We start from the raw sequence: 57,671 nt of genomic DNA on the forward strand, positions 1-57,671 counted from the left end.
AACTGAAAGATCGAGCGCTCGTTGGAGGTCGCCTGGCTGCCGAGATCGAGCCGCTTGGCATCGCCGATGCGGATCAGCCGGTTGGGATGGCTCTGATGCGCCGGCGCGCTGAGCAGGTAGAACTTAGCCGGCTCAGCCGGATTGGTCGCAGCGAACGACACCTCATCGGTGCCCATGCCTAGATAGAGCATGTCGCGCGCCTGCAGCTCGTAGGATTGGCCGCTGGCTTTCACGACGCCTGCACCGGCGATGTTGACGATGATCATCTCGCGGCGGTCGAGAAAATTCTTGGTCCCGGTTGGCTTGATCGCCTGCAGCGGCAGCGGCGCGCCGGCGGGCATGGCACCGCCGACGATCATGCGGTCGTAATGGGTGTAGGTCAGGCTGATACGGCCTGGCTGGAACAAGTCCTCGATCAGAAAATTGTGACGCAGTTCGTCCGTGCCCATCGCCGCGGCAGAAACAGGATCGATGGCAAAGCGCGAGGTGAAATCCGTATGATTGTCAGTGTGATTCATTGCTGTCCCATGGAGCTGCCTCAATTGCTTATTCAGTTGCCGCGGCCTTGACCGAGTCGGCATAAAACACCTGACGCGCGTGCAGGCGTTCGCGATAGCGCTGCTGGCTGGCACCGAGATGCGCGCGCATCGCCTCCCGTGCCGCCTCGGCATCGCCTGCCGAGATGGCATTGAGGATCATCAGGTGTTCGCGCTGCAGGCCGCGCTGGTAGGCATCGGACTGCGCGAATTCGGTCGACCAGGGCGAGGTCACATCGCAAGGGATAGCGCGCCGGCCGAGCACATCGAGCATCTCGACATAGAACGGATTGTTGGTGGCGCTGGCGATTGCGCGGTGGAAGGCGAGGTCGGCCGGTCCCGTCGGCTCGCTGTTGAGGAGCAGCCGTTCGAACTCGAAGAAGGCCTCCTGGATCGCCGCTTCCTGTGCGGCGTTACGGCGGAGGGCAGCGAGCCCGGCGGATTCGATCTCGATGGCCAACCTGACTTCGAGCACGTTGAGGGCGATCGAATCCTTGCTGCCCATCTCTGCTGCCAGAGCACCGAACGCTGTCGAGATATGCTCGGTGACGAAGACGCCGGCGCCTTGGCGCGGTTCGACCAGGCCGTCCGCGGCGAGCTTGGCCAGCGCCTCGCGTATCACGGTGCGGCTGACCCCGAAGGTTTCAGTCAACTGGCCCTCGGTCGGCAGCTTTTGCCCAGGCTGGATCTCGCCCGCCTGCAACTGCTTGCGGATCGCGGCGACGACGGTTTCCGAAAGCTTCGGTCTTCGTTCGACGCGGAGCCCGACTGCGGTGTCCGATGCCATGTCGCAACCCCTATTTGAAGACGCTCGGCAGCCATAGCGAAATGGCTGGAATGTAAGTGACGAGCGCCAGCACCACGAGGCCTGCGCCATAGAACGGCCAGATCGAGCGCATCGATTCCCAGACGGATATCTTGCCCACTGCGCACGCCACGAACTGCACTGCGCCCACCGGCGGCGTGTTCAGCCCGATGCCGAAATTGAGGATCATGATGACGCCGAAATGCACCGGATCGACGCCGTAGGCCTGCGCCACGGGCAGGAAGATCGGCGTGCAAATGATGATCGTCGGCCCCATGTCCATGAACGTGCCGAGGAACAGCATCAAGAGGTTGAGCAGCAGAAGCACGACCAGCGGATCGTCCGAGATCGCGTTCATGGAGGCTATCAGCGCTGCCGGTACTTTCAGGAAGGCCATCAGCCACGAGAATGCCGCCGCCATGCCGATGATAAGCAGCACCATGGCCGTGGTGCGCACGGCGCCATGGGTGGCATGAACGAACCCTTCCCAGGTCATCTGCCGGTAAACGAAGACAGTCACGAGCAGCGCATAGATGACGGCGATACAGGAACTCTCGGTGGCCGTGAAGACGCCCGATCGTACGCCCCCGAAGATGATCGCGATCAGCAGCAGGCCTGGCACCGCGACGGCGAAAAGATGCGCGACCGCGGTGAAGCCCGGAAACGGCTCGGTCGGATAGCCGCGCGAGCGCGCCACGAAATAGGCGGTGACCATCAGTGACAGGGCCAGCAGCAGGCCCGGGATGATGCCGGCCGTGAACAGATCGGCGATGGAGATCTTTCCGCCTGCCGAGATCGAGTAGATGATCATGTTGTGCGACGGCGGCAGCAGCAGCGCGATCAGCGCAGCCATCGACGTGACGTTGACGGCGTAGTCCGCTCCATATCCACGCGCCTTCATCTGCGGGATCATCAGGCCGCCCACCGCGGCTGCCTCCGCCACCGCGGAGCCCGAAATGCCGCCGAATAGTGTAGCGGTCGCGATGTTGACCTGCCCGAGGCCGCCGCGCAAATGGCCGACGAGCGAGCCGGCGAAGGCAACGATCTTGCTGGCGATGCCGCCGCGCACCATCAAGTCGCCGGCGTAGATGAAAAACGGAATGGCCAGCAGCGAAAAGACGCTCATGCCGGAATTCAGGCGCTGGAAGACGATCAGCGGCGGCAGGCCCATATAGAGGACGGTGGCCAGGCTTGCGACGCCGAGGCAGAAAGCGATCGGCGTGCCGATAAGCATCAGCAGGGTGAAGACGCCGAAGAGAATCCACAGTTCCATGGCGTCAGACCTTCACGTTGGCGGTGTCGAGTTCGGCTGCGACTTCGGCCGGCGGCAATTCATCGAGGGCATCGTCGATCGGCGCGCCGGAGAGGCGAAGCACGATGCGCTCCAGCGTGAAGAGCACGATGAGCGCGCCTCCCGCGACAAGCGGGACATAGTCCCAGCCCCCCGATATGCCGAGTGACGGCAAGACAGAGCCCCAGGTCAATGCGACCAGCTGGCTGCCATACCAGATCATGCCGATGCCGAAGGCGAGCGCGACGAGGTCCGAAATCATCCGCAGCCAGCGCTTGCCGCCTTTTGGCAGCACGTAGAGCAGGACGTCGAAGCCGAGATGATAGTTCTCGCGCACGCCGACGGCAGCGCCGAGGAAAATGAACCAGCTCATCAGCATCACCGAGCCCGGCTCGGTCCAGCTCGGCGAACGATTCAGAACATAGCGGCCGAACACTTGCCAGGCGACGAAGGCGGTCATCAGCACCAGCCCGATGCCGGCGATCGACAGCGCCGCCGTGCTGACGCGCGACATCACTTGCGCGACGCCGGACAGGAGCGGTCTTGGTTTTGGGCTGGAAGTCACCGGTTTTCTCCGCAAGAGGACGGCGGCGCGGGATGTCCGCGCCGCCGCTTGATCACTGCACGGCCTTGATGGCTTCGACCATGGCCTTCAGCTTGTCGTCCTTGACGTGCTTCTCGTAGACCGGGCCCATCGCGTCGATGAAGGGCTGCTTATCCGGCGTCGTGATCTGCGAACCGGCCGCCTCGACCTTGGCGCGCGATTCCTTGACCTTGGCGGTCCACAGCTCGCGCTGCTTGGCGACGCTCTCCTTGGCGGCCGCTTTGAAGATCGCCTGGTCTTCCGGCGTCAGCTTGTCCCAGCTCGACTTCGCCATGACGAAGGCTTCCGGCACCATCGTGTGCTCGTCGAGCGAATAGTATTTGGCGACTTCCGCGTGCTTGGCGGTGTCGTAGCTCGGAAAATTGTTCTCCGCACCGTCGATCACCCCGGTCTCGATCGCCGAATACACCTCGCCATACGGCATCGGCGTCGCGTTGGCGCCGAGTGCCGCCACCATATCGACGAAGATGTCGGACTGGATGACGCGGAACTTCATGCCGGCCATGTCGGCTACAGTGTTGATCGGCTTCTTCGAATTGTAGAAGGAGCGCGAGCCGCCATCGTAAAAGGCGAGCAGCACCAGCCCGACCTGGTCGAACGCCGCCGCGATCTGGTCGCCGATCGCCCCGTCCATGACCTTGTGCATATGGTCTTCCGAACGGAAGATGTAGGGCAGCGAGGGTACGGTGGTCTCCGGGATGAGCCCGTTGAACGGCGCCATCGAGACGCGGTTGAGATCGATCACGCCGGTGCGCACCTGCTCGATCGTGTCCTTTTCCTCGCCGAGTTGCGCGGAAGGATAGAGTTCGACCACATAGCGGCCGGCCGTGCGCTCTTTCACGAGCTCGCCGAAATATTTGACCGCCTCGACCGTCGGATAGCCGTCCGGGTGTGTGTCAGACGAGCGCAGGACCGTCTGGGCGCTTGCCGTTCCGGCCAGCAGTGCGGCGGCAAGTAGCGTAGCTCCCGCCCGTCTTGAAAAATGCAGCATTGGTTTCCTCCCGTTTGAACGATGGCGGCAAGCGCCGTTAGAGCCGGTACGCCTTTTTCGCGAGCGTATAGGCAAGTTCCTGCGCCAGCTCGTGCGCCTCGTCCTCGCCGAGCCGATGCTCGGCGACGAGACGCGCCAGATATGCGCAATCGACCCGGCGCGCCACATCATGGCGGGCCGGTATGGATGGAAAGGCGCGGGTGTCGTCGTTGAAACCGACGGTGTTGTAGAAACCGGCCGTTTCGGTGGTCATCTCGCGGAACCGGCGCATGCCTTCGGGGCTGTCGTGGAACCACCAGGCCGGCCCGAGCTTCAATGCCGGGTAGACACCGGCGAGCGGCGCCAGCTCGCGCGCATAGCTGGTCTCGTCGAGGGTGAACAGGATGATGGTGAGATCGCGCTCCAGCCCGACACAGTCGAGCAGCGGCTTCAACGCCGTCACATAATCGGTTCGAGTCGGGATATCGAAGCCTTTGTCCCTGCCGAACTTCTGAAAGACAGCCGGCGAATGATTGCGCCAGGAGCCGGGATGGATTTGCAGGACCAGCCCGTCGTCACGGCTCATCTTGGCCATCTCGGTCAGCATCTGGGCGCGAAACAGCTTTCGCTCGCGCTCGTCGTTCGAGCCCCGGCGGATGCGGTTGAACAGCTCCTCGGCGGCGGCATCCGAGAGATTGGCGGTTTCGGCCGTCGGATGGCCGTGATCGGAGGAAGTCGCGCCAAAGCTCTTGAAGAAGGCGCGCCGCTGGCGATGCGCATCGAGATAGCCGGCCCAATTGCCGGTGTCGCAGCCGGTGATCTCGCCAAGCCGGTCGAGATTGGCCGAAAAGCCTTCGAAGTCGGGATCGACGATCGCATCCGGCCGATAGGCGGTGACGACGCGGCCGTCCCAGCCGCTGTCGCGGATCATCTGGTGCCATCTGAGATCGTCGAGCGCGCCTTCGGTCGTCGCGATGACCTCAATGTTGAAGCGCTCGAACAGCGCTCGCGGGCGAAAATTCTCCCACTGCAGCAGCGTCGCGATCGTGTCGTAGTGGCGGTCGGCCGTCTTGGCATTCAGCGGCTCGTCGATACCAAACAGATGGGCGAGCACATGGTCGAACCACAGCCGGGTCGGCGTGCCGCGGAACAGGTAATAATGCTCGGCGAAGCGCCGCCAGATCGTTCTGCCGTCGGTTTCCACCGGCGAACCGTCACGCGTCGGCACGCCAAGCTCCTCAAGCCGAACACCCTGGCTGAACAGCATGCGGAAAATGTAGTGGTCCGGCACGATCAGCAACTGCGCCGGATCGGGAAACGCCTCGTTGAGCGCATACCAGCGCGGATCGGTGTGGCCGTGCGGGCTGACGATCGGCAGGTCCTTGACCGCGGCGTAGAGATCGCGGGCCAGCGAAAGCGGGCGCGCCTCGGCGGCAAACAGCAAATCTGGATCCGTCAATGCGGCCACGTAAATTCTCCCAATCCGGACATCGGTAGGGTTGGAAAGAAATAATGTCAACATACAAAAAATGGGTTGTTGTATGATGACTTTTCGTCGGCCATTGCCCATTGTGCGTGACGGCAACGGGTGTTACGCCGCCTGCCAACAGTGACCCAGCAACCTCGATCAGACACGCCGCGCAATGACCAATAGACGCCTTTCCAACAGCACGCTGAAGGCACTGCCGGCTTCGGTCGCGGTTCCCCGCTACGACCGCGGCGCTATTGCGCCAGGCATCGTCCATCTCGGCGTCGGCGCGTTCCACCGCGCCCACCAGGCGGCCTATGTCGACGACTGTCTGGCGGCTGGAGAGACAGGCTGGGGCATTGTCGGCGTGTCCTTGCGCAGTCCAGGCACGCGCGACGCATTGGCGCCGCAGGATGGCCTCTACACACTGGCGATCAGGAGCAGCGTCGAAGAAGAGCTGCGCGTCGTCGGTTCGATCCTGTCGCTGCTGGTGGCGCCGGAAGATCCGGCTGCGGTGCTCGCCGCTCTGACCGATCCGCTCACCCGTATCGTCACGCTGACGATCACCGAAAAGGCCTATCTGAGGGCAGCCGGCGGCGGACTGGACAATACCCACCCCGACATCGTCCATGATCTGGCTAACCCGCAAATGCCACGAACGGCGCATGGTTTCCTGACGGAGGCGCTGTCGCGCCGCCGTGCCACCGGCATCCAGCCTTTCACCGTGCTCTGCTGCGACAACCTTCCGGCCAATGGCGCCACGCTGCACCGCCTGCTGGTCGAATTCGCCGCACTGCGCGATGCCAGGCTCGCCACTTCAGGCGATGCCAGGCTCGCCGCACACATCGCCGACGGCGTCGCCTTTCCGTCGAGCATGGTCGACCGCATCGTGCCGGCGACCACCGATGCCGACCGGGCGCGTATCGCCGTCGAGCTCGGCGTCGAGGATGCCTGGCCGGTGATGACCGAGCCGTTCTGCCAATGGGTGGTCGAGGACGACTTTCCGGCGGGCAGGCCGGCCTGGGAAAAGTTCGGCGTCACCATGGTCGGCGACGTCGGGCCGTTCGAGGACATGAAGCTGCGGCTGCTCAACGGCTCGCATTCGGCAATCGCCTATCTCGGCCTGCTCAGCGGCTACGACACGGTCGACCGCGCCTTTGCCGATCCGGCGATCCGGCAATTCGTCGACGGCTTGTGGGCCGAGGCGATCCCGACGCTGCCGCCGGACGCCGGGCTCGATACGGCCGGCTACACGGCCCAGCTCGTCGAACGTTACTCGAACACGGCGCTGGCCCATCGCACGGCGCAGATCGCCAATGACGGCAGCCAGAAACTGCCACAGCGCATCGTCGCCTCGGCCGTCGAGCGGCTAAGTGCCGGTGATCCCCCAGCCCATCTGATGCTGGTGGTGGCCGCCTGGATCGCCGCTTGCGAGGCGCGCGGCAAGACCTTGCCCGAAGCCCATTTCACCGACCCGATCGACACTCGGCTTACGGCGCTCGGCAGCCGGCCGGCTGATGAAGCTGTGACAGCGATGTTCGATCTCGCCGGCTTCGCCAGGGACCATTCCCAGCGCATGACACTGATTGATCTGACGACAGCCCATCTCGAGCGCCTGCGGCGGGGCGGGCCTGCCGCTGCCTTGGCGGCGCTTGGCATAGGGAGTGAGAAGCCATGAGACAGACTTGGCGCTGGTTCGGGCCCGACGACCCGGTGACGCTTGCCCATGTCCGTCAGGCCGGCGCCGTCGGCATCGTCAGCGCGCTGCATCACCTCAATGACGGCCGCGCCTGGCCGGCGGACGAGATCGCCAGGCGCAAGGCAGAGATCGAGGCAGCAGGCCTGACCTGGGACGTGGTCGAGAGCATCGTCGTCCACGAGGACATCAAGACCCGCAGTGGCGACTGGCGCACCCTGATCGACAATTATAAGGCCTCGATCCGCGCCGTCGCTGCCGCCGGCATCAACACCATCTGCTATAATTTCATGGCGATCACCGACTGGACGCGCACCGACCTCGACTATCCGATGCCGCATGGCGGCACGGCGCTGCGCTTCGATGTCGTCGAGCTCTGCGCCTATGACGTCTTCATCCTCGAGCGAAAACGGGCGGAGGCCGATCACCCGCCGGCCCGTGTCGAGGCGGCGCGTGTGCGGCTGCAAGGCATGAGCGAAAGCGACAAGGCGAGACTGGAGCTCAACCTGATCGGCTGGGTGCCGGCGCGCGAATTCATCTTCGATCGAGCGAGCTTCCGCCGCGCCCTCGACCTCTACAAGGACGTCTCTACCGAAGGACTGCGCGAAAACCTGTTTGCCTTCCTGCGCGAGATCGTGCCGGTTGCCGAAGAGGCCGGCGTCAGGATGGCGATCCACCCCGACGATCCGCCTTTTTCGTTGTTCGGCCTGCCGCGCATCGTTTCCAAGGCAGCCGATGCCCGCGCGCTGCTCGACGCCGTCGCTTCGCCGGCTAACGGACTGACACTGTGTACCGGCTCCTACGGCGCGAGCGCGCAGAACGATCTGCCGGCAATGGCGAAGGCTTTCGCCGAGAACATCCATTTCGCCCATCTGCGCAATGTCACCAAGGAGCCCGACGGCTCCTTCCACGAAGCCGAGCACCTCGACGGCGACACCGACATGGTGGCGGTCGTGTCGGCGCTGATTGGCGAGGAGCGGCGGCGCAAGGCGGCAGGCAGGGCGGACTGGCAGATTCCGATGCGTCCGGACCATGGCCATGCCATTGTCGACGACATCGGCAAGAAGGTGAACCCCGGCTATTCCTGCATCGGCCGGCTGAAGGGCCTCGCCGAACTGCGCGGCGTCATGCGCGCAGTGGAGGCACTGACGACCTGAGGCAAAACTACTCCGCCTTGAACCGCGATCACGGTTTGTCCCAAGAGCTGGTAACTTTTGGCGTGGGCCAATCCCTGCCACGAATGAGAGGTCCCTCCACAAGAATGGCATTACGCTCCGCACGGGAGTAGGTCGCCCTGATATCTACTCATAAATCTCTGTCTGCAACGACAACACATCTTTGAATACCCGCCGCAGATTCCGCATCTCTCCGTCTTTCAAAAGACGGTTTAGGCGCTTCTTTGCGACACTAAGGAGTTTGCCGTCTATGTCGTGTGGAATATTATCATTTGACCTTATAAAATTGTGAAGCTCCCTCAGACTATCCGAATCTAAGTCAGCCAAAATACTTTCCGCAACATCATTGTAGAATCCGTCCTCTAGCGGCTCGGTATCTTCATCTCCCGACGCAAGCGTCCATCCTACTCGGCCATGAGACTGGAACAAGTTCGAGTTGGACAGCATTGCGCTTAAATTGCTGATTGGCTCCCTACCTCCAATCTCTCCACCGTGGGTCACTATATGATCCAAAATCTCCCTAGTGGGGGTTGGACCAGAGCGATTTCGCAAGAACAATTCAGCTAGTTCCATTGCCTTGGCTCGCGATTCGGAAGGCACTCTGGTGACTGTCCGGATCGGTTGCAACATCTCATTCGGACGACCACCTTCCTCCCCACTCGTCTCGTACAAAGCAAGAACCTCTTTTAGACCTTGTAGCTTCTTGTTGAGGGCATTTGCCCTTAATTCCTCTTCCAGCTCCCTGATTTCCTGCCGAAGAGATTCCTTGAAGCTGGCCATATCGGCACCCCTTGTAAATTGTTCCCACGGATGTTGTAGCATTTTCTTGGGAATGTGGGAAGGTGTGGCGTGGCAAGGCTTGCGTATTTCGTGGGAAAGACATACAGTAGAGTCGCGTTGCCTGGTAAACGCAAAAGGCCCGGGGTGATGACCCGAGCCTTCTTGATTTGCCAGCGTCTCTCGGGGTCCTGATAGTGCCAACCCGAGAGCGACGGCGGTGAACTGTGATTTGCGTTACTCGCAATCATATACAGTTTTTCGTCTGAGAACGCAAGTGGCACGCCCCCAGCCAAGGAGGTCCTCTTGGGATCTTTCGCACGCGTGTGCCACTGGGTCAGCGCATACACTCGCTTCCGCTACGGCCGAATCGAGCACGTGTCTGCCCATTGGCGTTGCTGCGGCTAAGTGCCGTTGCCACCTTCTGTCCCGCCTGACGGCGTAGCCGTCTGATGGGTCCTTGTCGCCGGGGCGTAATGTCCCGGCGATACCTACGCCGGCAACAGCGCACCTTCGAGCGTGGTGAGCTGGTTAAGGAACTGCTCGGCCTTGCTGCGGGTCTGGTCGTCCTTGGCGTCGGCGGCGTCTTCCCTGGCCTCCTGGATGCGGCGGGCAAGGTCGGCGCGGTCGATGTCGCCGACGGCCACAGCCGATTCCGCCAGCAGAGTGCAGCCGGCCGGAACGATGTCGGCAAAGCCGCCGAACACCACATAGCGCTCTTCCTTGCCTTGCGCGGTCCTCAGTGTGACGACGCCCGGCTTGATTGTGGTCATGACCGACGCGTGATGCGCCATGACGGTCATCTCGCCCTCGGCGCCCGGAATGACGACGGATTCGACCTGCTCGGAAACCAAGAGGCGCTCCGGCGAGACCAGTTCGAATTTGAAAGCTTCAGGCATGATCAATTTAGCGAATAGGGAATAGTGAGTAGCGAGTAGTGAAGAAACTCGTCCGGCTCATAGACCCCTATTCGCTACTCCCTATTCGCTATTCGCTTTGGCTTACGCCGCTTCAGCGGCCAGGCGCTGCGCCTTCTCGACCGCTTCCTCGATGCCGCCGACCATGTAGAAGGCGGCCTCCGGCAGATGGTCGTAGTCGCCGTTGCAAAGGCCCTTGAAGCCCTTGATGGTATCGGCGAGGTCGACCAGCTTGCCCGGCGCGCCGGTGAACACTTCGGCGACGAAGAAGGGCTGCGACAGGAAGCGCTCGATCTTGCGGGCGCGGGCAACCGTCTGCTTGTCCTCTTCCGACAGCTCGTCCATGCCCAGGATGGCGATGATGTCCTGCAGCGACTTGTAACGCTGAAGGATCGACTGCACCTGGCGCGCGACCTGGTAGTGCTCCTCGCCGACAACCATCGGGTCGAGCATGCGCGAAGTCGAATCGAGCGGATCGACCGCCGGATAGATGCCCTTTTCCGAAATCGCGCGGTTGAGCACGGTCGTCGCGTCGAGGTGGGCGAATGAAGTCGCCGGTGCCGGGTCGGTCAAATCGTCGGCCGGCACATAGATCGCCTGCACCGAGGTGATCGAACCCTTGGTCGTCGTGGTGATACGCTCCTGCAGCGCGCCCATGTCGGTGGCCAGCGTCGGCTGGTAGCCCACGGCCGAAGGAATGCGGCCGAGCAGCGCCGACACTTCCGAGCCCGCCTGCGTGAAGCGGAAGATGTTGTCGACGAAGAACAGCACGTCCTGGCCCTGGTCGCGGAAGTATTCGGCAACCGTCAGGCCGGTCAGGCCGACGCGCGCGCGCGCGCCCGGCGGCTCGTTCATCTGGCCATAGACGAGCGCGGCCTTGGAGCCTTCGCCGCCGCCCTTCTTGTTGACGCCGGACTCGATGAACTCGTGATAGAGGTCGTTGCCTTCGCGGGTGCGCTCGCCGACGCCGGCGAACACCGAGAAGCCGCCATGCGCCTTGGCGACGTTGTTGATCAGTTCCTGGATCAGCACCGTCTTGCCGACGCCGGCGCCGCCGAACAGGCCGATCTTGCCGCCGCGGGCATAGGGGGCCAGCAGGTCGAGCACCTTGATGCCGGTGACCAGGATCTGCGCTTCCGTCGACTGCTCGACATAGGTCGGCGCCGGCTGGTGGATCGAGCGCATCTCGATGCCGTCGACCGGGCCTGCCTCGTCGACCGGCTCGCCGATGACGTTGATGATGCGGCCGAGCATGCCCGGGCCGACCGGCACGGTAATCGGTGCACCGGTGTCATAGACGTCCTGGCCGCGGACCAGACCTTCGGTCGAGTCCATGGCGATGCAGCGCACGGTGTTTTCGCCGAGATGCTGGGCCACCTCTAGCACCAGGCGATTGCCGACGTTGATCGTCTCAAGCGCGTTCAGGATCGCCGGCAGATGTTCGCCAAACTGGACGTCGACAACGGCGCCGATGACCTGGCGAACCTTGCCTGCCAGGCCGGTTTTCTTGATGGTGGCGGCCGGCGTATTCACAGCGGCGGCCTTGGTTGCTGCCGCCTTCTTGGCCGGAGCGGCCTTTGCTGCTGCCGGAGCCTTCGCTGGTGCCGCGGCCTTAGGGGCTGCCGTCTTCGGGGTCGCTGCTTTCGCCATCGTCTTTACCCTTTTCGTCTCTTTGTTTCTCACACGCTTGAGGTCGATGACCTCCTTGTGGGCGTGCCTAGAGCGCCTCGGCGCCCGAAATGATTTCGATCAATTCCTTGGTGATCTGCGCCTGCCGCTGGCGGTTGTAGGTGATCGACAATTTGTTGATCATGTCGCCGGCGTTGCGCGTCGCATTGTCCATGGCGCTCATCTTGGCGCCCATCTCGCCGGCAGCATTCTCGAGCAGCGCGCGAAAAACCTGCACGGAAATGTTGCGTGGGATGAGATCGGAGAGGATCTCGCCCGGCTCCGGCTCGTATTCGTAGACGGCGCTGCCGCCGTCCTTCACTTCCGCGCCAGCCGCAGGCGCGCCCGCCGGGACAATTTGCTGCGCCGTCGGGATCTGGCTGATCACCGACTTGAACTGCGAATAGAACAGCGTGCAGATGTCGAAGCCGCCTTCGTTGAACAGGTGGATCACCTTCTTGGCGATGGCATCGGCATTGACGAAGCCCAGCGTCTTGACCTCGCGCAGGTCGACACGCTCGATGATCAGCGCCCCGTAGTCGCGGCGCAATATGTCGAACCCCTTCTTGCCGACGCAGATGATCTTGACCTGCTTGCCGTCGGCCAGAAGCTTGCGGATGTGGTCGCGGGCAAAGCGGGCGATCTGCGAATTGAAACCGCCGCACAGACCGCGTTCGGCCGTGCAGACGACAAGCAGATGCACGTCGTCCTTGCCGGTGCCGGTCATCAGCGCCGGGGCATCGCCGCCGCCGCCGATCGCCTGGGTGATATTGGCCAGCACCGCGCCCATGCGCTCCGAATAGGGACGCGCCGCTTCCGCCGCTTCCTGCGCGCGACGCAGCTTCGCCGCGGCGACCATCTGCATCGCCTTGGTGATCTTCTGCGTCGCCTTGACCGAGGCGATACGGTTACGAAGGTCTTTTAACGAAGGCATGCTTCAAACCTGATCCCGTCCGTCCTGCTCAAGCAAAGGTCTTGGCGAAGGCGTCGATTTCTGCCTTCAGCCTGGCGCGCAGATCGTCGGACAGCGCCTTCTCCTTGCGGATGCCGTCGAGCACGTCCTTGCCGGCCGAGCGCATATGCGACAACAGCCCCTGCTCGAACTTGCCGACCTGGTTGACCGCCAGCTTGTCGAGATAGCCGTTGACGCCGGCGAAGATCACCGCGACCTGCTCCTCGACTTTGAGCGGCGAGAATTGCGGCTGCTTCAACAGCTCGGTCAGACGCGAGCCGCGGTTGAGCAGGCGTTGCGTGGCGGCGTCGAGATCGGAGCCGAACTGCGCGAAAGCAGCCATTTCGCGGTACTGCGCGAGCTCGCCCTTGATCGACCCGGCAACCTGCTTCATCGCCTTGATCTGCGCCGAGGAGCCGACGCGCGACACCGAAAGGCCGACATTGACCGCCGGGCGCACGCCCTGGAAGAACAGATTGGTTTCCAGGAAGATCTGGCCGTCGGTGATCGAGATGACGTTGGTCGGGATATAGGCCGACACGTCGTTGGCCTGCGTTTCGATGATCGGCAGCGCCGTCAGCGACCCACCGCCGTTTTCGTCATTGAGCTTGGCGGCGCGCTCGAGCAGGCGCGAGTGCAGGTAGAAAACGTCGCCGGGATAGGCTTCGCGGCCCGGCGGACGGCGCAGCAGCAGCGACATCTGGCGATAGGCGACGGCCTGCTTCGACAGGTCGTCGTAGCTGATCAGCGCGTGCATGCCGTTGTCACGGAAATATTCGCCCATGGTGCAGGCGGTGAACGGCGCCAGGAACTGCATTGGCGCCGGATCGGAGGCGGTCGCGGCGACGATGATCGAATAGTCGAGCGCGCCGCGCTCTTCCAGGACCTTGACGAACTGCGCCACCGTCGAGCGCTTCTGGCCGACGGCGACATAGACGCAGTACAGCTTTTCCTTCTCAGGGCCGTTGTCGTGCACCGATTTCTGGTTGAGCATGGTGTCGAGGATGATCGCGGTCTTGCCGGTCTGGCGGTCGCCGATGACCAGTTCGCGCTGGCCGCGGCCGACCGGGATCAGCGCGTCGATGGCCTTGAGGCCGGTCGACATCGGCTCGTTCACCGATTTGCGCGGGATGATGCCGGGCGCTTTGACGTCGACGCGCTTGCGTTCGGTGGCCTGGATCGGGCCTTTGCCATCAATCGGGTTGCCGAGCGCGTCGACGACGCGGCCGAGCAGGCCCATGCCGACGGGCGCATCGACGATGGCGCCGGTGCGCTTGACGGTGTCGCCTTCCTTGATGTCGCGGTCGGCGCCGAAGATGACAACGCCGACATTGTCGGCTTCGAGGTTGAGCGCCATGCCGCGGATGCCGCCGGGGAACTCGACCATCTCGCCGGCCTGGACATTGTCGAGGCCGTAGACGCGGGCGATACCGTCACCGACGGACAGCACCTGGCCGACTTCGGAGACCTCGGCCTCCTTGCCGAAATTCTTGATCTGGTCTTTCAGAATTGCGGAAATTTCCGCGGCGCGGATGTCCATCAGCCGACCTCTTTCAGTGCAAGCTTGAGCGAATTGAGTTTGGTTTTGAGCGACGTATCGATCTGGCGCGAGCCGATCTTGACCACCAGTCCGCCGAGCAGCGACGGATCGACGGTGACCGTGATCGCCACATCCTTGCCGGCGACACTTTTCAGCGCTGCCTTCAGCTCGGTTTCCTGGGCAGGCGTCAGCGCATGCGCCGAGGTAACCTCGGCGGCGGTCTCGCCGCGGTGTTCGGCGGCGATCTGGCGGAACGCCTTGATCATGCCGGGCACGGCAAATAGCCGGCGATTCTGGGCAACGACGCGCAGGAAATTGCCAGTGAGGCCCGTGATCCCCGCTCTGTCGGCGATCGCGGCGATCGCCTTGGCCTGGTCTTCGCTGGAGAAAACCGGGCTCCTGATCAGCCGCGAAAGGTCAGCGCTGCCTTCGAGCATCGTTTCGAACTTATTGAGGTCGGCCTCGACGCTGGCGACCGAATTGGCCTGCAGCGCGAGTTCGAACAGCGAACCCGCATAGCGTTCTGCGACACCTGAGATTGGCGATGACGATTGGGCCACGGACCGTCTTTTCTCTTGTCTGACAGGCCGCAGATTGTTGGCGCGAGCAAAAACTCTGGCTAAATCTTTGACCTTACTGCATTTTTCCAAGCACGGAGGCGCGGCTTCCGCTATCCCCGGTCGAAAGTCGATTGCCGTCTAGCACAGGCATTTTCAGACCGCAATGCGTCGTCCGGCATGGTTTTCAGGCACTATTGTCGCATCCGCCGGCCGAGTTCAGCAACCAACCCCGGATTGATCCCTGATTCAGGGCAAAAAGCCGAAGGCGAAGGCCAGAGGCAGCGCCGCCAGCACCAGCTCGACGACGATGGATGCCCAGTTGAACGGCGTGTTGGCGCCGTCCGACATCATCGACAGCAGCCGGCCGAAGGCGGTGAACAGCCAGGAGAAGCCGAGCGCCATATAGAGCAGCGGCTGCGCCAGGAGGATGCAGCACAGGCTGAGGCCGAGATAGAAGCCCGACATCCGGCCGCGCCCCTCGGCGATCGCCGCTGCCTTCTCCGGTCTGACCTGCAGCCGCAGGATCCGGAAGGCCAATCCTGGCGCCAGGAACAGCAGCAGGCCGAACAGCAAGGTCACCACGGCGCTCGACCATGCCAGCCACTCGCCCTGGCTCATCGGCCACGGAAACGCAAATTCCATGTTGTCCCCTCGTAAATGGATATTCAAAATTTCGGGCATTCTAACGAAGCAAGAGACATACGCCAGATGGGCATCGGCAATTTACGGAAGCCTGTCCTCTGAGCCCCTTCACAAAAAGCTCTGCGGGTCGATGTCGACCTGGACTCGCACCGAGCCCCTTATCTTCGGTCCCTCGGCCAGCATGGTGCGAATGAACCCTTGCATGTCGGCGCGCCGTTCGCCCTGGATCAGCAGGCGAAAGCGATGGCGGCCGCCGATCAACGACAGCGGCGCCTCGGCCGGGCCGAGCACGAACAGGTCGCTGGCCTGCGGCGCGGCGCGACGCAGGCCACGGGCGTGCCCTTCGGCTTCGGCCCGTGTCGCCGCGCTGACGATGACGCCGGCGAGCCTGCCGAAGGGCGGCAGCCCCGCCCGCTCACGCTCGGCGATCTCGCGCTCGTAGAAGGCCTCGGCATCGCCTGAGACGATCGCGCGCATCACCGGGTGGTCGGGTTGGAAGGTCTGCAGCAGGCCGAGGCTTTTCTTGCCGGTGCGGCCGGCGCGGCCGGTCACCTGGCTGAGCAGTTGGAAGGTGCGCTCGGCGGCGCGCGGGTCGCCATTGGCAAGGCCGAGATCGGCATCGACCACACCGACCAGCGTCATGTTGGGGAAATTATGGCCCTTGGCGACGAGTTGTGTGCCGATGACGATGTCGGCCTCGCCATTGGCGATGGCTTCAAGCTCGAGCCGCAGCCGCCGCACGCCGCCCATCAGGTCGGACGACAAGACGATGGTGCGGGCATCGGGGAAATGCGCGACGACCTCCTCGGCGATGCGCTCGACGCCTGGCCCGCAGGCGACCAGATGATCGAGCGTGCCGCATTCCGGACAGGCTTCGGGCCGGCGTTCATTGTGCCCGCAGTGGTGGCAGACGAGCTGGCCGCGAAAGCGGTGCTCGACCAGCCAGGCCGAGCAGACCGGACAGCCGAAGCGGTGGCCGCAGACCCGGCAGAGCGTCAGCGGCGCATAGCCGCGCCGGTTGAGGAACAGCAGCGACTGTTCCTTTCTTTCCAGCGTCTGCCGTATATGGCCGAGCAGTACAGGCGACAGGAAGCCGCCGCGTGCCGGCGGCGCGCGGCGCATGTCGATCGTCTTGAGATCGGGAAGTGCCGCCTCGGCAAAGCGCGCCGAAAGCACCGCCCTGCTGTAGCGGCCCTGGCTGGCATTGACCCGGCTTTCGACCGACGGTGTCGCCGAGGCGAGCACGACCGGAAAGCCGCCGATATGGCTGCGCACCACGGCCATGTCGCGCGCGTTGTAAAAGACGCGATCCTCCTGCTTGTAGGCGGGATCGTGCTCTTCGTCGACGACGATCAGTCCAAGCTCCCTGAATGGCAGGAACAGCGCCGAGCGCGCGCCTGCGACGACCCGCACGCCGCCTTCCGCTACCTGCCGCCAGACCTTTTCGCGCATCCTTGGCGGCAGGTCCGAGTGCCACTCCGCCGGCTTGGCGCCGAACCGCTCCTGGAAGCGTTCGAGGAAGGCGTGGGTCAGCGCGATTTCCGGCAGCAGGATCAGCACCTGCTTGCCGCGATCGAGCGCGGCCGCGACCGCCTCGAAATAGACCTCCGTCTTGCCGGATCCGGTTACACCGTCGAGCAGGGTGACGCCGAATGTACCGGTCGCGACATTGGCGCGCAGCGTCTCGGCGGCATCGCTCTGGTCGGGCATCAGTGAAGGCACGGCGTAGCCGGGATCGGGTGCTGCGACCACCGGCCGCGGCGGGATCATCACCGTCTGGAATACGCCCTGCACCCGCAGCCCGTCCACCACCGTCGACGACACGCCTGCCGCATGCGCCAGGCCGGATCGCGTCCAGGCAAGTCCGCCTTCGGCCGTCTCCAGCACGCGCGTCCTCGCCTCCGTCATCCGGTCGGGCTTGGCGAACGTGCGCTGCAGCCCTTCGATCCACGGCTCCGGGTCGAACGCCTCCGGCGCCCTGAGCAGCATGCGCGCCACCATGCCGGGCGGCGACAGCGTGTACTGCGCCACCCAATCGACAAAACGCCGCATCGCGCGGTCGATCGGCGGGCAGTCGAAAACCTGCTCGATCGGCCGCAATTTCTTCGCGTCGACCTTTTCGACGGCGCCGTCCCAGACGATGCCGGCGACCTGGCGGGGCCCAAGCGGAACGCGCACGATCGAGCCCGGCACCACGCGCATGCCAGCCGGCACGGCATAGGTGTAGGGGCGCTCGGCGGGCATCGGCACCAGCACCGGTGCGGCCGCGACAAAGGGCGAATCTTCGATCATGAGGCGTGACCTTGCCCCGACTTTGGTCTAGATCAAAGTCCGACCCCAAATGTGCATGACGTGCACATGAAAAATCTTCAGGAGACCGCCATGAAATTTTTTGTCGACACCGCCGATGTCAAGGAAATCCGCGAGCTGAACGATTTGGGGCTGCTCGACGGCGTAACCACCAATCCGTCGCTGATCCTGAAATCCGGCGGCAAGATCGCCGACGTCACAAGAGAGATCTGCGAGATCGTCAAGGGCCCAGTCTCGGCCGAAGTCGTCGCCACCGAATACAAGGACATGATGGCGGAGGCCAAGATCCTGGCCAGGATCGCCGACAATGTCTGCATCAAGGTGCCGCTGACGCTCGACGGCCTGAGAGCCTGCAAGGACATCCGGTCGGACGGCCGCATGGTCAACGTCACGCTGTGCTTCTCGGCCACCCAGGCGCTGCTCGCCGCCAAGGCCGGCGCCTCCTTCATCTCGCCCTTCGTCGGCCGCATCGACGATAGCGGCTGGGACGGCATGGAGCTGATTGCCGATATCCGCACCATCTACGACAATTATGACTTCCAGACTGAAATCCTGACCGCTTCGGTGCGTACCGTGAACCATGTCAAGCAGGCGGCGCTGATCGGTGCCGATGTCATCACCGCGCCGCCGGCGACGCTCAAGGCGCTGGTCAAGCACCCGCTGACCGACAAGGGCCTGGAGCAGTTTCTCGCCGACTGGGCAAAGACCGGCCAGAAGATCGGCTGAAGCGAAATGTCCTACGTCGAACAAAAAAGGCCGAGCAATCGGCCTTTTGCTGACAGCGCAATCCGCCACAGACGGAGCGCTTCAATCCAGGATGGAAAGACCTAGCTTGCCGCCGGCTTGCCGTGCTTGATCAGATCCTGGGCAATCGACAGCCGCAGCACATCTGCCAGCTCGCGCGCCGCACGGTTCTCGGCGTCGATCTGGGCCCGGTATGACGCGAATTCCTGGCGCGGCCTGTCGTATGACGACGGAATCGAGCGCTTGCCCCTCGCTATGACCGTGCCGGTCTTGGCATCGCTCAGCACATAGTTGGCAGTCAGCGTCACAGTGCCGGCGGTCGGCTCGTCTTCGTCGGTCGTGACCTGCTCGATTGCCGCCGATTCGACGAGTTCGGAGACGCCGAGATCAAGCGAATAGACCGGCGAAGCCGGCTCGCCGGCGCCCTGGCCGAGCGCGAAGATCAAATTGTTGCGGACCTGCTGGGCGTAGCGGGTCTTGACCGGCTTGACCGAGATCGATGCCAGTTCGGCAGCAGCGCCGACCTGCGAGCCGGCGATCAGCGGCGCGCTCGAATAGAGCGGCCGCACCGTGCAGGCGGAAACCAGCGCCACCGAGGCGAGCAGCCCGCAAAGCACAACGCGGCGCAGCGTCAACTCTGTCTTTCGCGGATCAGGCAACGACATTGACGATCCTCTGCGGCACTATGATCACCTTGCGCGGCGCCTTACCTTCGAGCGCTTTCTGCACGAAGTCGAGAGCCAGAACCGCCTTTTCGACCGCACCTTGATCCGCGTCACGGGCAATTGTCAAATCGCCGCGTTTCTTGCCGTTGACCTGGACCGGCAGCACGATCTCGGCGTCGACGACAAGCGAGCGATCGTAATCCGGCCAGGGCCGTTCGGCGACAAGGTCGGTGCCGCCGAGCGTCTGCCAGCACTCCTCGGCCAGATGCGGCATGACCGGCGCGATCAGGTGCACCAGGATCTCGACGGCCTCACGGCAGGCCGCTTGCAGCGCCGGACCGGCCCTGCCCTCTGCCGCCTCGTTGAGCGGTACGGTCAAGGCATTGGCGAGCTCGTAGATGCGGGCGATGGCGCGGTTGAAGGCGAGCTTTTCGATATCCTCGCCGACCGACTTCAAGATCTTGTGCGCGGCCTTGGACACTGTCCCGGCCTCGCCGTCCTTCGCCGCCTCTGGCCGAACTCCGGCGAGCGATTCGGCAGCCGTCGACACCAGGCGCCAGATGCGCTGGATGAAGCGATGCGCGCCGGCCGCACCCTCGTCGGTCCATTCGACATCGCGCTCGGGCGGCGAGTCCGACAGCATGAACCAGCGCGCCGTATCGGCGCCGTAGCCGTCGGTGATCTCTTCCGGACTCACCGTATTCTTCTTCGACTTCGACATTTTTTCGAGCGGACCGATCACCGCCTCTTCGCCGGTGGCGATTTCGAAGGCGCGGCGCTTGCCGTCGGCGTCTTCCAGCCTGACCTCGCTAGGCGCAAGCCAGCGGCCGTTCGAGGCGCCGCCAACCCGATAGGTCTCGTGCACCACCATGCCTTGCGTGAACAGGCCCCTGAACGGCTCGGCGAGATCGACATGGCCGGTCTCGCGCATGGCGCGGGTGAAAAAGCGCGAATAGAGCAAATGCAGGATCGCATGCTCAATGCCGCCAATATACTGGTCGACCGGCAGCCATTCAGTCGCGGCCTTGGGATCGGTCGGATCGTTTGCCCACGGCGCGGTGAAGCGAGCGAAATACCAAGAAGAATCGACAAATGTGTCCATCGTGTCGGTTTCGCGCCGCGCATCCTTGCCGCAACGCGGGCATTTGACGTGCCGCCATGTCGGATGGCGATCGAGCGGATTGCCCGGCCGGTCGAACTCGATGTCGTCCGGCAGCTTGACCGGCAGGTCGGCCTTCGGCACCGGCACCACGCCGCAATCCTCGCAATGGATCATCGGGATCGGGCAGCCCCAATAGCGCTGGCGCGAAATGCCCCAGTCGCGCAGGCGGAAATTCACCTTGCGCTCGGCCATCGGCCGGTTGCCGATGGTCCTTTGTTCCAGCAGCTTCGCCACCTCGTCGAATGCCTGATCCGGCTTCATGCCGTCGAGGAAGCGCGAATTGATCATCGCGCCATCATCGACATAAGCCTCGTCGATGACCTGGAAGCTTCCTTGATTCTCGCCTTCCGGCATCACCACCGGAATGACCGGAAGGCCGTATCTGTTGGCGAAGTCGAGGTCGCGCTGGTCATGTGCCGGGCAGCCGAAGATGGCGCCGGTGCCATAGTCCATCAGCACGAAATTGGCGACGTAGACGGGCAGCGTCCACCTCTCGTCGAACGGATGGACAACGCGAATGCCGGTATCGAAACCCTTCTTCTCGGCCGTCTCCAATGCCGCCGCCGAAGTGCCCATATGGCGGACTTCGTCGATGAACTTTGCCAGCGCCGGATTGTCCTCGGCGGCCTTTTTGGCCAGCGGATGGTCGGCCGCAATCGCCATGAAGGACGCGCCGAAGATGGTGTCGGGCCTGGTCGTATAGACTTCGAGCTCATGCTCGCCGGCGACTGGCTTGGCCAGCGGCCAGCGGATCAGCAGCCCTTCCGAACGGCCGATCCAGTTCGCCTGCATCAGCTTCACTTTTTCCGGCCAGTCGTCGAGTTGGTCGAGCGAATCCAGCAGATCCTGCGCGTAATCGGTGATCTTGAAGAACCACTGCGTCAGCTCGCGCTGTTCCACCAGCGCGCCTGAGCGCCAGCCGCGTCCGTCGATGACCTGCTCGTTGGCAAGCACCGTCATGTCCTCCGGATCCCAGTTGACCTTGGAGGATTTGCGCGTCACCAGCCCCTTCTCGACGAAATCGAGGAACAGCATCTGCTGGCGGTGATAGTAGTCGACGTCGCAGGTGGCGAACTCGCGGGCCCAATCGAGCGACAGGCCCATGACCTTGAGCTGCTCGCGCATGGCGGCGATGTTCTGATAGGTCCAGTCCTTGGGATGGACCTTGTTCTGCATCGCCGCGTTTTCGGCTGGCATGCCAAAGGCGTCCCAGCCCATCGGGTGCAGCACGTTGAAACCCTTGGCCCGCTTGTAGCGCGCCACCACGTCGCCCATCGTATAGTTGCGGGTATGGCCGATATGGATGCGCCCCGACGGATACGGGAACATCTCCAGCACGTAGTATTTCGGGCGCGGGTCGTCATTGTCGGCTTCGAACAGCTTCTTGGCGTCCCAGGCGTTCTGCCATTTGGGCTCTGACGCGCGCGGATTGTATCGTTCGGTTGCCATCGGGTGTTTTTCACTTAAAAGCATGCGCGAGCCGCCGGACAATGCCCGGGCGGCTCAGGAAATGTCGTCGCGGTGTTCACCATGGATTGCCGGACCCGTCAACTGCGGCGATCCGGCGAAAAGCCAAACACAGGCAGGATATAGGCATGGCGAGCGCCGTCGAACAGCTTTTCACGGTCAAGGCAAGGATCGCTGCCGCCGAGCGCGAGGCAGGCCGTGAGGCCGGAGCGGTGACGCTGGTCGCAGTCTCGAAAACCTTCGACGCCGCCGATATCCGCCCGATTATCGAGGCCGGCCAGCGCGTCTTCGGCGAAAACCGCGTCCAGGAAGCACAAGCGAAATGGCCGGTGCTGAAGGAGGCATTTTCCGACATCGAGCTGCATCTGATCGGTCCGCTGCAATCGAACAAGGCCAAGGAAGCGGTGGCATTGTTCGATGTCATCGAAACCGTCGACCGTGAAAAGATCGCCGCAGAGCTGGCCAAGGAGATCGCCAGGCAAGGCCGGTCACCAAGGCTCTATGTCCAGGTCAACACCGGCTCCGAGCCGCAAAAGGCCGGCATCGAGCCGCGCGAGGCTGTCGCCTTCGTGGCCCGCTGCCGCTCGGTTCACGCCCTCGCCATCGAAGGGCTGATGTGCATTCCGCCGGCCGACGAGAACCCCGGTCCGCATTTCGCGCTGCTGGAAAAGCTTGGGCTTGAGGCCGGCGTCGACAAGCTCTCCATGGGCATGTCCGGCGACTACGAAACCGCGATCGCCTTCGGCGCGACCAGTGTCAGGGTTGGATCGGCAATTTTCGGCGCCAGATGAGGCGCAGCCGACCTTAGGCCACAGGCTGACATTGACTGCGCCAGCGTATAGAAACGGAACGTTTCGTTCCTATATGGGTCGAGTTATTCTCAACCCGTCTGGAGCCACCCATGCGTTACAATCAACTTGGAAATACGGGGATGTTCGTCTCCGAACTTTGCCTCGGCACGATGACGTTCGGCGCGGCCGGCGAGAATGCCCAATGGGGCCTGATCGCCAGCCTCGACCAGAAGGGCGTCGACGAGATCGTTGCCCGCTCGCTCGCCGCCGGCGTCAATTTCTTCGACACGGCGGATGTCTATTCCTTCGGCGCCTCGGAACGGCTTCTCGGCCAGTCGCTCAGGAATCTTGGCGTCAACCGACAGGACGTGATCATCGCCACCAAGGTCCATGGCGCCATGGGCGGGGGCCCGAACCAGCGTGGTTCCTCGCGCGGCCACATCATGGATTCGGTCGAAGGCAGCCTCGAGCGGCTGCAGCTCGATCACATCGATCTCTACCAGCTGCACGGCACCGACACGGTGACGCCGATCGACGAGACACTGCGGGCGCTCGACGACCTCGTTGCCGCCGGCACGGTCCGCTATGTCGGCGTCTCGAACTGGCAGGCCTGGCGCGTTGCCAAGGCGCTGGGTATTGCCGAGCGCAAGGGATTTGCCCGCGTCGAGACCGTGCAGTCGTACTACTCGATCGCCGGCCGCGATCTCGAGCGCGAAATCGTGCCGCTGCTCAACGAGGAGAAGCTCGGGCTGATGGTCTGGTCGCCGATGGCTGGCGGCCTGCTCTCCGGCAAATACGGACCGGGCGCCCCCGGCAATGGCGAGGGCCGCCGCGCCAGCTTCAATTTCCCGCCGGTCAATGAGGACCGTGCCTGGGCAGCAGTCGCCGTCATGCGCGAGATCGCCGTCAAGCACGGCGTCAGCGTCGCCACGGTGGCGCTCGGCTATGTCCTGGCCAAGCCATTCGTGATGAGCGTCATCATCGGCGCCAGCCGCATGGAGCAGCTGGAACAGAACCTTGCAGCCACCGAGTTGAAGCTCGATACCGATGATCTCGTTCGCCTCGACGAAGTCAGTGCCCTGCCCGCCGAATACCCCGGCTGGATGCTGGAACGTCAGGCTGCCGGCCGGCGTCCGGCGCCCGTTGTGCCGAAAACGTAACTCAATCTCACCTTCGATTCGATGCTTCGGGAGCCGGCAGGCTCCCGATCTTTTTTGGGCTCAGGTCAGCCGGACCGTCTCGACCAAAAAGTCCAAAAACGCCCGCACCCGCGCCGGCAGATGCTTGCCTTGGCCGACATAGACGGCGTGGGTGAGTTCCTCGTCGCCGGGGTTGAACTCTTCCAGCAGCGGCAGAAGCCGGCCGGCGGCAATGTCGGCCTCCACATGCCAGCGTGCCAGCCGGGCGAGGCCCGCCCCCGAGAGCGCCATCAGCCGCATCGCCTCGCCGTCGCTGACCAGCGTATTTCCGATGATCGACAGGGTGATCGGCTTGCCGGCCGCGTCGATAAAAGGCCAGCCCTCGAGGTGACGTACGAAACGGAAGCCCATCCGGTTGTGACGATCGAGATCGGCGGGCGTCTTGGGCGTGCCACGCGCTTCGAGATACGATGGCGCCGCAACGACGACCACCCGGCTCTGCCCGAGCTTGCGCGCCACCAGCCGTGATTCGCCGAGCGGTCCGGCGCGGATGGCGACGTCAGCGCGCTCCTCCATCAGGTCGATGACATCGTCGGTCAACACCAGATCGACCGAGATTTCGGGGTAGCGTTCTAGGAAACGCGGCAAAAGCGGGATCAGCCGATGCTGCCCGAAAGGCACGTAGCTGTTGATCCGCAGCCGGCCACGCGGCGCGGCACCCGCCGCTGCCTCGCGCTCGGCCGCCGCCATGTCGGCCAGGACGCGCACGCCGCTGTCGAAGAACGCCGCCCCCTCCGGCGTCAGTTGCAGCTTGCGCGTCGAACGGCTGACCAGCCGCGCACCAAGCCGCGCCTCCAGCCGCGCGATCAGCTTGCTCACCGCCGACGGCGTCATCCGCAACGCGCGGGCAGCGGCTGAAAAGCTGCCCGCCTCGACGACGCGGACGAACACTTCGATCTCGCCGGAGCGATTGATGTCGGGCCTGGCCATTGGTGAATCTATTTCACAGACGATGTGCCCGATGCAAGGCTGGTTCACAGCACATCGCGGCACGATCTTCCGGATCGGGGCGTGGGAGGACACGGCGCCCGTCGTCAAAACTGGTCGTCATCGAAGTGGGAACCGCCATGCCCCTTGCTCTTTACGCTCTTGCCGCCGGTGCGTTCGGCATCGGCGTCACCGAATTCGTCATCATGGGCCTGCTGCTCGACGTCAGCACCGATCTCGACGTCTCGATCTCGGCTGCCGGCCAGCTGATTTCCGGCTATGCGCTGGGCGTTGTCATCGGCGCGCCGCTGCTGACGATCGCAACCGGCCGTTGGCCGCGCAAAACCGTGCTTCTGGCGCTGATGGCGATCTTCACGCTGGGCAACCTCGCTTGTGCGCTTGCCCCAGACTACTGGACGCTGATGGGTGCGCGCGTACTGACCGCCTTCGCCCACGGCACCTTCTTCGGCGTCGGCTCGGTCGTGGCGACCGGACTGGTGGCGCCCAACAAGAAAGCCTCGGCGATCGCCCTGATGTTCACCGGCCTGACCATCGCCAACATCCTCGGCGTGCCCTTCGGCACATGGCTCGGCCAAGCCTTCGGCTGGCGCGCGACCTTCTGGGCGGTGACCCTGGTCGGCATCGCCGCCTTTACCATCATTCTGCTGCTGGTGCCGGGCAGCCGAACAGAGCCTGAGAAGAGCAATTTGCGCGCCGATCTCGCCGTGCTCGGCCGCACGCCGGTCCTGCTTGGCTTTGCTACCACCGTGCTTGGCTATGCCGGCGTCTTCGCCGTCTTCACCTACATCGCCCCGTTGCTGACCGAGATCACCGGTTTTGATGAAGCAGCGGTGTCGCCGATCCTGCTGGTCTTCGGCGGCGGCCTCATTGCCGGCAACCTCGCCGGCGGCAAGTTCGCCGACCGCTGGTTGGTACCGTCCGTTCTCGGCAGTCTCGTCGTCCTGGCGATGGTGCTCGGCACCATGACCTTCGCCCTGCACAGCCAGGTCATGGCCGTTATCTATGTCGGCCTGCTCGGCGCCGCCGCCTTCGCCACCGTCGCGCCGCTACAGTTATGGGTGTTGCAGAAGGCACAAGGCGCCGGCCAGAGCCTCGCCTCATCCTTCAACATCGCCGCCTTCAACCTCGGCAATGCTGCCGGCGCCTGGCTCGGCGGCGTGGTCATCGCCCATGGTCCCGGCCTCGATGCCGTCACCTGGGTCGCGGCCCTGTTGCCGCTTTCAGCGCTTGCCGTGGCGGCGTTTGCGCTGCGCCTCGACCGAGATCCTGTCCTCGCCACACCGGAAATCGCGCGGTCATAGAACGGCAAACCTCAACCAATCTTTGAAACAGCCATCCTTCCACAAGGAGCAAACCCATGGATTATCGAAATCTTGGCGCATCAGGCCTGAAGGTCCCGGCGCTCTCGTTCGGCGCTGGAACCTTCGGCGGTTCAGGCCCGCTGTTCGGCGCCTGGGGCAACAGCGATGCGACGGAAGCACGGCGGCTGGTCGACATCTGCCTTGAGGCCGGCGTCAACCTGTTCGACACCGCCGACGTCTATTCGAATGGCGCTTCCGAACAGGTGCTCGGCGAAGCGATGAAGGGCCGCCGCGACGCCGTGCTGATCTCGACCAAGACCTCGCTGCCGATGGGCGACGGTCCCAACGATGCCGGATCGTCACGTTCACGCCTGATCAAGGCCGTCGAAGACGCGCTGGGGCGCCTTGGCACCGACTACATCGACCTGCTGCAACTGCACGCCTTCGACGCAGCAACACCGATCGAGGAGGTGCTATCGACGCTGGATAGGCTCGTGCGCGCCGGAAAGCTGCGTTATGTCGGCGTTTCCAATTTTTCCGGCTGGCAAGTGATGAAGTCGCTCGGCCTGGCGGACAGATACGGCTATCCCCGATACGTCGCCCACCAGGTCTATTACTCGCTGGTCGGGCGCGATTATGAATGGGAGTTGATGCCGCTCGGCCTCGACCAGGGCGTCGGTGCGCTGGTGTGGAGCCCGCTCGGCTGGGGCCGCCTGACCGGCAAGATCCGCCGTGGCCAGAAGCTGCCCGAGAAAAGCCGGCTGCACGACACGGCAAGCTTCGGACCGCCCGTCGACGACGAGCATCTCTATCGGGTCGTCGACGCGCTTGATGTTGTCGCCGAGGAAACCGGGAAGACCATACCGCAGATCGCCATCAATTGGCTGCTGCAGCGGCCGACCGTCGCCTCCGTCATCATCGGCGCGCGCAACGAGGAGCAGTTGCGCCAGAATCTCGGCGCCGTCGGATGGTCACTGACCCCGGATCAGATGAAAATCTTGGACACGGCAAGCGAGGTCACCGCACCCTACCCGTATTTTCCCTATCGCCGGCAGGAGGGTTTTGCCCGGCTGAACCCGCCCGCCGTCTGACGCTCCAAAAGCTGGGCGGCGGCTCCCAGGCTGCCGCCCGCGTGCTTTAATGCAGCACGAACTCGCCGTCGACCTTGCGCCATTCGTTCGGCGCGATCAGCTTCTGGTGCGTGTAGCTGACTGAATGCAGCGGGCCTTCGAGCTTGGCCTGCCAGAACTCGATGAAGCGGATAAGCACCGGAAATTTCGGGGCGATGTCGTAATCCTGCCAGATGAAGCTCTGCAGCAGATGCGGATGATCGGGAAAGTGATAAAGAATCTTGGCCGTGGTCAAGCCATAGCCCTTGAGCATCAGGTCCATTTCGGAATGGTCGCGCATTGCGGTCCCCTGGTTGATTCTCTTTCCTCCCAGCCTGAAATTGTGCACCCCATTTGCTTAATCGTCTATTGATATTTCTGCGGTCGAGCCAGATTTCTGCCGCAAAAACATGCGGTTAGCAGCCATCTCGCTAGAGTGCTGACACCACCCGGGAAGGGACCTGCGGCATCCCGCCGCGCAAATCCAACGTCTAATGTTGCCGTCATCGCCGAACTGTTAATAATGCGCGCGAATTCGCGGCCGCAACGCTGCGATCCTGCCGGCAGTCAAGCCGGCGGTTTGGTTTCGGGAGGAAGGCGAAGAAATGTCCGATGTTCATGTCCATCGCGTCCAGCCGGCGTGGAAGAAGAACGCGCTGATCGACAATGACACCTACCTGAAATGGTACGCCGACAGCGTCAAGAGCCCGGACAAGTTCTGGGGCAAGCACGGCAGGCGCATCGACTGGTTCAAGCCGTACAGCAAGGTCAAGAACACGTCCTTCGACGGCAAGGTCTCAATCAAATGGTTCGAGGATGGCCAGACCAACGTTTCCTGGAACTGCATCGACCGGCATCTGAAGAAGCGCGGCGAACAGACCGCCATCATCTGGGAAGGCGACAATCCCTACGACGACAGGAAGATCACCTATAACGAGCTTTACGGACATGTCTGCCGCCTCGCCAATGTGATGAAGAAGCACGGCGTCAAGAAGGGCGACCGCGTCACCATCTACATGCCGATGATCCCGGAGGCCGCCTATGCGATGCTCGCCTGCACGCGCATCGGCGCCATTCATTCGGTGGTCTTCGGCGGCTTTTCGCCGGACGCGCTGGCCGGACGCATCGACGACTGCAAGTCGACCTTCCTCATCACCGCCGACGAAGGCCTGCGCGGCGGCAAGCCGATCCCCTTGAAGGAGAACACCGACAAGGCGATCGAGATCGCCGCCAAGGCCGGAACGAAAGTCGAAAAGGTCTTGGTAGTACGCCGCACCGGCGGCAAGACCGGCTGGGCCGCCGGGCGCGACGTCTGGTACCATGACGAGGTCGCGACGGTTAAGGCCGAATGCAAGCCCGAGAAGATGAACGCCGAGGATCCGCTGTTCATCCTCTACACGTCGGGCTCGACCGGCAAGCCGAAAGGCGTGCTGCACACCACCGCCGGCTATCTCGTCTATGTCTCGATGACCCACCAATATGTCTTCGACTATCACGACGGGGACGTCTACTGGTGCACCGCCGATGTCGGCTGGGTCACCGGCCACAGCTACATCGTCTACGGGCCGCTCGCCAACGGCGCCACCACGCTGATGTTCGAAGGCGTGCCGAATTACCCGTCGCAGTCGCGTTTCTGGGACGTGATCGACAAGCACAAGGTCAACATCTTTTACACCGCGCCGACGGCGCTGCGCGCGCTGATGGGCGCCGGCGACGCCCATGTCACCAAGACGTCGCGCAAGTCGCTGCGCGTGCTCGGCACCGTCGGCGAGCCAATCAATCCAGAAGCCTGGGAATGGTATTTCAACGTTGTCGGCAACGGCAAGGTGCCGATCGTCGATACCTGGTGGCAGACCGAGACCGGCGGCATCATGATCACGCCGGTTCCGGGCGCCACCCACCTCAAGGCGGGCTCGGCGACGCGGCCCTTCTTTGGCGTCAACCCGCAGCTGGTTGATGGTGACGGCAAGGTGCTGGAGGGTGAAGCCAGCGGCAATCTTTGTATTGCCGACTCATGGCCGGGCCAGATGCGCACCGTCTATGGCGATCACGACCGCTTCGTGCAGACCTATTTCTCGACCTACAAGGGCAGGTACTTCACCGGCGACGGCTGCCGCCGCGATGCTGACGGCTACTACTGGATCACCGGCCGCGTCGACGACGTCATCAACGTCTCCGGCCACCGCATGGGCACCGCCGAGGTCGAATCGGCGCTGGTTTCGCATGAGAAGGTCTCGGAAGCGGCCGTCGTCGGCTACCCGCACGATATCAAGGGCCAGGGCATCTACTGCTATGTCACGCTGATGGCCGGCGAGACGCCAAGCGAGGAATTGCGCCAGGAGCTCGTCGCCCATGTCCGCAAGGAGATCGGCGCCATCGCTTCGCCCGACAAGATCCAGTTCGCGCCCGGCCTGCCGAAGACCCGTTCCGGCAAGATCATGCGGCGCATTCTGCGCAAGATCGCCGAGGACGATTTTGCCGCGCTCGGCGACACCTCGACGCTGGCCGATCCGGCGGTCGTCGACGACCTGATCGCCAATCGGCAGAACAAGAAGAGCTGATGCAAGCCATATTGGGTGCCGTCACCGAGCTTTGGCGCTATCCCGCGAGCTCGCTCGCCGGCGAGCGCCAGCAGGCGATCTCGGTCGCCCGGCATACCGTTGAAGGCGACCGCCTGTTTGGTCTTATCGACACGTCGAACAATGAAATCGCACGGCCGGACCGCGAAGTGAAATGGCACAAGGTGCCCCGCATCCGAACCCGGCTGTCGCCGGCCGGCGCACTGGAGGTTGCGGTCCCGGATGGCGACTGGCTAGCCGCACCGGGCGCTGATAGCGACCGCGCCATTTCCGCCTATCTCGGCTTTGCGGCCTCCATCCGGCCGTTCCGCCGCGAGAATACTACACCGGGATACGCCGGTCCCCTGCTGGCGGAACGCTATGTCAAAGCCCCCATTCATCTGCTGACCACCGCTTCGCTGGCGCAGTTGAAGTTGCTGCATCCAGACGGCACCGCCGACCCGCGCCGCTTCCGCCCCAACATCGTCGTCGACATGCCGAAGATCGAGGGGTCATTCCCCGAAACCGAATGGATCGGGCGCAAGCTGGCGATCGGCGACCTGCTCCTGACCATCTCCGAGCCGTGCCGCCGCTGCGGCTTCACCATCATTGGCCAGGACGGGTTCGACCACGACCCGGCAATCCTGCGCAGCCTGGTCCGCCACAACGCCCATAATTTCGGCGTCTACTGCACTGTCGATCGACCGGCCCGCGTCGAGATCGGCGCCACGATGCGTCTCCTGTAGCTATTAGTATAAATCCGCCCGCGTCGGCGGCAGGCCGCTTGGGCCGCGCGCGCGCCTGGTGGCGACGGTCTGGAAAATCTGCGCCGAGGCGCGTTCGAAGGTAATCGAGCAGCCGGTGAGATAAAGCAGCCAGAGCCGCGCCTTGGATTCGCCGACCTCGGCGATGGCCTCGTCAAAGCGTGCGTGGAGGCGCTCGGCCCATAGCCGGCAGGTGCGCGCATAGTGCTCGCGCAAGTTTTCGACGTCATAAATGAGGAAGCCGTGCGCCTCGAGATTGCCGAGCGTCATGCCGATCGTATCGAGTTCGCCGCCCGGAAAAATGTATTTGATCAGCGCTTTGAATTCCGGCCCCTTGCGCAGCGTCTTCTTCATGCTGCCCTTGTCGCGGCGGGTGATGGCATGGTGCAGATAGATGCCGCCGGGTTTGAGCAGGCGATGGATGGTCGAAAAATAGGCGGCATGGTTGGCAAGCCCCAGATGTTCGAACATGCCGATCGACGAGATCTTGTCGAAGGAACCGGACAGCTCGGCATAGGACTTTATCTCGATGGTGATGCGATCCTCCAGCCCCTCAGCGCGGATGCGTTCGCGGGCGAACTCGGTCTGTGCCTCCGATAGCGAAACGCCGTGGCCGACGACGCCATAATTCTTCACGGCATGGATGAGCATCGCTCCCCAGCCGCAGCCGATGTCGAGCAATCTGTCGCCGGGCTTCAGCCGAAGCTTGCGGCAGATATGGTCGAGCTTGTCTCTCTGCGCCTGATCGATATCGTTGGCGAAGTCCTTGAAGTAGCCGCAGCTATAGACCATGCGCTCGTCGAGGAAGAGCCGGTAGAATGCGTTGGAAATGTCGTAGTGATGCTGGATCGCCTCCTTGCTCGAACCGCTGACGTAAGGATTGCGGCCGGAAAGATCGGTTCGCGCCGTCATCTGTTTTCGCGAAAACAGCACCGCCGGCAGGTCGCGCAGGATCGCCAGCTTCGGCAGTGTCTTGAGCTTCGTCCTGAGCTTGCCGTGCGTGGGCAAGGCATAGAAATCGAACAGCGATCCGTCTTCGACGTCGACCGCCTTGGCAATCCACATCTCGATCAGCGTCGATAAAGAGGGCCGACGTACGATCTGCCAGACGATGTCCTGGTCGTTGATGGTGAGCACCGGGCCGGCAGCCGGGCCGATCCGCTCGCCCGTCCACAGCCTCACCGCAAAACCCGGCTTCATCGTTTCGATGACCGTCCGAACAATCCGGGCCGCTCTCTCGGCTGCCTCCATCCCCGTCCTCCCTTACCCGGCAAAATAGTGGCCCGGAACAATAGCGGCCCGATCTTGCCTGCCAGATCGGCCGGCCGCAAGCCGCCTGGGTGCGCAAGCACGCTTGTTCAGGATTTTTGGATGCCGCGCCTTGCCATTTCCCGGGTGACACCCCATCATGGGGGAGTGTTCAACAAATCGAAAGGAGGTGATCCGATGTCGAGTGATTTCGTTTTCCAGAACGTGGCCTCAGCGGATTGCACTTTCGGGAAGCAGTCTTCCCGTTAAGGCGCGAGATGCGCGGCTGGCGACCAGTGTCGCCGCCAGGAGCCGCGCCATGGACGGAAACACGGAAGGCCGCCGACTTCGCAAGAAGCGGCGGCCTTTTCCTTTGGGCTGTTGTCCCCTATCTGGTTACGGTCAACATCTCGACGTTGCGCGCTATATCCTGGAAAGCCTGGTTGAGTTCGGTTCCATTGGCCGCCTGATAAAAGTGCTTGATCTTGGCGGTGTCCGGGCTGGCGCAATCCTGGAGCGTCGCCTTGGCATTCCTTTCGTTTAGGTCAAACCCAATGGTGAATATCTCAATGCCCTTGTTGCGCATGGCAGCGCAGAGTGTCTTGGCGGCCGTGCGGGTCGGCTCCTTGCCGGCGTCATTGTAAACGTCGCTCACCGTGCTCGCATCGAAGTAGGATAGGTTGAATTCGCCGTCGGTCATCAGGATCGCGATTTTGGCGACCTTTTTTGGATCCATCTTGGCCGGCCGTTGCGAAGTCCTCATGATGCTACCCCAGTTCTCCGACAGCATGTACCAGGTCCACTGCACGCCGATATGGCCGGCGGTGCCGCCGGATGCGACGAAATTCTTGATGACCGTCTTGAGCGCCGTCGCATCCGCCGTCAGCGGCATCAGCGTGGCGGCCGGGCAGGCGGCGGTGCCGGTTTGCCAAGCGAAGGACGACAGCAGGTAGTCGCGGTTGACCATGCTGGCGTCGGGGCCCGCGTCCGAATATTGATAGATCCCCTTGCGTTCGGTGGCGCAATTGTCCGGACGGATGAAGCCCGAGATATATTGCACGGCGTCATTGGCCGGCGCCTGTTTGCGTTGGCTGGTGCTGGTTTCCACATAGACGCTGCTGGGCGCAAGTGTACCCGCATTCACCGAATTTGCGTAAGGCACGATGGCAACCCGCACTCGTGGCTTGGAGGGGTCCTGACCGCCCAGGAAACTGTCGACGGCATTCGCCGCAGCCGTCCGCAGATCGATGATTTTCTGGCCGGCCATCGACCCGGTCACATCGAGCATCATTGCGACTTCGATCTGCTTGTCCGAATAGAGCGCCATCGTCGATGCGGGAACGCTTTGCATGCCACTCGTGCCGAAAAGCGGGAAATAGTAGCTGACATTGACATGGACATCCGCCTGAACCGTGTTTGCAGTCCGGTCGACGGTCAGCTTGTCGAGAACGATCTGGTTGTCCTGCAGGATACCCGCCGTGCTGTTGGCATCGAGAAAGGCCTGCACCGATTTGCTGGCGTCGGCCTCGCTGATGACGCCGGTTGTCAGGTCGCGCGCCGTCGAGGTGACCGCAGCGTCGACGACGCCTTGCAGGCTCGATTTCACATTGTAGAGTTGGGACACGTTGACGGCAAAGCCGACACTCAGCGCCAGCACCGAGCTGATTATACCAAACAGCACCGCGAAATTTCCGCTGCGATCCCCGGCAAAGCCGCCGATCGCCTGAACAAGACCCCCGAAACGCTGCATTCCTTCCGCCTCCATCGCCACAGCCTGCAGCTGTCCGAAGGCGCATTGCAGGAATCCGGCCGGATCGCGCCGCCAGGCGCGAGAAAGCGAGCGGCTCTCGCTCAGGCCATTGTTTCCAAACGGTTTCAAGCGACGGCAAGGTAAACAGCCGGTAAATGAAAGTCGCGTCAGCGCGGCTTTGTTGACAAAGCGCTTACCATGATCAGGCTCGCAATTCAGGACGACTGGACTGCGTCCCAATCCGGTACAGACGAGATGTATCGAACCGGTTCAGCACGACCGCGGTAGCGGGAGATGGAAATCTGGACTGTGAAAGGACTATGCCAGCATCCGTGCGCTGACGGTCTTGTCGACGCCGCGATAGGGCGGCTTGAAGAGATTGCCTTCCTGCTCGTGCGTCCAGACCTTGAACCGGCTGAGCCGATGCGGGCCGAAACTGTGCAGCAGCGGCACGTCGGTGGCATCGCGGCCGCGCGCTATGACGACGCGGCCGATCCTCGGCACATTGTGGCGAGGATCGAACGTGTACCATCTGCCGTCGAGGAACACTTCCACCCACGCCGAGAAATCCATCGGCGCCGGATCGGCGGGTACGCCGATATCGCCAAGATAGCCGTTCACGTAACGGGCCGGGATATTCATGCAGCGGCAGAGCGTGATCGCCAGATGGGCAAAGTCGCGGCAGACGCCGACGCGCTCCTCATGCGCCTGCGCCGCCGTGCGGGTCGGGCGCGCATAGCCGTAGCCAAAGGACAGGCGGTTGTGGACATAGTCGACGATCGCCTGCACCCGCGCCCAACCCGGCGGAAGCTGGCCGAAAAGTTGCCAGGCGAGATCGCTGAGATGATCGGTCTCGCAGTAACGGCTGCCAAGCAGATAGCCGAGCACCTCGTCCGGCAATTCCGCGACCGGGACTTCCCCGGCCAGCGTGTTGACCTCGTCCGTCTCGCCACCGTCCTCGATCACCGCGTCATAGAGGATGCGAAAGCTTCCTGCCGGCGCCGTGAAGCGGCGGCAGCTATTGCCGAAAAGATCGTGGTAGACCCTGGTGGGCACGGATGGCGACGTCAGTACGCGCGTCTGCCGCTTGATGTCGGCCTGACGATCCCCGTGGATGTCGAGCAATGAAACGACCGGCGTTGGTGCAACGCATTCAATGCCAATTTCATAGCCGAGCCGAATCAGCATCGCCCTCCCCTGCGATCGTCATGGAAGATAGTGCTGGTCAACGCAGGAGAGTGCGCGCGGTTCCTTGCGAACGTCGAAAACGAGGTCTCGCGGCTTCCCATACGGACGCGGCAACGTTACGGTCGATCGATATGCTCCCTTCGAAATAATCCTTCCAAGATGACCCCGGGAAAACCGATGTTTGCAGGCAGAAAATTCGCGGCCTTCCTGTTCGATATGGACGGCACGATTCTCAATTCGATTGCCGCGGCGGAAAGGGTCTGGGCAGCCTGGGCGCACCGGCAAGGTCTTGACGTCGCTGCATTCCTGCCGACCATCCACGGCGTGCGGGCGATCGAGACCATCGGCCGGCTGGCGCTCCCAGGGATCGATCCTGCCCGCGAAGCCGATGCGCTTTTGCAGGCCGAAGCAGCCGACGTCGAAGGCATCCACCCGATTACCGGCGCCGCGGCATTCCTGGCGTCGCTGCCGCCCGGGAGCTGGGCGATCGCCACTTCGGCGCCCCGTGAACTCGCTCTGCTGCGCCTGCAGGCCGCCGGCATTCCGGCTCCCGCCGTGATCGTTGCGGCAGAGGATGTCTCCCGCGGCAAGCCGGCGCCCGACTGCTTCCGGCTGGCGGCCGAACGGCTCGGCGTCGACGTGCGCGATTGCCTCGTCTTCGAAGACGCACCGGCAGGCATAGCAGCAGCCGAGGCCGCGGGCGCCGCGGTCGTCGTGATCAGCGCCACGCACCGGCATCCGTTGGAGACGCCGCATGCCGCCATCGCCGGCTATGACGCGATCGGCGTCGCCGTCGATGCCAGCGGCTGGATTGCCATCGAAGCGGAGCGGGCCGCCCAGCCTGCTTAGCTGGTACCCTGCTTAGCCAGCACCCTGCCTGGGCTAAAAGTCGCTGGTCAGGCCCTTGACCTCCCAGTCGCCGTAGCGGCCGGGTTCCTTGCCGCCGCGCCCACCGATCTCCCTCGGCAGCGTGGCTTCCTTCTCGCGATATTGCTCCCGCCGGGCCTCGGCCTCGGCCAAGGCGCGCCGGGCTGCCGGCGTCAGTGGCTTGTGCGGCGAGCCGTTAGCATGCGTTTGGCTGGTTTTGTCGATCATGCGATCTTCCGCTAGATTGAAACAGGCCCCGATTGAAACGGGAACCGCTGTTTCCCATCATATAGCGATGGGCCCACAAGGATCGACCCCTTTGTTGGGCCAGAACGGAGCAGACGATGAACACCCTTCGCACCGCCATGCTTTTGGCCGCAATGACGGCCCTGTTCATGGGTGTCGGCTATCTGGTCGGCGGATCCGGCGGCATGATGATCGCCTTGCTGATCGCCGCCGGCACCAATTTGTTCAGCTATTGGAACGCCGACAAGATGGTGCTGTCGATGCACCGTGCGATCGAGGTCAACGAAAGCAACGCGCCCGAATATTACGCCATCGTGAAGGGTCTCGCGCAACGCGCCGGCCTGCCGATGCCGAGAACCTATCTCATCGACAATCCTCAGCCCAATGCCTTCGCCACCGGCCGCAATCCGCAAAATGCCGCTGTCGCCGCCAGCACCGGCCTGCTCGAGCAGCTCTCACATGAAGAAGTCGCGGCGGTGATGGCGCATGAGCTTGCCCATGTGCAGCACCGCGACACGCTGACCATGACGATCGTCGCGACCTTTGCCGGCGCAATTTCGATGCTCGGCAATTTCGCTTTCTTCTTCGGCGGCAACCGCGACAACAACAATTCCTTCGGCATCGTCGGCGTGCTGGTGGCGATGATCGTCGCGCCCCTGGCCGCCATGATCGTGCAGATGGCGGTGAGCCGCACCCGCGAATACGAGGCCGACCGGCGCGGGGCCGAAATCTGTGGACACCCGCTGTGGCTGGCCTCGGCACTTGACAAGATCGCGCGGGGCGCCGAACGCATCCGCAACCCGGATGCCGAGCGCAATCCGGCAACCGCCCATCTCTTCATCATCAATCCTCTTTCCGGCGAGCGCATGGACAGTTTGTTTTCCACTCACCCGAGCACAGAAAACCGCATCGCCGCATTGCAGAGGATCGCGAGCGAGATGGCCGGCGCACCCGAAGCGGCCGCGACGCCAAAGCCGGCGCCGAAAGAGACCGGGCAGCAGCCGTCAGGTCCGTGGGACAGGGCCGCCCGGCCCGAGGGGCCGGTTGAGCCGGCCAAGCCGAGACCCAATCCCTGGGGACGCAATCCGACCGGACCCAAAGGTCCGTGGTCGTGAGCGCAGCACAACGCCGGCACGCAATTCCAGGTGATCGCGAGCACAATTCGGGCAGCGAGGCCGTAGCCGGTCTCGCCGCGCGCAAGGCAGCCGCGCGCCTGCTTGCCGCAGTCATCGACGCGAGAACGCCACTCGACGGGCTGACCGACCATGAGAACGGCCATCCGCAATACAAGGCGCTCGACTTGCGCGACCGCGCCCTGGTGCGCGCCATTCTGGTCACCGCCCTGCGCTACCGCATGACCATATCAGGCCTTTTGGCCCGCCGCCTGGAAAAGCCGCTGCCGCCCAACGCTACGGCGCTTTCGCACATCCTGCACGTGGCGGCGGCACAGATCCTGTTCCTCGATGTTCCCGACAGCGCCGCCGTCGACCTCGCCGTGACGCACGCCAAGTCCGATCCGCGCACGGCGCGCTTTTCCGGCCTCGTCAACGGCGTGCTGCGTACGCTGGCGCGGGCCAAGCAGGACGAGCTCGCGACCGCAATTGCCGCAACCGACGAGGCACCAAAATGGTTTTCCGACCGTTTGAAAACGGTCTACGGCCTCGACAAGGCCAGGCAGATACTGCTCGCCCACCGCCATGAGGCGCCGGTCGACTTCTCGGTCAAGTCGGACCCGGCGCTGTGGGCCGAACGGCTCGGCGGCTTCGTCTTACCGACCGGCACGGTGCGGGTCGAGAAGCTCAGCGCTTCCGTGACCGAACTGCCCGGCTTTGGGGAAGGCGCCTGGTGGGTTCAGGATGCAGCGGCCAGCCTGCCGGCCCGGCTGTTCGGCGACATCAATTGTTTGCGAATCGCCGACCTCTGCGCCGCGCCGGGCGGCAAGACCGCCCAGCTGATCCTCGCCGGCGCCCATGTCACTGCGCTCGACATGTCCAGAACGCGGCTGGCACGGCTGACGCAGAACCTCGAAAGGCTCGGCTTGGCCGCGGAGATCGTCGAGGCCGATCTGCTCAAATACGAGCCGAAGAACCGCTTCGACGCCGTCCTCCTCGACGCACCTTGCTCTTCGACCGGCACGGTGCGGCGGCATCCCGACGTTCCCTGGACGAAGACGGCGGTCGACGTCGAAAAATTGGCCGACCTGCAACGCCGGCTGCTTGCCCGCGCCATCACCTTGGTCAAGCCTGGCGGTCGCATCGTCTTTTCCAACTGTTCGCTCGATCCGCTGGAAGGCGAAGAGCTCTATCGCGACTTTCTCGCCGGCAATGCGGAGATCATCGACGACCCGCTTCGGCCGGGCGAGATTGCCGGCATCGACCCATTCCTGACGCCGCAAGGCACGTTGCGCACCACGCCTGCCGATCTGGAGCTTGGCTCACCGGCGCGTTCCGGGCTGGACGGTTTCTTTGCCGCCCGCATGCGCAGAGCCGGCTAAGGGCCGATCTTGAAGCGCCATCCGACTTCTTGGGGCGAGGAGGCATGGAAAACAGGCTGAACGGCCCCACTGCCGCGGAATTCGCCTTCGCACAAGTTCTTGAATCATATAAACTTGTGCTTGGGTGAGGACGATCAGGAGGGGTTTTGGCAATCGCTGCCGGTAACACGACGCGTCTGTGGACGCTTGTCGCGAGGGAGTTCTGGCGCAAGACGCGCCGACGCTTGCGTGCCGGGCCACTCTATCGCTGGCGTTACTCCGGCCGCACGCCGGAGCGCGTCCTGATTGCCCCGCCGGACCTGCGACTCGCCGATCCTCAGATCGCACTCGAGATCTATTACGGCCGCTATCCGCTTTCGGGGCATCTGGTCGAGACCGGCGGCAAATCGCCCTTCCAGATCGACGTGCCCAATCCCGGCTGGCAAAAGACGCTGCACGGCTTTCGCTGGCTGCGCCATATGCGTGCCGCGGGTACGGAACTCGCCGCCGCCAACGCGCGGGCGTTGGTTTCCGACTGGATTGCAATCCATGGCAGCCATATTTCCGGCGTCGCCTGGGAGCCCGGCACGACGGCCAAGCGTGTCATTGCCTGGCTGCAGCATTCCTCGATCGTGTTGCAGGGCGCCGAGTTTCCGTTCTACCGTGCGTTCCTGAAATCGCTTGCCGTCCAGATCCGCTATCTGCGCGCCATGGTGCGCGAGATGCCGGACGGCAAGGACAGGCTGCGCGCCCGCATTGCGCTGGCCTTTGCCGCTTTGTCGCTGCCGGCGCCGGCCTCGGCGCTGCGCGGTGCCACCCGCAATCTCGCCGAGGAGCTCGACCGCCAGATCCTGCCTGACGGCGGCCATATCTCGCGTAATCCGATGACCGTGCTTGAAATCCTCGCCGACCTTCTGCCGTTGCGCCAGACATACGCCAATCAGGCCGAGACACCGCCGGCCGCCCTGATCGGCGCCATCGACCGGATGCTGCCGGCACTGCGCTTCTTTCGCCATCAGGATGGCAGCCTTGCCCGCTTCAACGGCATGGGCGCCACCATCCACGACCGCATCGCCAGCATCCTGCATCACGACGACACCGCCGGCGCACCACTGCTGCACGCGCCGCATTCGGGTTATGAGCGCCTGTCGATGGGTGGTGTCACGGTGATCGCCGATACCGGCCCGCCGCCGCCCGTCGACGTGTCCAATGCTGCTCACGCCGGATGCCTCGCCTTCGAATTGTCGTCGGGCCGCCAGCATTATATCGTCAATGCCGGCATAGACACCTATGGTGCCGCCGAGTTCCGGCCGCTTGCCCGCGCCACCGCCGCCCACTCCACCGCTACCATCAACGACACGTCGTCGGCGCGCTTCAACCACTCCTTGCGCGTCAACGACCTGCTCGGCACGCCTTTGATAGGCGGGCCGCAGCATGTGCCTTGCAAGCGCACCGACCAGAAGGGCAGCCAGGGCTTCATCGCCCGCCATGACGGCTATGTGGCGCGCTTCGGCTTCCTGCATGAGCGCGAGCTGAAATTGTCGACCGAGGGCAATGTGCTTGCCGGCAGGGACCGCTTCCTGCGGCCGGGCGGCGCTTCTATCCGCAACAATGGCCGTGATTTCGTTACAGTGCGTTTCCATGTCCATCCCGACATAAACGTGCTCCAGGATGAGCATGACCGTCTGGTGCTGACCGCCGACCACGCCGACACCTGGGTGTTTACCTCCACCGAAGTGGCACCCGAGGTCGAGGAATCGATCTATTTCGCCGGGCTTGGCGGCCCACGCCGCAGCCGCCAGATCGTGCTTGCCTTCAAGGCCTCGGAGATTCCCGAGGTCCATTGGCAATTAACGCGGACAATTATCGCCGGCCGTCAGGAAAAAGCTGAAGCTGGTGGCAACGGCAGACACTGATCAAGCCTTGCGGCTTGATTTCCGGGCCTCATATGCTACGGCCCGCGGACGCTCTCCAACCACACGTGGAAAGGCCGCCAGCCCATGGCCGTCGCCGCCAAGAATATTCCCGCGCCCGACCTTGTACCCATCCGTCGCGCGCTGCTCTCCGTCTTCGACAAGACCGGCCTGATCGATTTCGCCAGGGCGCTGGCTTCGGCCGGCGTCGAGCTGGTCTCGACCGGCGGCACGGCAAAGGCCCTCGCCGATGCGGGCATGGCGGTGCGCGACGTATCCGAGCTCACCGGCTTTCCCGAGATCATGGACGGGCGCGTCAAGACGCTGCACCCGTCGGTGCATGGTGCACTGCTTGGCGTGCGCGACGATCCAGAGCACGCCGCGGCGATGCGCGACCACGGCATCGAGCCGATCGATCTCGTCGTCTCCAATCTTTATCCGTTCGAAGAGGTGCGCCGCTCCGGCGCCGACTACGCGGCGATCGTCGAGAACATCGACATCGGCGGCCCGGCGATGATCCGTGCCTCTGCCAAGAACCACGCTTATGTCGGCATCGTCACCGACCCTGACGACTATGCCTCGGTGCTCAACGCGCTGGAGATGAATTTCGGCTCGTTGTCGCTGGATTTCCGCAAGAAGTTGGCAGCCAAGGCCTTTGCCCGCACCGCCAGCTACGATGCGGCGATCTCGGGATGGTTCGCCGAGGCGCTGGAGATCGAGCATCCGACATGGCGCGCCTTCGGCGGCAGGCTGCAGTCGGTGATGCGCTACGGCGAAAACCCGCATCAGGGCGCCGGCTTCTATGTCAACGGCGACAGGCGGCCGGGCGTCGCCACGGCACGCCAGCTTCAGGGCAAGCAGCTTTCCTACAACAACATCAACGATACCGACGCCGCCTTCGAGCTGGTCGGCGAGTTCGATCCGACCCGCTCCGCAGCGGTAGCCATCATCAAGCACGCCAACCCGTGCGGCGTCGCCGAAGGCGCTTCGCTGCAAGCGGCCTATGCCAAGGCGCTGGCCTGCGACCCTGTCTCGGCCTACGGCGGCATCGTCGCCATGAACCGTATCCTCGATGCCGCAGCCGCCGAAGAGATCGTCAAGACCTTTACCGAAGTGATCATCGCACCGGAGGCGTCCGATGATGCAATCCGCATCATTGGCGTCAAGAAGAATCTACGCCTGCTGGTCACCGGCGGCCTGCCCGACCCGCGCGCGGCGGGCCTTGGCTTGAAATCGGTTGCTGGCGGCTTGCTCGTCCAGGGCCGCGACAATGCGGTGGTGGATGACCTCGAGCTGAAGGTGGTGACCCGGCGCGCTCCGACGCCGGCCGAAATGGCCAATCTGAAATTCGCCTTTCGCGTGGCAAAGCACGTCAAGTCGAACGCGATCGTCTATGCCAGGGACGGCGCCACCGTCGGCATCGGCGCCGGCCAGATGAGCCGTGTCGATTCCTCGCGCATCGCCGCGCGCAAGGCGCTCGACGCGGCCGACGCTGCCGGTCTGACGGAGCCTTTGACCAAGGGCTCGGTCGTCGCCTCGGATGCCTTTTTCCCGTTCGCGGATGGGCTTTTGTCGGCAATCGAAGCCGGCGCCACCGCCGTCATCCAGCCCGGCGGCTCGATGCGCGACGACGACGTCATCGCCGCCGCCGACGCTCACGGCATTGCCATGGTCTTCACCGGAGTGAGGCACTTCCGGCATTGAACTCCCTCCCCCCTGTGGGAGAAGGGAAGAGCAGCTCACTCCGCCGGCCGATCCGCCGGATAGGGCGTGCCGATCAGGATCGCCATGCCTGCGCCGAGGAACAGCACGATCGCCGCCATTCCGAGCCGCGCCGAGCCGCTGGCCAGGGTGATCGTGGCCACCATGAAGGGCGCTGCAAAACTTGTTGCCCGACCGGCCAGCGCATAGATGCCGAAATAGCGGCCGGATTCGGCTGCGGAGACGCTGCGCGCCATGTAGGAGCGCGACGATGCCTGCACCGGCCCGAAGGCAAGCCCGATCAGCAGGCCGTAGAAAATGTAGGCTTTTTCCGCCGCCGTGCCGAACAGTCCGCCGCCGTCCAGTCCGGGCATCACCCAGGCGCCGAACAGCGTATAGCCCGGGCCGGTCGAGACGATGCCGATCGTGGCAATGCTCAGCATGACCAGCGAAATCATCACTATGGTCTTGGAACCCAGTGCAGTGTCGAGGCGTGCGGCAACCACGCAGCCGACGATGGCAACGACGTTGAGGATGATGCCGAACAGGCCGATCTCTGTGATCGACCAATGGAACATTGCCGCCGCAAACGTTCCGCCCAGCGCCAGCAGCGCGTTGACGCCGTCCTGATAGATCATGCGGGCGACGAGAAAGCGAAAAATACCGCTGCGCTTGCTTACTTCGGCTAGCGTCGACTTCAGTTCCGACAGGCCCTCGCGCACCGCCGGCCCGATTGGAATGCCTTTGATCGCATCAGGCGTGAAAAAGAACATCGGCAGGATGAACAGGAAATACCAGGCCGCCGACAACGGTCCGGTGGCGCGCGCGTCCTCGCCGAGCCTGGGGTCAAGGCCGAAGATCGGGTCGAGCCCGACGACGGTCTTGCCGGTTTCAGGCGAGCCGGCCATGACGGTAACGACGAAGATTAGCGCGATCATGCCACCGAGATAGCCGAGCCCCCAAGCCATGTTCGAGATCCTGCCGATGTCGCTCTTCGGCACCAGGCGCGGCATCATCGAGTCATTGAACACGGTCGAGAATTCAGCCGCGACCGATGCCAGCGAGAACAACGCCACGACCAGAAAAAGGTTGGAGCCGGGCGCGGCGAACCACAGCAAGGTGAGGCTGGTGATCTTGACCGCGGCGAAGAAGGCTATCCACGGTTTGCGTGGTCCGGTCTGATCGGCGATCGAGCCGAGGATCGGCGACAAAACGGCGATGACGAGGCCGGCGGCGGCGATGCCGTAGCCCCAGGCCGCTTGCCCGGTCTCGGGATTGCTGGCCATTCGCGAGACGAAATAAGGACCGAAGATGAAGGTGGTGACGACCGTGAAGAACGGCTGGGCCGCCCAGTCGAACAGCATCCATCCCCAGATGCCGCGTCCCGACGCACGCTGCACTGCGATCTCAGCCATGTCCCCTCCGCTGGAGCTTGCTCCGTGCCGATCGAATCGGCATGATGCTCCGTCTTGTTGTTGAGCACGATCTTGTCCAAAAGCCGATCGTTACGTTCGCAATCATGCTCCGGTGCCCCAAAGCAGCGCGCCGTTCGCTCTATAGCGCAGTTCTTCCCGGCAATACCGCGCGATGTGAAGACGTCTCACAGCGCCGTCAGATCACTCATCAGGCCGGACGCCACCGACAGCCGGGACACGGTGATGTCGCCGCCCTCGGTCAGAGCCTGCAGCCGCTCGCGGATGCGTCCGACCCGTTCGCCGCCGGCCTCCAGCCATGCTGTCACCGGATCCGCCGCCTCGGCATGACTGGTGAGTGCCGCCACGGCGATGCCGCGCCTGGCCGCGCCGATCGTGTCGGTGGCGCGGAAAAGCGCCAGTTGATCATAATAATCCGAGGGCGTGATCGAGCGCGCCGCATCTTCGACGCGCGGGATGCGGAAGACATCGCTGACTGCAAAAAACGCCTTGGCGGCAGCGACGATGCTGGCGTTTGCCGTCCGCGCCGTCAGCGCAATGTCGGGGATGAGCTCCGCCACATCGGTCAACGCCAGTTGCTCGGCAAGGCTCTCGGGCGCGCCGCCCTTCGACAGGCCGTGCCGCCGCTCCTCGATCCGCTCGCGAGAGAAGGCCGGCAGCAGCGAAACGAGCTTCGGCTCCAGCGCCTTGCGCGCATCCTGCAACTCGGCGATCCGCTGCCCGAGCGGTGCGGTGCCGGTATCGTTCTTCAGGTACCAGCCGCTGGTCACATAGATCAGCCGGCTGACCGCCTGATAGAGGTCGAGCTGGATCTGTCCGTCGATCTGGTTGTCGAGCGCGTCGATCTGCCGGTAGAGCGCCGGCAGCGCAAAGCCATCCCGCACCACGGCGAAGGTGCGCACGACATCGGCGGCACTGCGGCCAGTCGCTTCCTGCAGCCTGTTGACGAAGGACGGGCCGCCGCGATTGACCAGATCATTGGCGACGACACGGGCGATGATCTCGCGGCGCAGCCGATGGCCGTGGATTTCTCCCGCATATTTCTTCGCCATGCGATCGGGGAAATAGCCCATCAGATCACGGTCGAAATGCGGATCGTCCGGCACGTCGCTGGCGACGATATCGGAAAACAGCACGATCTTGGCATAGGCGAGCAGCACGCCGAGCTCGGCCCGGGTCAGCGGCTCACCGCGCGTCTCGCGCTCGGCAAAGGCCGCCGGCGACGGCAGCGCCTCGACGGCACGGTCGAGCAGTCCGCGCGCCTCCAGCGCCGCCATGAAGCGGCTCTGATGGGCGATGTCGGCGAGCCCGCGCTTACGGGCAAGGGACAGCGCCAGCGTCTGCTGGTAATTGTTGGACAGCACCAGGGCGCTGACCTCATCGGTCATCTCGGCCAGCAATTTGTTGCGCGCCGGCCGGGTCAGCGATCCCTTGCGCATGGCGGAAGCCAGCGCGATCTTGATGTTGACCTCGACGTCGGAGCAATTCACGCCGCCCGAATTGTCGATCGCATCTGAGTTGCAGCGGCCGCCATTCAATCCGAATTCGATGCGCGCCCGCTGCGTGACGCCGAGATTGGCCCCCTCACCGATGACCTTGGCACGCAGGTCGAGCGCGGTGATGCGGATCGCGTCATTGGCACGGTCGCCGACGTCCTGGTTGGTCTCGCCCGATGCCCTGACATAGGTGCCGATGCCGCCAAACCACAAAAGGTCTGCCGGCGCCTTGAGAATGGCACTCATGATCTCGACTGGCGTGGCCGTTGTCTTGCCGAGGCCGATCGCCGCAGCCGCGGGCGCCGGCAAGGTGATCGACTTCTGGCTGCGCGAGACGATGATGCCGCCCTCCGACAGCTTCGTCTTGTCGTAATCCTGCCAGCTTGAACGGGCGAGAGCGAACATACGCCGGCGCTCGGCCATCGAAGCCGCCATGTCGGGATCGGGATCGATGAAGATGTCGCGATGATCAAAGGCGGCGATCAGCCGGGTCTGCTCCGACAGCAGCATGCCGTTGCCGAACACGTCGCCCGACATGTCGCCGACGCCGACGACAGTGAACGGCGTGGTTTGGATGTCGCGGTTCATCTCGCGGAAATGCCGCTTGACTGCTTCCCAGGCGCCCTTCGCGGTGATGCCCATCTTCTTGTGGTCGTATCCGGCCGAACCGCCGCTGGCGAAAGCGTCGTCGAGCCAGAAGCCGTGCCTTTCGCTTATGGCGTTGGCGGTGTCCGAGAAGGTCGCCGTTCCCTTGTCCGCGGCGACGACGAAATACGGATCATCCTGATCGCGCCGCACCACGCCGGCTGGCGGGATGACGCCGTCCAGGCCGATATTGTCGGTGATCGACAACAGGCTGGAAACGTAATTCTTGTAGGCGGCCGTGCCGGCCTCGAAAATGGCGTCGCGCCCGGCGCTCATCGGCAGCTTTTTCGGGTAGAAGCCGCCCTTGGCGCCAACCGGCACGATCACCGCATTCTTGACCTGCTGTGCCTTGACCAGGCCAAGCACCTCGGTGCGATAGTCCTGCGCACGGTCCGACCAGCGCAGGCCGCCGCGCGCGACCGGGCCGAAGCGCAGATGCACGCCCTCGACCTCGGAGCCATAGACGAAGATCTCGCGCCATGGCCGCGGCGCCGGCAGCCCGTCGACCGATTGCGAATCGAGCTTGATCGCCAGTGATTGGCCCTTCTCTTTCGTATCGGCAACGAAATGATTGGTGCGCAGCGAGGCTTCGATCAGGTTCAGATAACGTCGGATGATGGTGTCGTCGTCGATGTTGGGAACGTCTTCCAGCGCATCCGTGATCTTGGCCTTCAGATGTTTGGCCTGAACGACGCCTTCCGTCTCATCCGTCGGGCCGAGGCGGGCGACGAACAGCGCATGCAGTCCGCGGGCGATCTCGGGATAGCGGTTGAGTGCGGCGGCGATGAAGTCCTGGCTCTGCGGGATACCGGCCTGCTGCAGATAGCGGCCATAGGCGCGCAGGACGGTGATCTCGCCCGACCACAGGCCTGCGGTCTGGGCGAGGCCGTTATAGCCGTCATTGTCGACATTGCCGCGCCAGACGGAAAGGAACGCGTCCTCGAACAGCGCGCCGCCATTGCCGAGGTCGATCGGCCTGCCGTAGCTGTTCTCAAGTTCCATGTCGTGGATGAAGACCATGCCGGATTGATTGTCGCCGACCTCGAAAGTACGCTCGCTGATGACGCGGAAACCGATGTTTTCCAGCACGGGCACGCGCCGCGACAGCGCCACCGGGCTGCCATGGTGATAGATTTTCAGCGCCGCCTGATGCGGCTTCTGGTCGGCGTGACGGTAATAGTCGATGGCGATCGGATTTGACGCATCGAGCCTGGCGATGCGCCCGGCATCGGCCAGCGCCACGGCCGGCGGGAAACTGTCGCGATAACTTTCCGAAAAGCGCGAGGCGATGGCCGTTAGCTTCGCGTCGGCCCCGGTCTCGGTCGCGGTCTCGCGCAGTGCATCGTCCCAGGTCCGTACGATGTCGCGAATCGCCGCCTCGATCGTCGCCTGCTCGACCTTCGGCGTCTTGCCGCCGGAGCGGCCGATGATGAAGTGGACGCGCGCCAGCCCGCCTTCCGGGAAGGCCGGATAATAGGCCGACAGCCGGCCTTCGAAGACGGTCTTCAGATAGGTGCCGATCTTCTCGCGCACGACGCTGTCGTAGCGGTCGCGCGGCACGAAGACGAGCACGGAGACGAAGCGGTCGAACTGGTCGACACGCACCAATGCCCTGACGCGCGGCCGCTCGATCAATCCCAGTATGGCTTCGGCATGCTTGCGCAGGATCGGCACCGGAACCTGGAACAACTCGTCGCGCGGATAGCTCTCCAGCACGTTGATCAATGCCTTGCCGGAGTGGTCGCCGGGATTGAAGCCGGATTTGGCAATGACGGTTTCGGCCTTCGAGCGCAGATAGGGGATTTTCATCACCGAGCGCGTATAAGCAGTCGAGGTGAACAGTCCGACGATGCGCAGCTCGCCCGAAAGCACGCCTTTGCCGGTGTAGGTCTTGACGCCGATGTAGTCGAGGTAGATGCGGCGGTGCACCGATGACTTGGCGTTGGCCTTGGTGACGATCAGCGGTTCCGGCCCATGCAGGAAGGCGCGGATTTCCGGCGTCGTGCTCACCGCTTCGGTGCCACGCCTGAGCACCAGCACGTCGGGATCGGAAAGGATGCCGAGGCCGGGCTTTTCGGCACGCTCGAGCATGCCGCTCTTCTCGCCGCCGGTGTATTTGAATTCACGCATGCCTAGAAAGGTGAAATTGTCGTCGCGCAGCCATTCGAGGAAGGCGATCGCCTCGGTGACATGGGCCTTGTCGAGCGGCACCGGCGAGTAGCGGAATTCCGAGATCGCCTGGTCGAGGCGGGCAAGCATCGGCTTCCAGTCGATGACGGCGGCGCGCACCTGACCGAGCAGCTTCGTCAGGCGTGCGGAAAGGCCTTCGGCCTGCTCGGCCGAAAGGCGGCCGATATGGACATGGATGACGCTCAGCCGGTCATGGCTGTGCTCGCCCTTGGCATAACCGCCATCGCCGAGGATTTCCTCGACGCCGTTCTTGCCGTGCCTGACCACGATGACCGGGTGGGTAACCAGCAGCGGCTCGCCGGCGCTCTCTGTAATCTCACCGAGGACGGAATCGAACAGGAACGGCATGTTGTCGTTGACGACGGTGATCACCGTCATCGGCCGGCCTTGGCGGACGACACCGGAATCGACGCCTATGGCAACGACGCAGTCGTCCTTCTTGTGCCGGGCGACAGCGCGGCCGGCGAGTTCGGCAGCGCGTTCGAGATCGATGACGTCGTAGGCGGCGACATCTTCGGCCGGAGCTCGGGCCAGCAAGTAGTCGGCAAGCCTGCCGGGCTTTTCGCTGCCCTTGGCCGGACTCATCTTTTTCAACTGGCTTGCGGATTTCAGGCCGGCCATGAGCTAATTCCCTCCCGTCATGTTTTTACAACTATCGTAGCAGATGACGGGTATTTGGCGACAAAGGTTTGACGGCTTGCGACGAAATGTCGGAATTCACCGGCAGCCTGGCGGAAAACGAGGAGAAATCCCCTATGACAGACAAAATCACCGCGCTTGACCTCGCACCGGCGGAGCTGAGCGAAGCGACCAACGCCTATTTCGCCAAATGCCGGGAGAAGCTCGGCCTCGTTCCCAATGTGCTGCTCGCCTACGCCTTCGACGAGAAGAAGCTGCGCGCTTTCACCGACATGTACAATGATTTGATGCTGGGTGAATCCGGCCTGTCGAAGCTGGAGCGAGAGATGATCGCGGTGGTCGTCTCATCGGTCAACCATTGCTATTATTGCCTGGTTGCACATGGCGCGGCGGTGCGCCAGCTTTCCGGCGACCCGGCCTTCGGCGAGATGATGGTGATGAATTTTCGCGCCGCCGAGCTGTCAGACAGGCAGCGCGCCATGCTCGAATTCGCGGTGAAGCTGACCGAGCAGCCGGCAAAGATCGTCGCAGCCGACCGGGCGGCGCTGCGGCAAGTGGGCTTTTCCGACCGCGACATCTGGGATATCGCCTCGACTGCCGCGTTCTTCAACATGTCGAACCGGCTGGCATCGGCGATCGATATGCGGCCGAACGATGAATATCACGCGATGGCGCGATAGGGCACCGCGGTCGTATATATTAGCTACATCGCATTCTCGTTGCTTGTTTGCCGGTTTGGTCCGATGATCGGCATGCGGCATGACCGCATGCCGGTTCGATGCCGCCGATCAAAGGAGGAGAACATGGCGAAATTTCTCTACGTCTATCACGGCTCGGGCAAGATGCCGACCGAGGAGGCCGAACGGAAGGCAGCGATGGATGCCTGGAACGGCTGGTACGGCAAGCTTGGCTCAGCCGTGGTCGACGGTGGCAATCCAGTCGGCATGTCGAAGACCCTGCTGCCCGGCGGCAAGGTCGAGAACAATGGCGGCAGCAATCCAACCGCCGGTTACACCATCATCGAAGCGAAAGACATCGACGATGCCGTCGGCAAAGCCAAGGATTGTCCTATCCTGACGGACCCGGGTTTCAGCGTCGAGATTGCGCCGATAATCGAAATGGGTTGACGCCCCGGTTCAGGACCGCGCCGCGATCGCCGCCGCAGCGCCGGCCATGGTGCCGGCGCTGACGCGGTTGGCGATCTTCATCGCCCGTTTGCTCCTCAAGAGCTTGCGCGCCTGCGATGCGGCGAGCACCCAGGTCAAATCGATGGCGACCAGCACCACGGCCATGGTCGCCGTCAGCTCGACCCAGCCGATCACGCTGACTGAACCGAGATCGATGATGGTCGGCAGCAGCGCCAGATAGAACATCATGATCTTGGGGTTGCCGAGCGTTACCGCCATGCCGGCAAAGAACAGTCTGACGGGCGAATCTTCGCGCGGCAGCGAACCTTCTTTTGCCTCGACCGGTGCGGTCCACATCTTCCAGGCAAGCCAGGCGAGATAGACGACGCCAACCCATTTCACGACGACAAAGGCGAAGTGGAACGTCTGCGCCACCACGGCGAGGCCAAACACCGCCAGTGATAGCCAGATCGCTTCGCCGATCCACATGGCAAGCAGGAACGGAAACACGTCGCGAAACCCTTTTGCGATGACCCGCGCCACAAGTGCGGCAATCGACGGGCCCGGCGAGCCGGCGGCAACAAGCAGGGCGCCGGCAAAAATCAGAAGCGACGTGAAATGCATGACGCGGATCTCGTTAGAAATTTTTGGACGCTTCAACATAACCCAACTGTTCCGACGACGGTAGCGTCCACCGAAAGAAGGCTTGTCGGCCAGGCACCTCGCGGCTAGAAATGTCGTCCCGAAATCCTTTTCGAGCTTCACTTTGCCTACGTAACCGCCGGTCTCGCCAACTCCCCCGACACAGAGCAGGGCGTCGCAGTCGCGGCGCCTGTTTTCACATCATCTGTTCTTCAGGGTGGCGGTTCGAGACCGGTTTGGCACTGCTGAACCGCTGTCGCGCACAATCACCCGCGACGCTTATTTCCAACTGCCGCAGTCTCTCGCCACGCCGTGCCCGCAGGGGCATCTCGACATCGCCGATCTGACGAACTTCCCGACGGGAAGGGCTTTTCGGCATGCCTTCGATACTGCGTATCCGCTGGACGATCGCGCCCAAGACCGCACCGCGACCTCACCTCAACTGCAATCGCTGCGGCGGCCTGAGAGCCTATCGCTGCAGCGGCAAATTCCGGGTCAATGCCAATGGCAAACGCATTGATGCCTGGTTGATCTACCGCTGCATCGATTGCGACAATTCCTGGAATTTCAGCGTTCTGGAGCGCTGCAACCGCCGCGATATCGAACCGGCAATATTGCAGGCGCTCGAACGCAACGATCCGGTCCTGGCGCGGCGCCATGCTTTCGATGTTGCCGCACTGCGAAGCAGGATCGGGCGCGTCGAGGAGTTTCCTGAAGCCATCGTTCATAAGCAGGTGCTCAGGGATAGGCCGGAAAATACCAGCGCTCTCGAACTTCAGCTCTGGCTCGAAATGCCGACAGCGCTGCGGCTCGACCGGTTGCTGGCCAACGAACTCGGTGTCCCGCGATCGCGGCTACAGGTTTGGGAAGAGAAGCGATTGCTGGTGGTTGGTCCGGACGGGGCCAAAGCCTTGCGCAGGCCAGTTCGAGCGGGAGCGGTGATGCGCATCGATCTCGTCGGTGAGCCCGACCGGGAAGCCATCATCTCGGCTGCCGGCGGATGAAACTACGAGGCAAGGAGCACACGAGTGTTCCTAAGCTGTTTCCACATCCTTGGCGTTTTTCGATTGCTGAGACGCGCCAAGGAACCGCAAGGGAAGAGTAAGCATCGATAGATTGGGATGTGCCTTGCGCATCATTTTCCATGCGTATCGTTCTGCCTGCTTTTCCTGATCAGGGTCTTGTCCCAATTCGATATGCTGCAGCGCGTGGTGTCCTACCTCGTGATAGAGCGTTTTCTCGATCATGAATCTCCGGACTGCGTTGCCAATCCTATGCTTGGATGCGCGTCGCCAGACGATCTCGATGACCGATACTGCCTGGAGATACGTGCCGGCGAATTCGGGCTCGGCGACTTCAGGAATTATGTAGATTCGGGAAATGCCAACCAGATCGGCTTCAGGAACATTCGTGAGCCAACGCCCAACGTGCCGGGAGGCTTCAAAGCGACTGTCGAGCTTGTCATGCTCCAGAACAAGGATTTCGCCAACCGAAGACCGTCGCCAGTCGTCCATTGTAAAGTGAATGATGCTGCGGAGTGCGGCGCGCATAACGGGAGTTATCGGTCTCGCGAGCGAATCCGAAATGTATCGCCGGGATGCATCTTCGTCGATGTCATGCAGAGCAGTAGCGAGGCCCGCCACAAGCGTTGCGATTTCACGGTGAGAAACCTTGCCTAGATCGATCTTTGCAAGTTCATGCTCGATCGCTGGCAATGCTGCATTGCCAAGTTCAACAAGATTCTTGTGAGCGACGAGCCTTCGCCCCACGTCATCTTGCATGAGGCTCCGGACGAGGTCCCGAACTGCATTTCGCACACCCGTTTCCTCGCCTTTAACTGCAGCCAACTGCCGCGGCGGGTAGCCCTGTCCACGCTGCGAGAACGTGCGTCGCGCCCTTCCATCTCGCCAGAGATAAAAAACCCTTACGCCGCGCCGACCACTTTCGCCGACTTCTCGAAACGCTTGCGCTCGTTCGGGTCGAGATAGAGCTTGCGCAGGCGGATGGTCTTCGGCGTCACCTCGACCAGCTCGTCGTCCTGGATCCAGGCCAGCGCGCGTTCCAGCGTCATGCGGATCGGCGGCGTCAGTTTTACCGCCTCGTCCTTGCCGGCGGCGCGGATATTGGTCAGCTTCTTGCCCTTGAGCACATTGACTTCGAGGTCGTTGTCCCTGGAATGGATACCGATGATCATGCCCTGATAGACCTTGACGCCTGGGTCGATGACCATCGGGCCGCGGTCTTCCAGGTTCCACATGGCATAAGCCACCGATTCACCCTGTTCGTTGGAGATCAGCACGCCGTTGGTGCGGCCCGGCAGCTCACCCTTGTAAGGCTCGTAGGCATGGAACAGCCGGTTCATCACGGCGGTGCCGCGCGTGTCGGTCAGCAGTTCCGACTGGTAGCCGATCAGGCCGCGCGTCGGCGCGTGGAAGACGATGCGCTGGCGATTGCCGCCCGAAGGGCGCAGCTCGACCATCTCGGCCTTGCGCTCCGACATTTTTTGCACGACGACGCCGGCATGCTCCTCGTCAACGTCGATGACGACTTCCTCGACCGGCTCCAGCAATTCGCCGTTCTCGCCCTTCTGCATGACGACGCGCGGCCGCGACACGGCGATCTCAAAACCTTCGCGGCGCATCGTCTCGATCAGCACGGCCAGCTGCAATTCGCCGCGTCCGGAGACGAAGAACGAATCCTTGTCCGGCGATTCCTCGATCTTCAGCGCGACATTGCCTTCGGCCTCGCGCAGCAGGCGGTCCCGGATGACGCGGCTGGTCACCTTGTCGCCTTCGGTGCCCGCCAGCGGTGAATCGTTGACCAGGAACGACATCGTCACCGTCGGCGGATCGATAGGCTGCGCGTGCAGCGGCTCGGTCACCGACAGGTCGCAGAACGTGTCGGCGACGGTGCCTTTCGACAAGCCGGCGATGGCGACGATGTCGCCTGCCTGCGCTTCGTCGATGGGCTGGCGCTCGAGCCCGCGAAAAGCAAGGATCTTCGAGATGCGGCCGGTTTCGACCTGGGTGCCATCATGGTGCAGCACCTTGACCGCCTGGTTGGATTTCAGCGTGCCGGATTCGATACGGCCGGTGATGATGCGGCCGAGGAACGGATTGGCTTCCAGAATGGTGCCGATCATGCGGAACGGGCCAGGATGAACGGTCGGCGCCGGCACGTGCTTGATGACGAGGTCGAACAGCGGCGCCAGAGCCTGGTCCTTCGGACCTTCGGGGTTTTCGGAGACCCAGCCGTCACGGCCCGAACCGTAAAGGATCGGGAAGTCGAGCTGCTCGTCGGTCGCGTCAAGCGCGGCAAACAGGTCGAACACCTCGTTGACCACCTCGACGTGGCGAGCATCCGGCCGGTCGATCTTGTTGATGACGACGATCGGCTTCAGTCCGACCTTGAGCGCCTTGCCGACGACGAATTTGGTCTGCGGCATCGGCCCCTCGGCGGCGTCGACCAGCACGATGGCCGAATCCACCATCGACAGGATGCGCTCGACCTCACCGCCGAAGTCGGCGTGGCCGGGCGTGTCGACGATGTTGATGCGGGTGCCCTTCCAGTCGACCGAGGTCGCCTTGGCCAGGATGGTGATGCCGCGTTCCTTTTCGAGATCGTTCGAATCCATGGCGCGCTCGGCGACGCGCTGGTTGTCGCGGAACGAGCCGGACTGTTTCAGGAGCTGATCGACGAGGGTGGTTTTTCCATGGTCGACGTGCGCGATGATCGCGATATTGCGGATTTTCATGTTTTGGTCTCGGGAGCGTTGCAGGCAGCAGGCCAAAAGGCGCTGCCTCTTTCGGTTGGGCGGCTCATACAGGGTTTTTCGCAATTGCGAAAGAGGAGGCGAGTCACCAAATAAAGTCACCAAATCTTAAATGTCTTGGTGTGAAGTGGAATTATTAACCAAGGCGGAACCTTTCATGGTCCGGGCAGTTCGAATTTCATGATCGACGCAGGCAGCAGACTCCGGCCGATTTTGGCATGTAGCGCACTCGCCGTCCTCCTCGCGGCAGGCGCGGCGCAGTCGGCCGCGTCGTTCAAGGAGACGCGGACTGCCCTGCCGTCCGACAAGCGGTCGGCGGAGCAGCTTTTTGCCGATGCTCCCGATGGCGTCGACCCGGTGGTGACCGGGCCAGTCAGCGCCGCCTTCAAGCAAAGGCAGCAAAATGCCGGATGCGACAGCGCCGTCTGGCCCAACATTCCCGTCGTCTGCTATCCCGATTGATACACGTCCTACCCTCGGGCTGGCCCGAGGATAATGGTGCAGTCGCTCACGCCGACCGGACCGGATCGAGCGTGACCTTGTAGAGTTCGCTGTCGTCGCGATCCATCAGCCGCACCGTCAGCTGCTCTGTAGCGCCATCGATATCGACAAGTCCGAAGAACTGCAGGCCGGCCGACGGCGGCAGGTTCTGACCCTGCTCGGCAGTCGGTGCCTTGATGAACTTCAGCTCCGGGCCGAAGGTCATGTCGGAACCATTCGGTCCGAATGTGCCTGAATGGATCGGACCCGAAACGAATTCCCAGAACGGATTGAAGTCCTGGAACTGCGCCTTGTCCGGATTGTAGTAATGCGCGGCCGTGTAATGCACGTCTGCGGTGAGCCAAACGGTATTGCTGATGCCCGCGTTCTTTATATAGCGAAGAAGGTGGGCAATTTCCAGCTCGCGCCCCTTGGCCGGGCCATTGTCGCCATTGCTGACTGCCTCGGCCCCGACCTTCTTGGTACCGTCATTCCAGACCACGAGGCCGAGCGGCATATCGGCGGCGATGATTTTCCACGTCGCGTTGGAATTTGCCAGCTCACGCTTCAACCACTTAATCTGCTGTTCGCCTAGGATGCGCGATTGCGGCGTCATCGTCTCCTGCATATCCGGGCCGTTGGGGCCGCGGTAGGAACGCATGTCGAGGAAGAACACATCGAGCAGCGGCCCATAAGCGATCTTGCGGTAGACGCGGCCCGGCTCCGACAGTTCGTAGCGGATCGTCGTCATCTCGTGGAAGGCGCGCGCAGCACGTGCCGCCAGCACATGGATCGATTTTTCGGTGTAGCGGTCGTCGGCGGTCAGGTCCTTCGAGTCCGACCAGTTGTTAAGCACCTCATGGTCGTCCCACTGATAGAAAGTCGGGCAGATGGCACTGAGCGCAAGAACGTTCTTGTCCATCATGTTGTATTTCCACTGCGCCCGGTATTCGTCCAGCGTCTCGGCAACCTTGCGCTTTTCGTCGATCAGCACTGTGTTTTTCCACTTGTCGCCATTGGGCAGGTCGACCTCGTCCTTCATCGCACCATCGGCATAGACCGTATCGCCCGAATGCAGGAAGAAGTCGGGCGTGTGCTTGGCGATCGTGGCGTAGGTCTTCATGCCGGTCTCGTCGATGCCCCAGCCTTGGCCGGCGGTGTCGCCCGACCAGGCGAAACGAATGTCGCGCTTCGAGGCAGGTGCCGTGCGGAAGCGGCCGACGATCGGCTCCGAAACGGCGTTGATGTCGGCAAGATCGGCCGCGACCATGCGGTAGAAAATGTCCTGGTCGGAGGCGAGATCGGTAAGCAGCCGCTTCACCGTATAGTCGCTGGCCGGCGACGTATCGAGCGGCGCCAGGCGGACGGCATTGGCGAAATTTTCCGTCGACGACACTTCGAACATGACGCGCGACGGCCGGTCCGTGCGCGTCCAGACCATGCCGCTGGTCGCGTCGACATCGCCGGACTGAATGCCATGGGTGAAGGCCGGGCGCTGATTGGCGCGCGAGTAATAGGGAAGGGCGAGACCCGAGGCGCCGACCAGGCCAACGGCGCTGGCCGACGTGACGAAAGCGCGCCGCGTCATTGAAATCTTGTTCATGGCTGTCTCCTGGATGGCGTTGAACGTCGCCGCCAAGCTCCAGCTTCAATGTTTCAGGCACATTTCGAAACGATGAAGGTTTTCTGACATCAACAAGCGGGAAGGCTGGACCGCTCGGCGGCGAAGCTGCTGATCTCCCCCTTGCGGGTCCCTTGCGGGGGAGATGGCCGGCAGGCCAGAGGGGGGCGCTGTCCCGCCGACGTACAAATCAGAAAGAAATCAGACGGAGCAGCGGAGTTTGGGCAGAACATTGCGTAAAGTCGGAGGCTGGCGAACCTTCGCGCCCCCTCTGCCCTGCCGGGCATCTCCCCCGCGAGGGGGGAGATCGGCAATTTGGCCGACGGCATCTCTCCTGCAACGAGAAGCTATGCCGCCTGCGGTTCAGGATCGAACGCCGGGCGGCTGGTGTTGATCAGCAGCGAGATGCAGGCGGCGGCTATTGCCGTCATGCCGGCGATCAGGAAGGCAAGCTCGTAATTGCCCTGCAACTCACGCATAGTGCCACCGAAAAAGGCCGCTGTCGCTGCGCCGACTTGATGGCCGGCGACGATCCAGCCGAAGACGATCGGCCCGCTGCGGTCGCCGAACGCCTCGTTGGAAAGCCGCAGCGTCGGCGGCACTGTGGCGATCCAGTCCAGTCCGTAAAATACGGCGAAGATGATCAGGCTGGTCGCCGAGAAGCCGGAATAGGGCAGATAGATCAGCGACAGGCCGCGAATGCCGTAATAGATGCCGAGCAGCTTGCGCGGGTCGAAACGGTCGGTGAGCCAGCCCGACAGCGTCGTGCCAATAAGATCGAAGATACCCATCATCGAGAGCAGGCCCGCGGCCTGCACTTCGCCGATGCCCATATCGCCGCAAAAGGCGATCAGGTGCGTGCCGACCAACCCGTTGGTGGTGAAGCCGCAAACGAAGAAGGTGGCGAACAGGTACCAGAACACACGCGTACCGGCGGCGCGGCGCAACGTGCTCAGCGTATGCGCGAGGAAATTGCCTTGCGCGGCCGGCGGCGCGGGCGGCACATCGTCGAGCTCGGCGCCATAGCGGACCATGCCGATCGCGGCCGGACGCTCCGGTACCAGCATATAAACCAGCGGCACCAAGGCGGCGGTGGCCACGGCAATGGCAATAGCGACCGGCTTCCAGCCGCCAGACTGGGCGAGCGAGGCGAGCAGCGGCAGGAAGACCAGCAGCCCGGTGGCGCTGGACGCCGACATCAGTCCCATCACAAGGCCGCGATTGGTCTTGAACCAGCGGTTGACGATGGTGGCGCCGAGCACGGTGGCGACGGCGCCCGAGCTGATGCCGGAAAACACGCCCCAGGTGAGGAGCAGATGCCACGGCTTGGTCATCAGCAGGCTGAGCGCGGTCGATCCCGACATCAACAGCAGCGCGGCAAGCAAGGTGCGGCGCAGCCCGATCCGCTCCATCAGCGCCGCGGCAAACGGCCCAGTCAGGCCATAGAGGAAGATGCCGGTGGCCGCGGCCAGCGAGACGACGTCGCGCCGCCAGCCGAAACTATTCTCCAGCGGCAGCATCATGACTGCCGGCGCCGAACGCAGGCCCGCGGCGATCAGCAGGCAGAGGAAGATGACGGCGACCACGACGAAAGCGTAGCGCTGGCCAAACGGGCGGGATT

47 protein-coding genes (2 of these 47 cut by a window edge) are annotated in these 57,671 nt (G+C 63.2%); 18 read left to right on the forward strand and 29 right to left on the reverse strand.

Annotated elements, in window-relative coordinates; genetic code table 11:
* From kduI to uxaC, 6 genes are all read right to left on the reverse strand, one after another.
* On the reverse strand, positions 1–518 hold the 5' portion of the coding sequence (gene kduI / locus NKH71_RS07905; RefSeq protein ID WP_023719694.1) for a 5-dehydro-4-deoxy-D-glucuronate isomerase. 340 nt of this gene lie to the left of the window's left edge; 518 of the gene's 858 nt are visible here — the first part of the coding sequence; the start codon lies at positions 516–518; its stop codon lies off the left edge, out of view.
* 28 nt (positions 519–546) lie between these two features.
* A complete protein-coding gene (locus NKH71_RS07910; RefSeq protein WP_352480962.1) occupies positions 547–1,323 on the reverse strand; it encodes a FadR/GntR family transcriptional regulator in 777 nt (258 codons plus the stop codon).
* Positions 1,324–1,333: 10 nt separating this feature from the next.
* Complete coding sequence (locus NKH71_RS07915; RefSeq protein WP_352787948.1) at positions 1,334–2,614, reverse strand: TRAP transporter large permease; 1,281 nt, start codon at positions 2,612–2,614, stop codon at positions 1,334–1,336.
* A 4-nt stretch (positions 2,615–2,618) separates the two neighbouring features.
* Positions 2,619–3,146 (reverse strand): TRAP transporter small permease, encoded by a 528-nt coding sequence (locus tag NKH71_RS07920; RefSeq protein WP_023719697.1) that lies wholly within the window; start codon positions 3,144–3,146, stop codon positions 2,619–2,621.
* A 103-nt stretch (positions 3,147–3,249) separates the two neighbouring features.
* On the reverse strand, positions 3,250–4,227 hold the full coding sequence (locus tag NKH71_RS07925; protein ID WP_023719698.1) for a TRAP transporter substrate-binding protein: 978 nt from the start codon (positions 4,225–4,227) through the stop codon (positions 3,250–3,252).
* 37 nt (positions 4,228–4,264) lie between these two features.
* Positions 4,265–5,674 carry a glucuronate isomerase gene (gene uxaC / locus NKH71_RS07930; protein ID WP_352787951.1) on the reverse strand — a complete coding sequence of 470 codons (1,410 nt, stop codon included), beginning with the start codon at positions 5,672–5,674 and terminating at the stop codon, positions 4,265–4,267.
* Positions 5,675–5,849: 175 nt separating this feature from the next.
* On the opposite strand from uxaC, the gene NKH71_RS07935 reads away from it, so the two are divergent.
* Both NKH71_RS07935 and uxuA read left to right on the forward strand, forming a co-directional pair.
* Positions 5,850–7,352, forward strand: a complete 1,503-nt coding sequence (locus tag NKH71_RS07935; RefSeq protein ID WP_352787954.1) for a mannitol dehydrogenase family protein — start codon at positions 5,850–5,852, stop codon at positions 7,350–7,352.
* On the forward strand, positions 7,349–8,527 hold the full coding sequence (uxuA, locus tag NKH71_RS07940) for a mannonate dehydratase (protein WP_352787957.1): 1,179 nt from the start codon (positions 7,349–7,351) through the stop codon (positions 8,525–8,527). The genes NKH71_RS07935 and uxuA overlap by 4 nt, the downstream gene beginning before the upstream one ends.
* Before the next feature lie 144 nt (positions 8,528–8,671).
* On the opposite strand, the gene NKH71_RS07945 is transcribed toward uxuA, so the two are convergent.
* The 8 genes from NKH71_RS07945 to NKH71_RS07980 form a co-directional block, all read right to left on the reverse strand.
* Positions 8,672–9,325 (reverse strand): hypothetical protein, encoded by a 654-nt coding sequence (locus tag NKH71_RS07945; RefSeq protein WP_352787960.1) that lies wholly within the window; start codon positions 9,323–9,325, stop codon positions 8,672–8,674.
* A 488-nt stretch (positions 9,326–9,813) separates the two neighbouring features.
* Positions 9,814–10,221: a F0F1 ATP synthase subunit epsilon gene (locus tag NKH71_RS07950; protein WP_352787963.1), complete on the reverse strand. Its 408-nt coding sequence runs from the start codon at positions 10,219–10,221 to the stop codon at positions 9,814–9,816.
* A 102-nt stretch (positions 10,222–10,323) separates the two neighbouring features.
* Positions 10,324–11,889, reverse strand: coding sequence for a F0F1 ATP synthase subunit beta (gene atpD / locus NKH71_RS07955; protein WP_023678097.1), 1,566 nt, complete (start codon positions 11,887–11,889; stop codon positions 10,324–10,326).
* Positions 11,890–11,956: 67 nt separating this feature from the next.
* Positions 11,957–12,841, reverse strand: a complete 885-nt coding sequence (locus NKH71_RS07960; protein WP_023678098.1) for a F0F1 ATP synthase subunit gamma — start codon at positions 12,839–12,841, stop codon at positions 11,957–11,959.
* Positions 12,842–12,869: 28 nt separating this feature from the next.
* Positions 12,870–14,399, reverse strand: coding sequence for a F0F1 ATP synthase subunit alpha (gene atpA, locus NKH71_RS07965; RefSeq protein ID WP_352787966.1), 1,530 nt, complete (start codon positions 14,397–14,399; stop codon positions 12,870–12,872).
* The gene (locus NKH71_RS07970) at positions 14,399–14,959 is read right to left on the reverse strand and encodes a F0F1 ATP synthase subunit delta (protein WP_352787969.1); all 561 of its coding nucleotides are present in this window, start codon (positions 14,957–14,959) and stop codon (positions 14,399–14,401) included. Before NKH71_RS07970 ends, atpA begins: the two co-directional genes overlap by 1 nt.
* Before the next feature lie 246 nt (positions 14,960–15,205).
* Positions 15,206–15,601 (reverse strand): AGROH133_08824 family phage infection protein, encoded by a 396-nt coding sequence (locus NKH71_RS07975; RefSeq protein ID WP_023678101.1) that lies wholly within the window; start codon positions 15,599–15,601, stop codon positions 15,206–15,208.
* A 108-nt stretch (positions 15,602–15,709) separates the two neighbouring features.
* Positions 15,710–17,893 carry a primosomal protein N' gene (locus NKH71_RS07980; RefSeq protein ID WP_023678102.1) on the reverse strand — a complete coding sequence of 728 codons (2,184 nt, stop codon included), beginning with the start codon at positions 17,891–17,893 and terminating at the stop codon, positions 15,710–15,712.
* A 90-nt stretch (positions 17,894–17,983) separates the two neighbouring features.
* Here NKH71_RS07980 and fsa point away from each other — a divergent pair, with 90 nt between their 5' ends.
* Positions 17,984–18,637 carry a fructose-6-phosphate aldolase gene (fsa, locus tag NKH71_RS07985; protein ID WP_023719712.1) on the forward strand — a complete coding sequence of 218 codons (654 nt, stop codon included), beginning with the start codon at positions 17,984–17,986 and terminating at the stop codon, positions 18,635–18,637.
* Positions 18,638–18,738: 101 nt separating this feature from the next.
* On the opposite strand, the gene NKH71_RS07990 is transcribed toward fsa, so the two are convergent.
* Both NKH71_RS07990 and leuS read right to left on the reverse strand, forming a co-directional pair.
* Positions 18,739–19,320 (reverse strand): LPS assembly lipoprotein LptE, encoded by a 582-nt coding sequence (locus NKH71_RS07990; RefSeq protein WP_023678104.1) that lies wholly within the window; start codon positions 19,318–19,320, stop codon positions 18,739–18,741.
* Positions 19,307–21,931, reverse strand: a complete 2,625-nt coding sequence (gene leuS, locus NKH71_RS07995; protein WP_023678105.1) for a leucine--tRNA ligase — start codon at positions 21,929–21,931, stop codon at positions 19,307–19,309. The genes NKH71_RS07990 and leuS overlap by 14 nt, the downstream gene beginning before the upstream one ends.
* 146 nt (positions 21,932–22,077) lie before the next feature.
* On the opposite strand from leuS, the gene NKH71_RS08000 reads away from it, so the two are divergent.
* The gene (locus NKH71_RS08000) at positions 22,078–22,740 is read left to right on the forward strand and encodes a YggS family pyridoxal phosphate-dependent enzyme (protein ID WP_023678106.1); all 663 of its coding nucleotides are present in this window, start codon (positions 22,078–22,080) and stop codon (positions 22,738–22,740) included.
* Between the two features lie 110 nt (positions 22,741–22,850).
* Positions 22,851–23,900, forward strand: a complete 1,050-nt coding sequence (locus tag NKH71_RS08005; RefSeq protein ID WP_352894721.1) for an aldo/keto reductase — start codon at positions 22,851–22,853, stop codon at positions 23,898–23,900.
* A gap of 60 nt (positions 23,901–23,960) precedes the next feature.
* Here NKH71_RS08005 and NKH71_RS08010 read toward each other — a convergent pair whose 3' ends face one another.
* Positions 23,961–24,869 (reverse strand): LysR family transcriptional regulator, encoded by a 909-nt coding sequence (locus tag NKH71_RS08010; RefSeq protein ID WP_023678108.1) that lies wholly within the window; start codon positions 24,867–24,869, stop codon positions 23,961–23,963.
* 137 nt (positions 24,870–25,006) lie between these two features.
* Here NKH71_RS08010 and NKH71_RS08015 point away from each other — a divergent pair, with 137 nt between their 5' ends.
* Together NKH71_RS08015 and NKH71_RS08020 are read left to right on the forward strand one after the other, a co-directional pair.
* Positions 25,007–26,188 (forward strand): MFS transporter, encoded by a 1,182-nt coding sequence (locus NKH71_RS08015; protein ID WP_352569514.1) that lies wholly within the window; start codon positions 25,007–25,009, stop codon positions 26,186–26,188.
* 56 nt (positions 26,189–26,244) lie between these two features.
* Complete coding sequence (locus NKH71_RS08020; protein WP_352787977.1) at positions 26,245–27,279, forward strand: aldo/keto reductase; 1,035 nt, start codon at positions 26,245–26,247, stop codon at positions 27,277–27,279.
* 46 nt (positions 27,280–27,325) lie between these two features.
* Here the strand turns inward: NKH71_RS08020 and NKH71_RS08025 are convergent, their stop codons facing one another.
* Positions 27,326–27,598, reverse strand: a complete 273-nt coding sequence (locus NKH71_RS08025) for an usg protein (RefSeq protein WP_023719720.1) — start codon at positions 27,596–27,598, stop codon at positions 27,326–27,328.
* Between the two features lie 304 nt (positions 27,599–27,902).
* Between NKH71_RS08025 and acs the strand changes: the two genes are divergently transcribed.
* Both acs and NKH71_RS08035 read left to right on the forward strand, forming a co-directional pair.
* On the forward strand, positions 27,903–29,858 hold the full coding sequence (acs, locus tag NKH71_RS08030) for an acetate--CoA ligase (protein ID WP_023719721.1): 1,956 nt from the start codon (positions 27,903–27,905) through the stop codon (positions 29,856–29,858).
* The gene (locus NKH71_RS08035; protein ID WP_023719722.1) at positions 29,858–30,601 is read left to right on the forward strand and encodes an MOSC domain-containing protein; all 744 of its coding nucleotides are present in this window, start codon (positions 29,858–29,860) and stop codon (positions 30,599–30,601) included. The genes acs and NKH71_RS08035 overlap by 1 nt, the downstream gene beginning before the upstream one ends.
* A gap of 3 nt (positions 30,602–30,604) precedes the next feature.
* Here the strand turns inward: NKH71_RS08035 and NKH71_RS08040 are convergent, their stop codons facing one another.
* From NKH71_RS08040 to NKH71_RS08050, 3 genes are all read right to left on the reverse strand, one after another.
* Entirely contained in the window at positions 30,605–31,870 is a 1,266-nt protein-coding gene (locus NKH71_RS08040; RefSeq protein ID WP_023719723.1) for a class I SAM-dependent methyltransferase, read from the reverse strand.
* Positions 31,871–32,255: 385 nt separating this feature from the next.
* Positions 32,256–33,617 carry a pilus assembly protein TadG-related protein gene (locus NKH71_RS08045; RefSeq protein ID WP_352894722.1) on the reverse strand — a complete coding sequence of 454 codons (1,362 nt, stop codon included), beginning with the start codon at positions 33,615–33,617 and terminating at the stop codon, positions 32,256–32,258.
* A 318-nt stretch (positions 33,618–33,935) separates the two neighbouring features.
* A complete protein-coding gene (locus NKH71_RS08050) occupies positions 33,936–34,805 on the reverse strand; it encodes a transglutaminase-like domain-containing protein (RefSeq protein WP_352787982.1) in 870 nt (289 codons plus the stop codon).
* A 177-nt stretch (positions 34,806–34,982) separates the two neighbouring features.
* Between NKH71_RS08050 and NKH71_RS08055 the strand changes: the two genes are divergently transcribed.
* Entirely contained in the window at positions 34,983–35,654 is a 672-nt protein-coding gene (locus NKH71_RS08055; protein ID WP_023719726.1) for an HAD-IA family hydrolase, read from the forward strand.
* A 33-nt stretch (positions 35,655–35,687) separates the two neighbouring features.
* Here NKH71_RS08055 and NKH71_RS08060 read toward each other — a convergent pair whose 3' ends face one another.
* Entirely contained in the window at positions 35,688–35,900 is a 213-nt protein-coding gene (locus NKH71_RS08060; protein ID WP_023719727.1) for a DUF1674 domain-containing protein, read from the reverse strand.
* A 116-nt stretch (positions 35,901–36,016) separates the two neighbouring features.
* Here NKH71_RS08060 and htpX point away from each other — a divergent pair, with 116 nt between their 5' ends.
* The 4 genes from htpX to purH all read left to right on the forward strand — a co-directional run bounded on the left by htpX (position 36,017) and on the right by purH (position 42,008).
* On the forward strand, positions 36,017–37,033 hold the full coding sequence (gene htpX, locus NKH71_RS08065) for a zinc metalloprotease HtpX (protein ID WP_023719728.1): 1,017 nt from the start codon (positions 36,017–36,019) through the stop codon (positions 37,031–37,033).
* Positions 37,024–38,412 (forward strand): RsmB/NOP family class I SAM-dependent RNA methyltransferase, encoded by a 1,389-nt coding sequence (locus NKH71_RS08070; protein ID WP_023719729.1) that lies wholly within the window; start codon positions 37,024–37,026, stop codon positions 38,410–38,412. The genes htpX and NKH71_RS08070 overlap by 10 nt, the downstream gene beginning before the upstream one ends.
* Positions 38,413–38,558: 146 nt before the next feature.
* A complete protein-coding gene (locus NKH71_RS08075; RefSeq protein ID WP_352480969.1) occupies positions 38,559–40,307 on the forward strand; it encodes a heparinase II/III family protein in 1,749 nt (582 codons plus the stop codon).
* A gap of 84 nt (positions 40,308–40,391) precedes the next feature.
* Entirely contained in the window at positions 40,392–42,008 is a 1,617-nt protein-coding gene (purH, locus tag NKH71_RS08080) for a bifunctional phosphoribosylaminoimidazolecarboxamide formyltransferase/IMP cyclohydrolase (RefSeq protein ID WP_352480970.1), read from the forward strand.
* Between the two features lie 35 nt (positions 42,009–42,043).
* Here the strand turns inward: purH and NKH71_RS08085 are convergent, their stop codons facing one another.
* Together NKH71_RS08085 and NKH71_RS08090 are read right to left on the reverse strand one after the other, a co-directional pair.
* Complete coding sequence (locus tag NKH71_RS08085; protein ID WP_352480971.1) at positions 42,044–43,420, reverse strand: MFS transporter; 1,377 nt, start codon at positions 43,418–43,420, stop codon at positions 42,044–42,046.
* Between the two features lie 185 nt (positions 43,421–43,605).
* On the reverse strand, positions 43,606–48,390 hold the full coding sequence (locus NKH71_RS08090) for an NAD-glutamate dehydrogenase (protein ID WP_352787988.1): 4,785 nt from the start codon (positions 48,388–48,390) through the stop codon (positions 43,606–43,608).
* A gap of 134 nt (positions 48,391–48,524) precedes the next feature.
* Here NKH71_RS08090 and NKH71_RS08095 point away from each other — a divergent pair, with 134 nt between their 5' ends.
* On the forward strand, positions 48,525–49,088 hold the full coding sequence (locus tag NKH71_RS08095) for a peroxidase-related enzyme (protein ID WP_023719735.1): 564 nt from the start codon (positions 48,525–48,527) through the stop codon (positions 49,086–49,088).
* Positions 49,089–49,211: 123 nt separating this feature from the next.
* Positions 49,212–49,535 carry a YciI family protein gene (locus NKH71_RS08100; RefSeq protein ID WP_023678126.1) on the forward strand — a complete coding sequence of 108 codons (324 nt, stop codon included), beginning with the start codon at positions 49,212–49,214 and terminating at the stop codon, positions 49,533–49,535.
* Between the two features lie 9 nt (positions 49,536–49,544).
* Here the strand turns inward: NKH71_RS08100 and NKH71_RS08105 are convergent, their stop codons facing one another.
* On the reverse strand, positions 49,545–50,159 hold the full coding sequence (locus tag NKH71_RS08105; protein WP_352480973.1) for a LysE family translocator: 615 nt from the start codon (positions 50,157–50,159) through the stop codon (positions 49,545–49,547).
* A gap of 395 nt (positions 50,160–50,554) precedes the next feature.
* Here NKH71_RS08105 and NKH71_RS08110 point away from each other — a divergent pair, with 395 nt between their 5' ends.
* Positions 50,555–51,181, forward strand: coding sequence for a DUF1062 domain-containing protein (locus NKH71_RS08110; protein WP_352894724.1), 627 nt, complete (start codon positions 50,555–50,557; stop codon positions 51,179–51,181).
* 30 nt (positions 51,182–51,211) lie between these two features.
* Here NKH71_RS08110 and NKH71_RS08115 read toward each other — a convergent pair whose 3' ends face one another.
* Both NKH71_RS08115 and typA read right to left on the reverse strand, forming a co-directional pair.
* Positions 51,212–51,958, reverse strand: a complete 747-nt coding sequence (locus NKH71_RS08115) for a M48 family metalloprotease (RefSeq protein WP_352894726.1) — start codon at positions 51,956–51,958, stop codon at positions 51,212–51,214.
* 143 nt (positions 51,959–52,101) lie between these two features.
* Positions 52,102–53,931 carry a translational GTPase TypA gene (gene typA, locus NKH71_RS08120; protein ID WP_023719738.1) on the reverse strand — a complete coding sequence of 610 codons (1,830 nt, stop codon included), beginning with the start codon at positions 53,929–53,931 and terminating at the stop codon, positions 52,102–52,104.
* A gap of 198 nt (positions 53,932–54,129) precedes the next feature.
* On the opposite strand from typA, the gene NKH71_RS08125 reads away from it, so the two are divergent.
* Positions 54,130–54,411, forward strand: coding sequence for a hypothetical protein (locus NKH71_RS08125; RefSeq protein WP_023719739.1), 282 nt, complete (start codon positions 54,130–54,132; stop codon positions 54,409–54,411).
* Between the two features lie 46 nt (positions 54,412–54,457).
* Here NKH71_RS08125 and NKH71_RS08130 read toward each other — a convergent pair whose 3' ends face one another.
* Together NKH71_RS08130 and NKH71_RS08135 are read right to left on the reverse strand one after the other, a co-directional pair.
* On the reverse strand, positions 54,458–56,032 hold the full coding sequence (locus NKH71_RS08130) for an alkaline phosphatase D family protein (protein WP_352894728.1): 1,575 nt from the start codon (positions 56,030–56,032) through the stop codon (positions 54,458–54,460).
* Positions 56,033–56,397: 365 nt separating this feature from the next.
* Positions 56,398–57,671, reverse strand: partial view of an MFS transporter gene (locus NKH71_RS08135; protein ID WP_031194621.1) — the 3' portion only. 10 nt of this gene lie beyond the right edge of the window; the window shows 1,274 of its 1,284 coding nt (coding positions 11–1,284); its start codon lies off the right edge, out of view — the gene reads right to left on this strand; its stop codon occupies positions 56,398–56,400.

The sequence above is a fragment of the Mesorhizobium sp. M0983 genome (assembly GCF_040318975.1).
In the GTDB taxonomy this organism is placed as follows: domain Bacteria; phylum Pseudomonadota; class Alphaproteobacteria; order Rhizobiales; family Rhizobiaceae; genus Mesorhizobium.

Coding starts and splice junctions, on each gene's coding strand:
- NKH71_RS07910 (WP_352480962.1), bottom strand. CDS start 1,323: ATGGCATCGGACACCGCAGTCGGGCTCCGCGTCGAACGAAGACCGAAG.
- NKH71_RS07915 (WP_352787948.1), bottom strand. CDS start 2,614: ATGGAACTGTGGATTCTCTTCGGCGTCTTCACCCTGCTGATGCTTATC.
- NKH71_RS07920 (WP_023719697.1), bottom strand. CDS start 3,146: ATGTCGCGCGTCAGCACGGCGGCGCTGTCGATCGCCGGCATCGGGCTG.
- NKH71_RS07925 (WP_023719698.1), bottom strand. CDS start 4,227: ATGCTGCATTTTTCAAGACGGGCGGGAGCTACGCTACTTGCCGCCGCA.
- NKH71_RS07935 (WP_352787954.1), top strand. CDS start 5,850: ATGACCAATAGACGCCTTTCCAACAGCACGCTGAAGGCACTGCCGGCT.
- uxuA (WP_352787957.1), top strand. CDS start 7,349: ATGAGACAGACTTGGCGCTGGTTCGGGCCCGACGACCCGGTGACGCTT.
- NKH71_RS07945 (WP_352787960.1), bottom strand. CDS start 9,325: ATGGCCAGCTTCAAGGAATCTCTTCGGCAGGAAATCAGGGAGCTGGAA.
- NKH71_RS07950 (WP_352787963.1), bottom strand. CDS start 10,221: ATGCCTGAAGCTTTCAAATTCGAACTGGTCTCGCCGGAGCGCCTCTTG.
- atpD (WP_023678097.1), bottom strand. CDS start 11,889: ATGGCGAAAGCAGCGACCCCGAAGACGGCAGCCCCTAAGGCCGCGGCA.
- NKH71_RS07960 (WP_023678098.1), bottom strand. CDS start 12,841: ATGCCTTCGTTAAAAGACCTTCGTAACCGTATCGCCTCGGTCAAGGCG.
- atpA (WP_352787966.1), bottom strand. CDS start 14,399: ATGGACATCCGCGCCGCGGAAATTTCCGCAATTCTGAAAGACCAGATC.
- NKH71_RS07975 (WP_023678101.1), bottom strand. CDS start 15,601: ATGGAATTTGCGTTTCCGTGGCCGATGAGCCAGGGCGAGTGGCTGGCA.
- NKH71_RS07980 (WP_023678102.1), bottom strand. CDS start 17,893: ATGATCGAAGATTCGCCCTTTGTCGCGGCCGCACCGGTGCTGGTGCCG.
- fsa (WP_023719712.1), top strand. CDS start 17,984: ATGAAATTTTTTGTCGACACCGCCGATGTCAAGGAAATCCGCGAGCTG.
- NKH71_RS07990 (WP_023678104.1), bottom strand. CDS start 19,320: ATGTCGTTGCCTGATCCGCGAAAGACAGAGTTGACGCTGCGCCGCGTT.
- leuS (WP_023678105.1), bottom strand. CDS start 21,931: ATGGCAACCGAACGATACAATCCGCGCGCGTCAGAGCCCAAATGGCAG.
- NKH71_RS08000 (WP_023678106.1), top strand. CDS start 22,078: ATGGCGAGCGCCGTCGAACAGCTTTTCACGGTCAAGGCAAGGATCGCT.
- NKH71_RS08005 (WP_352894721.1), top strand. CDS start 22,851: ATGCGTTACAATCAACTTGGAAATACGGGGATGTTCGTCTCCGAACTT.
- NKH71_RS08010 (WP_023678108.1), bottom strand. CDS start 24,869: ATGGCCAGGCCCGACATCAATCGCTCCGGCGAGATCGAAGTGTTCGTC.
- NKH71_RS08015 (WP_352569514.1), top strand. CDS start 25,007: ATGCCCCTTGCTCTTTACGCTCTTGCCGCCGGTGCGTTCGGCATCGGC.
- NKH71_RS08020 (WP_352787977.1), top strand. CDS start 26,245: ATGGATTATCGAAATCTTGGCGCATCAGGCCTGAAGGTCCCGGCGCTC.
- NKH71_RS08025 (WP_023719720.1), bottom strand. CDS start 27,598: ATGCGCGACCATTCCGAAATGGACCTGATGCTCAAGGGCTATGGCTTG.
- acs (WP_023719721.1), top strand. CDS start 27,903: ATGTCCGATGTTCATGTCCATCGCGTCCAGCCGGCGTGGAAGAAGAAC.
- NKH71_RS08035 (WP_023719722.1), top strand. CDS start 29,858: ATGCAAGCCATATTGGGTGCCGTCACCGAGCTTTGGCGCTATCCCGCG.
- NKH71_RS08040 (WP_023719723.1), bottom strand. CDS start 31,870: ATGGAGGCAGCCGAGAGAGCGGCCCGGATTGTTCGGACGGTCATCGAA.
- NKH71_RS08045 (WP_352894722.1), bottom strand. CDS start 33,617: ATGCAGCGTTTCGGGGGTCTTGTTCAGGCGATCGGCGGCTTTGCCGGG.
- NKH71_RS08050 (WP_352787982.1), bottom strand. CDS start 34,805: ATGCTGATTCGGCTCGGCTATGAAATTGGCATTGAATGCGTTGCACCA.
- NKH71_RS08055 (WP_023719726.1), top strand. CDS start 34,983: ATGTTTGCAGGCAGAAAATTCGCGGCCTTCCTGTTCGATATGGACGGC.
- NKH71_RS08060 (WP_023719727.1), bottom strand. CDS start 35,900: ATGATCGACAAAACCAGCCAAACGCATGCTAACGGCTCGCCGCACAAG.
- htpX (WP_023719728.1), top strand. CDS start 36,017: ATGAACACCCTTCGCACCGCCATGCTTTTGGCCGCAATGACGGCCCTG.
- purH (WP_352480970.1), top strand. CDS start 40,392: ATGGCCGTCGCCGCCAAGAATATTCCCGCGCCCGACCTTGTACCCATC.
- NKH71_RS08085 (WP_352480971.1), bottom strand. CDS start 43,420: ATGGCTGAGATCGCAGTGCAGCGTGCGTCGGGACGCGGCATCTGGGGA.
- NKH71_RS08090 (WP_352787988.1), bottom strand. CDS start 48,390: ATGGCCGGCCTGAAATCCGCAAGCCAGTTGAAAAAGATGAGTCCGGCC.
- NKH71_RS08095 (WP_023719735.1), top strand. CDS start 48,525: ATGACAGACAAAATCACCGCGCTTGACCTCGCACCGGCGGAGCTGAGC.
- NKH71_RS08100 (WP_023678126.1), top strand. CDS start 49,212: ATGGCGAAATTTCTCTACGTCTATCACGGCTCGGGCAAGATGCCGACC.
- NKH71_RS08105 (WP_352480973.1), bottom strand. CDS start 50,159: ATGCATTTCACGTCGCTTCTGATTTTTGCCGGCGCCCTGCTTGTTGCC.
- NKH71_RS08110 (WP_352894724.1), top strand. CDS start 50,555: ATGCCTTCGATACTGCGTATCCGCTGGACGATCGCGCCCAAGACCGCA.
- NKH71_RS08115 (WP_352894726.1), bottom strand. CDS start 51,958: ATGCAAGATGACGTGGGGCGAAGGCTCGTCGCTCACAAGAATCTTGTT.
- typA (WP_023719738.1), bottom strand. CDS start 53,931: ATGAAAATCCGCAATATCGCGATCATCGCGCACGTCGACCATGGAAAA.
- NKH71_RS08125 (WP_023719739.1), top strand. CDS start 54,130: ATGATCGACGCAGGCAGCAGACTCCGGCCGATTTTGGCATGTAGCGCA.
- NKH71_RS08130 (WP_352894728.1), bottom strand. CDS start 56,032: ATGAACAAGATTTCAATGACGCGGCGCGCTTTCGTCACGTCGGCCAGC.